The 57671-nt window shown below is 59.8% G+C and carries 44 protein-coding genes, 1 tRNA gene and 2 pseudogenes (1 of these 47 running past the window's edge); 21 read left to right on the top strand and 26 right to left on the bottom strand.

Annotated elements, in window-relative coordinates; all coding sequences use genetic code 11:
- The 5 genes from HMPREF2614_RS08800 to HMPREF2614_RS08780 form a co-directional block, all read right to left on the bottom strand.
- Positions 1-1641: the 5' portion of a fumarate reductase/succinate dehydrogenase flavoprotein subunit gene (locus HMPREF2614_RS08800; protein ID WP_038627513.1), read on the bottom strand. It extends 378 nt beyond the left edge of the window; only the first 1641 of its 2019 coding nucleotides appear in the window; its start codon is at positions 1639-1641; its stop codon lies off the left edge, out of view.
- Positions 1642-1660: 19 nt separating this feature from the next.
- Entirely contained in the window at positions 1661-2401 is a 741-nt protein-coding gene (locus tag HMPREF2614_RS08795) for a succinate dehydrogenase cytochrome b subunit (RefSeq protein WP_070560739.1), read from the bottom strand.
- A gap of 416 nt (positions 2402-2817) precedes the next feature.
- Positions 2818-5433: a glycoside hydrolase family 65 protein gene (locus HMPREF2614_RS08790; RefSeq protein ID WP_038627509.1), complete on the bottom strand. Its 2616-nt coding sequence runs from the start codon at positions 5431-5433 to the stop codon at positions 2818-2820.
- Between the two features lie 15 nt (positions 5434-5448).
- Positions 5449-6222 (bottom strand): HAD family hydrolase, encoded by a 774-nt coding sequence (locus tag HMPREF2614_RS08785; protein WP_187402734.1) that lies wholly within the window; start codon positions 6220-6222, stop codon positions 5449-5451.
- Between the two features lie 357 nt (positions 6223-6579).
- Positions 6580-8790 (bottom strand): malate synthase G, encoded by a 2211-nt coding sequence (locus tag HMPREF2614_RS08780; protein ID WP_070560738.1) that lies wholly within the window; start codon positions 8788-8790, stop codon positions 6580-6582.
- Between the two features lie 1017 nt (positions 8791-9807).
- Between HMPREF2614_RS08780 and aceA the strand changes: the two genes are divergently transcribed.
- Positions 9808-11100 carry an isocitrate lyase gene (gene aceA, locus HMPREF2614_RS08775; RefSeq protein WP_038627503.1) on the top strand — a complete coding sequence of 431 codons (1293 nt, stop codon included), beginning with the start codon at positions 9808-9810 and terminating at the stop codon, positions 11098-11100.
- Between the two features lie 215 nt (positions 11101-11315).
- On the top strand, positions 11316-12740 hold the full coding sequence (gene ramB, locus HMPREF2614_RS08770) for an acetate metabolism transcriptional regulator RamB (protein WP_038629316.1): 1425 nt from the start codon (positions 11316-11318) through the stop codon (positions 12738-12740).
- Positions 12741-12953: 213 nt separating this feature from the next.
- Here the strand turns inward: ramB and lpdA are convergent, their stop codons facing one another.
- A complete protein-coding gene (gene lpdA / locus HMPREF2614_RS08765) occupies positions 12954-14369 on the bottom strand; it encodes a dihydrolipoyl dehydrogenase (protein WP_038629314.1) in 1416 nt (471 codons plus the stop codon).
- Between the two features lie 82 nt (positions 14370-14451).
- On the opposite strand from lpdA, the gene HMPREF2614_RS08760 reads away from it, so the two are divergent.
- The 7 genes from HMPREF2614_RS08760 to HMPREF2614_RS08730 all read left to right on the top strand — a co-directional run bounded on the left by HMPREF2614_RS08760 (position 14452) and on the right by HMPREF2614_RS08730 (position 22547).
- Positions 14452-16626: a prolyl oligopeptidase family serine peptidase gene (locus HMPREF2614_RS08760; protein ID WP_083300224.1), complete on the top strand. Its 2175-nt coding sequence runs from the start codon at positions 14452-14454 to the stop codon at positions 16624-16626.
- 10 nt (positions 16627-16636) lie between these two features.
- The gene (locus HMPREF2614_RS08755) at positions 16637-18097 is read left to right on the top strand and encodes a M1 family metallopeptidase (RefSeq protein WP_070560736.1); all 1461 of its coding nucleotides are present in this window, start codon (positions 16637-16639) and stop codon (positions 18095-18097) included.
- Between the two features lie 18 nt (positions 18098-18115).
- Positions 18116-19465, top strand: a complete 1350-nt coding sequence (locus HMPREF2614_RS08750) for a lipopolysaccharide biosynthesis protein (RefSeq protein ID WP_070560734.1) — start codon at positions 18116-18118, stop codon at positions 19463-19465.
- Between the two features lie 80 nt (positions 19466-19545).
- A complete protein-coding gene (locus tag HMPREF2614_RS08745; protein ID WP_048732306.1) occupies positions 19546-20367 on the top strand; it encodes a glycosyltransferase in 822 nt (273 codons plus the stop codon).
- A gap of 23 nt (positions 20368-20390) precedes the next feature.
- The gene (locus HMPREF2614_RS08740; RefSeq protein ID WP_038629309.1) at positions 20391-21083 is read left to right on the top strand and encodes a glycosyltransferase family 2 protein; all 693 of its coding nucleotides are present in this window, start codon (positions 20391-20393) and stop codon (positions 21081-21083) included.
- Positions 21080-21502: a DUF2304 domain-containing protein gene (locus HMPREF2614_RS08735; protein WP_038627495.1), complete on the top strand. Its 423-nt coding sequence runs from the start codon at positions 21080-21082 to the stop codon at positions 21500-21502. The genes HMPREF2614_RS08740 and HMPREF2614_RS08735 overlap by 4 nt, the downstream gene beginning before the upstream one ends.
- Before the next feature lie 49 nt (positions 21503-21551).
- Entirely contained in the window at positions 21552-22547 is a 996-nt protein-coding gene (locus HMPREF2614_RS08730) for a DsbA family protein (RefSeq protein ID WP_070560731.1), read from the top strand.
- 61 nt (positions 22548-22608) lie between these two features.
- On the opposite strand, the gene HMPREF2614_RS08725 is transcribed toward HMPREF2614_RS08730, so the two are convergent.
- Positions 22609-23574 carry a GDP-mannose 4,6-dehydratase gene (locus HMPREF2614_RS08725; RefSeq protein ID WP_070560996.1) on the bottom strand — a complete coding sequence of 322 codons (966 nt, stop codon included), beginning with the start codon at positions 23572-23574 and terminating at the stop codon, positions 22609-22611.
- A gap of 129 nt (positions 23575-23703) precedes the next feature.
- Positions 23704-24993 (bottom strand): MFS transporter, encoded by a 1290-nt coding sequence (locus HMPREF2614_RS08720; protein WP_070560729.1) that lies wholly within the window; start codon positions 24991-24993, stop codon positions 23704-23706.
- Between the two features lie 752 nt (positions 24994-25745).
- Between HMPREF2614_RS08720 and HMPREF2614_RS08715 the strand changes: the two genes are divergently transcribed.
- The gene (locus HMPREF2614_RS08715) at positions 25746-27089 is read left to right on the top strand and encodes an MFS transporter (RefSeq protein ID WP_038627490.1); all 1344 of its coding nucleotides are present in this window, start codon (positions 25746-25748) and stop codon (positions 27087-27089) included.
- Positions 27090-27303: 214 nt separating this feature from the next.
- Positions 27304-29355, top strand: coding sequence for an acyl-CoA dehydrogenase family protein (locus HMPREF2614_RS08710; protein WP_070560727.1), 2052 nt, complete (start codon positions 27304-27306; stop codon positions 29353-29355).
- An 81-nt stretch (positions 29356-29436) separates the two neighbouring features.
- Here HMPREF2614_RS08710 and HMPREF2614_RS08705 read toward each other — a convergent pair whose 3' ends face one another.
- Both HMPREF2614_RS08705 and HMPREF2614_RS08700 read right to left on the bottom strand, forming a co-directional pair.
- A complete protein-coding gene (locus tag HMPREF2614_RS08705; RefSeq protein ID WP_083300222.1) occupies positions 29437-30408 on the bottom strand; it encodes an N-acetylmuramoyl-L-alanine amidase in 972 nt (323 codons plus the stop codon).
- Between the two features lie 161 nt (positions 30409-30569).
- Positions 30570-31169, bottom strand: a complete 600-nt coding sequence (locus HMPREF2614_RS08700) for a TetR family transcriptional regulator (protein ID WP_210384476.1) — start codon at positions 31167-31169, stop codon at positions 30570-30572.
- A 75-nt stretch (positions 31170-31244) separates the two neighbouring features.
- Between HMPREF2614_RS08700 and HMPREF2614_RS08695 the strand changes: the two genes are divergently transcribed.
- The gene (locus HMPREF2614_RS08695) at positions 31245-32213 is read left to right on the top strand and encodes a hypothetical protein (protein ID WP_049180733.1); all 969 of its coding nucleotides are present in this window, start codon (positions 31245-31247) and stop codon (positions 32211-32213) included.
- Positions 32214-32251: 38 nt separating this feature from the next.
- On the opposite strand, the gene HMPREF2614_RS08690 is transcribed toward HMPREF2614_RS08695, so the two are convergent.
- Both HMPREF2614_RS08690 and HMPREF2614_RS08685 read right to left on the bottom strand, forming a co-directional pair.
- A tRNA-Thr gene (locus tag HMPREF2614_RS08690) sits at positions 32252-32324 on the bottom strand.
- A 133-nt stretch (positions 32325-32457) separates the two neighbouring features.
- Positions 32458-33813: a DNA polymerase III subunit delta' gene (locus HMPREF2614_RS08685; protein ID WP_070560994.1), complete on the bottom strand. Its 1356-nt coding sequence runs from the start codon at positions 33811-33813 to the stop codon at positions 32458-32460.
- 82 nt (positions 33814-33895) lie between these two features.
- On the opposite strand from HMPREF2614_RS08685, the gene HMPREF2614_RS08680 reads away from it, so the two are divergent.
- A complete protein-coding gene (locus HMPREF2614_RS08680) occupies positions 33896-35422 on the top strand; it encodes an adenylate/guanylate cyclase domain-containing protein (RefSeq protein WP_210384475.1) in 1527 nt (508 codons plus the stop codon).
- Positions 35423-35509: 87 nt separating this feature from the next.
- On the opposite strand, the gene HMPREF2614_RS08675 is transcribed toward HMPREF2614_RS08680, so the two are convergent.
- Positions 35510-35713, bottom strand: a complete 204-nt coding sequence (locus HMPREF2614_RS08675; protein WP_005511351.1) for a helix-turn-helix domain-containing protein — start codon at positions 35711-35713, stop codon at positions 35510-35512.
- On the bottom strand, positions 35714-36304 hold the full coding sequence (locus tag HMPREF2614_RS08670; RefSeq protein ID WP_070432002.1) for a DUF2975 domain-containing protein: 591 nt from the start codon (positions 36302-36304) through the stop codon (positions 35714-35716).
- 215 nt (positions 36305-36519) lie between these two features.
- Here HMPREF2614_RS08670 and HMPREF2614_RS08665 point away from each other — a divergent pair, with 215 nt between their 5' ends.
- On the top strand, positions 36520-37842 hold the full coding sequence (locus tag HMPREF2614_RS08665) for a DUF418 domain-containing protein (protein ID WP_371325821.1): 1323 nt from the start codon (positions 36520-36522) through the stop codon (positions 37840-37842).
- A 46-nt stretch (positions 37843-37888) separates the two neighbouring features.
- Here HMPREF2614_RS08665 and topA read toward each other — a convergent pair whose 3' ends face one another.
- The 3 genes and pseudogenes from topA to HMPREF2614_RS08655 form a co-directional block, all read right to left on the bottom strand.
- Complete coding sequence (gene topA, locus HMPREF2614_RS08660; RefSeq protein ID WP_070560719.1) at positions 37889-40849, bottom strand: type I DNA topoisomerase; 2961 nt, start codon at positions 40847-40849, stop codon at positions 37889-37891.
- A 683-nt stretch (positions 40850-41532) separates the two neighbouring features.
- Entirely contained in the window at positions 41533-41763 is a 231-nt protein-coding gene (locus HMPREF2614_RS10950; RefSeq protein ID WP_371325820.1) for a transposase, read from the bottom strand.
- Between the two features lie 23 nt (positions 41764-41786).
- A pseudogene (locus HMPREF2614_RS08655) lies at positions 41787-42164 on the bottom strand (transposase); the annotation flags it as partial.
- Positions 42165-42219: 55 nt separating this feature from the next.
- Here HMPREF2614_RS08655 and HMPREF2614_RS08650 point away from each other — a divergent pair.
- Positions 42220-43566 (top strand): annotated as a pseudogene (locus HMPREF2614_RS08650) (IS256 family transposase).
- A gap of 576 nt (positions 43567-44142) precedes the next feature.
- Here HMPREF2614_RS08650 and HMPREF2614_RS08645 read toward each other — a convergent pair.
- A complete protein-coding gene (locus HMPREF2614_RS08645) occupies positions 44143-44346 on the bottom strand; it encodes a cold-shock protein (RefSeq protein WP_005511370.1) in 204 nt (67 codons plus the stop codon).
- 316 nt (positions 44347-44662) lie between these two features.
- On the opposite strand from HMPREF2614_RS08645, the gene HMPREF2614_RS08640 reads away from it, so the two are divergent.
- Positions 44663-46999, top strand: a complete 2337-nt coding sequence (locus HMPREF2614_RS08640; RefSeq protein WP_070560990.1) for a DEAD/DEAH box helicase — start codon at positions 44663-44665, stop codon at positions 46997-46999.
- Here the strand turns inward: HMPREF2614_RS08640 and HMPREF2614_RS08635 are convergent.
- The 7 genes from HMPREF2614_RS08635 to HMPREF2614_RS08605 form a co-directional block, all read right to left on the bottom strand.
- Positions 46983-47348: an Rv3654c family TadE-like protein gene (locus HMPREF2614_RS08635; RefSeq protein ID WP_052155571.1), complete on the bottom strand. Its 366-nt coding sequence runs from the start codon at positions 47346-47348 to the stop codon at positions 46983-46985. The two genes, HMPREF2614_RS08640 and HMPREF2614_RS08635, sit on opposite strands and share 17 nt — an antisense overlap.
- A complete protein-coding gene (locus HMPREF2614_RS08630) occupies positions 47345-47698 on the bottom strand; it encodes a TadE family type IV pilus minor pilin (RefSeq protein ID WP_038627462.1) in 354 nt (117 codons plus the stop codon). The genes HMPREF2614_RS08635 and HMPREF2614_RS08630 overlap by 4 nt, the downstream gene beginning before the upstream one ends.
- Positions 47691-47882 (bottom strand): DUF4244 domain-containing protein, encoded by a 192-nt coding sequence (locus tag HMPREF2614_RS08625; protein WP_275042050.1) that lies wholly within the window; start codon positions 47880-47882, stop codon positions 47691-47693. The genes HMPREF2614_RS08630 and HMPREF2614_RS08625 overlap by 8 nt, the downstream gene beginning before the upstream one ends.
- 290 nt (positions 47883-48172) lie before the next feature.
- Positions 48173-48823 carry a type II secretion system F family protein gene (locus HMPREF2614_RS08620; protein ID WP_070560717.1) on the bottom strand — a complete coding sequence of 217 codons (651 nt, stop codon included), beginning with the start codon at positions 48821-48823 and terminating at the stop codon, positions 48173-48175.
- Positions 48820-49692 carry a type II secretion system F family protein gene (locus HMPREF2614_RS08615; protein WP_246815696.1) on the bottom strand — a complete coding sequence of 291 codons (873 nt, stop codon included), beginning with the start codon at positions 49690-49692 and terminating at the stop codon, positions 48820-48822. The genes HMPREF2614_RS08620 and HMPREF2614_RS08615 overlap by 4 nt, the downstream gene beginning before the upstream one ends.
- A 72-nt stretch (positions 49693-49764) precedes the next feature.
- The gene (locus HMPREF2614_RS08610) at positions 49765-50922 is read right to left on the bottom strand and encodes a TadA family conjugal transfer-associated ATPase (protein ID WP_083300220.1); all 1158 of its coding nucleotides are present in this window, start codon (positions 50920-50922) and stop codon (positions 49765-49767) included.
- Positions 50915-52318: a CpaE-like family protein gene (locus HMPREF2614_RS08605; RefSeq protein WP_246815694.1), complete on the bottom strand. Its 1404-nt coding sequence runs from the start codon at positions 52316-52318 to the stop codon at positions 50915-50917. The genes HMPREF2614_RS08610 and HMPREF2614_RS08605 overlap by 8 nt, the downstream gene beginning before the upstream one ends.
- A gap of 523 nt (positions 52319-52841) precedes the next feature.
- Between HMPREF2614_RS08605 and HMPREF2614_RS08600 the strand changes: the two genes are divergently transcribed.
- Positions 52842-53723, top strand: a complete 882-nt coding sequence (locus HMPREF2614_RS08600; RefSeq protein ID WP_070560707.1) for an HAD family hydrolase — start codon at positions 52842-52844, stop codon at positions 53721-53723.
- Positions 53724-53747: 24 nt separating this feature from the next.
- Here HMPREF2614_RS08600 and HMPREF2614_RS08595 read toward each other — a convergent pair whose 3' ends face one another.
- Positions 53748-54755, bottom strand: a complete 1008-nt coding sequence (locus HMPREF2614_RS08595) for a Fic family protein (protein ID WP_083300219.1) — start codon at positions 54753-54755, stop codon at positions 53748-53750.
- 204 nt (positions 54756-54959) lie between these two features.
- Here HMPREF2614_RS08595 and HMPREF2614_RS08590 point away from each other — a divergent pair, with 204 nt between their 5' ends.
- The 4 genes from HMPREF2614_RS08590 (at position 54960) to HMPREF2614_RS11315 (ending at position 57473) form a co-directional block, all read left to right on the top strand.
- Positions 54960-55460 carry a phage holin family protein gene (locus HMPREF2614_RS08590; RefSeq protein WP_038627432.1) on the top strand — a complete coding sequence of 167 codons (501 nt, stop codon included), beginning with the start codon at positions 54960-54962 and terminating at the stop codon, positions 55458-55460.
- A 93-nt stretch (positions 55461-55553) separates the two neighbouring features.
- Complete coding sequence (locus HMPREF2614_RS08585) at positions 55554-56531, top strand: alpha/beta fold hydrolase (RefSeq protein ID WP_070560706.1); 978 nt, start codon at positions 55554-55556, stop codon at positions 56529-56531.
- A 327-nt stretch (positions 56532-56858) separates the two neighbouring features.
- Entirely contained in the window at positions 56859-57191 is a 333-nt protein-coding gene (locus HMPREF2614_RS11320; RefSeq protein ID WP_371325822.1) for an IS110 family transposase, read from the top strand.
- Between the two features lie 87 nt (positions 57192-57278).
- The gene (locus HMPREF2614_RS11315) at positions 57279-57473 is read left to right on the top strand and encodes a transposase (protein ID WP_371325819.1); all 195 of its coding nucleotides are present in this window, start codon (positions 57279-57281) and stop codon (positions 57471-57473) included.
- The last annotated feature ends 198 nt before the right edge of the window (positions 57474-57671 follow it).

The following is a 57671-nucleotide window of genomic DNA, read 5'->3' as shown; positions in this document are numbered from 1 at the left end:
CTTGTTACGGGCCACACCACAGTCGCGGTAGAGAATCTCACCGAGCTGGCGGTGGAAGTACTCAGCGCCGTGCTTACCCTGGATGCTCATCAGCTTGTCCAGGCGAGCCTGAGCGCGGTCCAGTGCTTCCTTGGCCTCCGGGGCATCCTCAGCCAGGCGGTCGGTACCGAGCAGCGGGCCAAGGTAGTTCGGAATGGTGAACGGCAGGGTGAACCAACCGTCGACCGAACCGGACAGCAGGGAGTTTGCACCCAGGCGGTTTGCACCGTGGTAGGTCCAGGATGCCTCGCCACCGGTGAACAGACCCGGGATGGAGGTCATCTGGTTGAAGTCAGACCACAGACCACCCATGGTGAAGTGGCAGGTCGGAGCAATGCGCATCGGAACCTTGTACGGGTCCTCACCGATTGCCTCTTCGTACATCTGAATCAGGTTCGAGTAGCGTTCCTTGATGACCGGCTGGCCCAGGCGCTCAATTGCGTCACGCAGATCCAGGTAGACGGAGTTCTTCAGCGGACCAACACCGTAGCCGGCGTTAATCTGCTGAGAGTTGGCACGGGAAGCGACGTCACGCGGGACGAGGTTACCGAATGCCGGGTAGCGACGCTCCAGGAAGTAGTCGCGCTCGTCCTCCGGGATGTCGTTGGCCGGGCGCTCGTCGCCCTTCTTCTTCGGGGTCCAAATACGTGCGTCGTTACGCAGGGACTCGGACATCAGAATGGTCTTCGACTGCCAGTGCGCGTTGACCGGAAGACCGGTCGGGTGGAACTGGATGAAGGACGGGGATGCGAAGTAAGCACCCTGGTCGTATGCACGCATGATGGCCGAAGCGTTGGAGTTCTTGGCCAGCGTGGACATGTGGTAGACGTTGCCGTAACCGCCGGTAGCCAGAATAACTGCGTGAGCAGTGTGAACGGTCAGCTCACCATTGATGAGGTTACGCATGATGGCACCCTGGCAACGGCCGTCGGCGACGATGATGTCAACCAGCTCGTTGTGGGTGAAGATCTCGACGTTGCCCAGACCAATCTGGCGCTGCAGAGCCGAGGTAGTCGACAGCTGCAGCTGCTGACCCGTCTGACCACGGGTGTAGTACGTACGGGAGACCTGCACACCACCGAAGGAACGGGTTGCCAGGGTACCGCCGTACTCGCGAGCGAACGGAGCACCAATTGCATTCAGGTGGTCGATGACGCGGACGGACTCGACAGCCAGACGCCAGCAGTCGTTCTCGCGGCAGCGGTAGTCGCCGCCCTTAACGGTGTCCTTGACGTGGCGGTAAGCGCCGTCGTTGTCGACCTTCTTACCGCGAGCGGAGTTGACACCACCCTGTGCAGCAATGGAGTGCGCACGGCGCGGAGCGTCGTGGTAGGTGAAAACCTGCACGTCGTAACCGAGCTCACCGAGGGCAGCAGCGGCAGCGCCACCAGCCAGGCCGGTACCGACGACCATGACGCGGAACTTACGACGGTTCAGCGGCGAAACCAGGTTGGCGTGATCCTTCTGGTACTGCCAGTGGTCCTTCATGGAGACCTTGTCACCCGGGGAGTTATCGGACAGAACCTTGCCGATCTTGACCCCGTCGACAACGCTTTCCGGCGCGCGGAAGTCCGCAGCGACGGTTGCTTCAGTGTTAGTCATAGTAAATTTCCTCCTCGACCTACGAGACCAGACCGGTCAGGACGGCGGCTGGGATGAAGATGTTGCCGACAACAACCAGCAGCGGCAGCAGGCCGGACAGGAACAGCAGAACCTTGCGCCAGCGCTTACCGGTGATACCGAGGTCGGAAGTAGCAGTCCACAGACCGTGGGACAGGTGCAGCAGCAGAGCGAGCTGCGCAATGATGTACCAAACAACAACACCCGGACGCGAGAAGGACGCAATCACGTTCTGGTACGCCTCACCGTGCTCGAAAGAAGACGGAGCAACGCCAGCACCGATGGTCAGGTCCAGCAGGTGGAAGATGATGAAGGCCAGCAGCACGATGCCGGTGATCACCATCGAACGTGCAGTAAAGGTGTTCCAGCTGGACACCATGCCCTGACGGCGGAACTTGCCGCGGGACTGCTTAGCACGTGCAGCCAGGGTGAGGCCACCGAAAATGTGCAGGACAATAGCTACCAGCAGGACAATGCGGAAAATCCACAGAATGCCCTCGTTCGGAACTGCCGGAGCACCGACAGTGCGCAGGAAGGTCGCGTATGCGTTGAAATCTTCCGCGCCAGCGAAAATTTTCAGGTTACCCAGCATGTGGACAATAACGAAGAGGCCAAATAGCACGCCAGTGACGGCCATGGTCAGCTTCAGAGCCCATGAGGGGTATTTAGGCTGCTCGCGCAGCGGTTCTACATTAATTTTGCCGTGCGCGATTGCGTCACGGTTTGAACTTTTAACAGTCATGGCACCTCCAGTGTCATATTCACTCTAAAGTCACACAGCGCCTGGTAAACATTTTTCCCCCTTTTGGGTGGGGATTTTCACAGGTTACCTAGGGCTTTTCTCCGCCTTTTCTCAGGTTATCGCATTTTAGCCACTTCTGATGTCGTCGCTGTATAAATCCCCTTCCCCACCATAAAAACGCCCCTACCCCGACTTTTGCCGATTTTTCACCCGCCCAAACCAGCTAATAACGCAACATAAATAGCACGAAAATAAAAAACCGCCCACTTTTCTCAGGTGGACGGTTTTAATACTCAATAATTATGTTGCGAAATTCTTTATTTTTACCCCTGCCGAATTCCCCAAAGAACCCAAACAGCCACCCCCCAACAGGCAATCCCCCCCCATTGGCACCGTGTACAGCCGAAGCCGTCCGACTAATCCTCGCTCTGATCCGAGTTCGCCATCACCACGGTCAACGGCTCCGGACCAATGATCACCTCATGGCTCGCGACCATAATCGGTCCAACCTGGTGGTCGCCCTCCTCCAGGGCGACTTCCACCGTGCGGCCACGCACCGTCACCCGGATACGACAACCATGAATAGTGACTCGGTACGTCAGACCACTCCAGTCTTCAGGCAGACGCGGATCGATACTGTAGCGGCCATCGTGGTCACGGAAACCACCGAAGCCATAGACCAGGGACTGCCATACTCCACCGGCAGATGCGACGTGGACGCCATCGGCAGCGTTGCCATGCAGGTTCGCCAGGTCCACATAGAGTCCGCGTAGGAAGAAGTCCATTGCCTGCTCCTGCAAGCCCAACTCGGCCGCAACAATGGACTGCACAACAGCGGACAGCGAGGAATCACCAGTGGTGAGCGGATCGTAATACATGTAGTCTGCGCGCTTTTGTTCCGTCGTAAAGCGATTTCCCATGAGGAAAAGCGCAAGGACGACGTCCGCCTGCTTAATGACTTGGTGACGGTAAATCGTCAGCGGGTGGTAATGCAGCAGCAGCGGGCGCAGCGGGCCAACCTCGGGGTCGTCGAGATTCCAGCGTTTGCGCAGCAAGAACTGGTCATCCTGAGGGTGAATGCCGAGCTTCTCATCGAACGGGATGTACATCGCCTCAGCGGCCTGCTCCCACTCTTCAACCTCTCGCTCGGTGAGATCGAAGCGGTTGGTCAGTTCGCGGTAGGCGGCGGGGCGATCGCGCTTCATCTGCTTGACGACGTCCGCCGCAACCCGCAGGTTATACTGCGCCATCACGTTGGTGTACAGGTTGTTGTTCACCACCGTGTTGTACTCATCTGGGCCGGTGACGCTGTGAATCTGGAATTCGCGATGCTCGGCATCGAAGAATCCCAGCGACATCCAAAATCTGGCTGTGCCGAGCAGCAAGTCCGTGCCCTCCTTGAGCAGGAACTCCTCATCGCCGGAGGCATAGACGTACTTCATCATTGCGTACACGATGTCCGCATCGATGTGGTACTGCGCCGTGCCGGCCTCAAAGTAGGCTGAGGACTCCTGACCATTGATAGTGCGCCACGGGAAGAGGGCACCGTCGTGCGCCAGTTCATCGGCACGCGCCCACGCGGCTTCGAGCATGTCCCAGCGGAAGCGCATGGCATTGCGTGAGAATTGCGGCGACGTATAAGTAAGGAATGGGGTCACGTAGATTTCCGTGTCCCAGAAGTAGTGGCCTCCGTAGCCGGTGCCGGTCATTCCCTTGGCCGGCACACCTTGGAATTCGGCGCGGGCGGCGGCCTGGATAATCTGCCAAATGTTCCAGCGCACTGCCTGCTGAATCTCCGGCTGATTGTAAATAACCACGTCAGAGCGCTCCCAGAAGCGTTCGAGCCACTCCTCCTGGTTCTCCATCAGCCTCAGCATGCCGATGCGTCCGACGCGGTTCAGGGTGCGCTCACAGCGGAATGCCAGCTCTTCGGCACGCACCTTGCGGGATGAGTGGTACGCGACCAGCTTCTCCAGGCGGATGACAGTGCCGACCGGCGCATCCAGGTTGAACAGGGAGCTGGCCACATCCGGCTCGGTCGACTGCGAAACCTCTACGAACGGCTCCGTGCCGTCGGGAGTGCGGACAGTAAAGGTGTGGTCCATGGAAGTGGCCACGGTCATACCGGAGTTTGCGCAGCGGTAGCCCAGCGTCGAGCGCTGCCCGTGCGCCGATTCCGACTGAAATGCTGGAATGAGCACGCGGTCTTCCAGCGCCTCGGCGCGACGGGGATCCAGTTCGGTGCCCTGCGCCTTGGCGGCATCGTGGTACTCGTCCTCGCCGTCCTGGCGGTTGAGGATCTGCGAGTTGATCATCACCGCAGCATCCGCATCCAGCAGCTCGACTTCCAGACTCATCGCGGCGACATGCTTTTCCTGGAAAGACACCATGCGCTCAGAGGTGACGCGAACGTGCTTGCCACCCGGGGTGCGCCAAATGAACCGACGACGCAGCACCCCCTCACGGAAATCCAGGCTACGTTCGTAGTCGCTGACCTCAGCATTGCCGAGACGCAGGGGCTCATCGTCAATGTAGAGACGCATTGCCTTGGCGTCCGGAGCGTTGACAATCGTCTGCCCCTGGCGGGCTAGACCGTAGGCGTCCTCGGCGTGCCTAATCGGCCATGTCTCATGCAGACCGTTGATATAAGTGCCGTGTTCACTGGAGTCACGACCCTCCGGCGGATTGCCACGCATGCCGATGTACCCGTTCGACAGCGCAAACAGCGTCTCGCCCAAACCGAGCGGGAGGCCGTTCGGCTTCGTCTCAATCAGACGCCACTCATCGACCGGAGTGATGTCTCGGTCCATGAGTCCCTCGGCATTCACCAGGTGGTGGTGCTTATCCGCACGACCCGCCGGGAAGTTGCGACGCTGCTTACGACGAACTGGGGACACCGTCTCCTCCTGTTTTTCAGCCTCGGCGGTCTCCGCGTCGTGCCCCTGCCCCTGCGGAATCACACGCTCGGTCTCGTCGACTGCTGCTGTGGTCGAATCGTTGGCCATGATGCCTTCCGGTTTTCTCTCAGCCATTTGTCACGAGCCAGCCTAGACGAGTTCCGCCAAGTCACTGACCACAATGTCGGCACCCGCTCGGCGCAGCGCTTCTGCGCCAGCACCGCGGTCAACACCAATGACCAGACCAAATGCGCCGGCTGCACCCGCTTGCACACCGCTGATGGCATCCTCAACCACCACAGCATCGCGCGGTGCCACCCCCAGATTCTCCGCCGCGTACACGAAAGTATCGGCGGCTGGCTTACCCGGCAGGTTGTTCTCGTGCGCCACCACGCCGTCAACAATCTCCACGAACCGCTCACGCAGCCCAGCGGCCGTCAGCACCGGCACCGCGTTCTTCGACGAGCTGACCACCGCCAACTGCGGTTTTTCGCTTGCCGACGAGTCCCCCGCGCCCTGTAACTCGTCGAGCAGCGCTACCGACCCCGGGTAGGCCTCGATTCCTTTCTCGACTCGCGCCAGGAAGTCATCGTTCTTGCGCTTCCCGAGCCCCACAATCGTCTCGTCTTTCGCTGTGTCCTCATCGCTACCGTGTGGCAGCGAGATGCCGCGAGATTCCAGGATTGCTGCGATGCCCTCATCGCGGCGGCGACCATCGAGGTAGGTGAAATAGTCCTCCTCTGTGTAGGCCGAGACGCCCTTGTGCTCAAAGTAGTCGCTAAACATGTCCGCCCACGCCTGCTCGTGCACATCGGCGGTAGGGGTAATCACTCCGTCGAGGTCAAAGAGGATTGCGCCCGCGCTATGGAGGAATTCTTTGGCCTTGGCAAGGTTGATAGCACTGTCGGTCGTGGAATTAGTCATGGGGGTCGCAGCTCCTTGGACGTTGCAGACTGCATATTCGCAATTAACTTCTCAATCAACGCTAGCAACGTTGCCCCTAGCCCGCTTGTGAACCCGGGTATCTCAAATTCTGAGCGCGCAGGTGCCACACACTGGCAACGGTTGGGGCTCTCAGTGCACACACCGCGGGTGCTTCCAACTCGGGTAGTTCCAACGCACGCCCTCTAAGCACGCGCAGCCACCACAGCAAAACAAACTGCCGGGTATATACGGAATTGGCTTTAGAAATCAGCCAACAACACATACACACCGGCAGTTTGGTGGTTATTTAGTTAGTTCGGCTCGGCAGTCGCCTGCTAACCCTAGCCTGACCCAGAATTAATCCTGGTCGATGCCCTCGCGCTTCTTGAACTCCAGGCGACGGCGGTGCAGGATCGGCTCGGTGTAACCGGACGGCTGGTTGACACCGTCGAGGATGAGCTCCTTGGCAGCCTGGAAACCAATGGACTTGTCGAAGTCCGGGGCCATCGGCAGGTACGCCTCATCGCCCTCGTTCTGGCGGTCAACAACCTCGGCCATACGCTGAAGCGAATCGATAATCTGCTCCTCGGTGACAACACCGTGCAGCAGCCAGTTAGCCAGAGTCTGGGAGGAAATACGCAGGGTAGCGCGGTCCTCCATCAGGTCAACATCGTTGATGTCCGGCACCTTGGAGCAGCCAACACCCTGCTCAACCCAGCGGATAACGTAGCCCAGGATGGACTGGCAGTTGTTGTCCAGCTCGTTAGCCTTGTCCTCATCGGACCAGTCAGCGCCCGGCTCGCCAGCCTTAGCTGCCGCGACCGGAATAGTCAGCAGATCACCAAAGGTGTCGCGGCGACCGTCGGTAAGCAGCTTGTCCTGAACGCCGAAGACATCAACCTCGTGGTAGTGGGTAGCGTGCAGCACACCACCGGTCGGGGACGGAACCCACGCGGTGGAAGCACCCTGCTTCGGCTGACCAATCTTCTGCTCCAGCAGCTCAGCCATCTGCTCGGTCATAGCCCACATACCCTTACCGATCTGAGCCTTGCCCTGCAGGCCGTGTGCCAGACCGGAGTCGACGTTGTTGTCCTCGTAAGCCAGCATCCACGGAGCGGTCTTCTGAACAGCCTTGCGGAACATCGGACCAGCCTGGATGGAGGTGTGGATCTCATCACCAGTGCGGTCCATGAAGCCGGTGTTAATGAAAACGACACGCTCGGAAACAGCCTTGATGGCGGCGTCCAGGTTGACGGAGGTACGACGCTCCTCGTCCATCAGGCCGACCTTCAGGGTGTTGTGCGGCAGACCCAGCAGCTTCTCCACATCAGCGAACAGCTCGTTGGTGAATGCAGCCTCATCCGGGCCGTGCTGCTTCGGCTTCACGATGTAGATAGAGCCGGTACGGGAGTTCTTACGTGCGTTGTCCTGGTCCAGGCCCGGGATTGCACAAGCAGCGGTGATGACGGCATCCATGATGCCCTCGAAGATCTCCTCACCGTCGCGGTCGAGGATGGCCGGGTTCTGCATCAGGTGACCGACGTTACGGATCAGGTTCAGGGAACGACCGTGCAGGGTGACCTCGGAACCGTCGAGCGCGGTGTAGGTGCGGTCGTCGTTGATGGTACGAGACAGCTTCTTGCCGCCACGGGTGAACTCGACTGCGAGGTCACCGACGTTCAGGCCCAGCCAGTTGGTGTAACCCAGGGTCTTGTCTGCAGCGTCAACTGCGGCGACAGAGTCCTCGAGGTCCATGATGTTGGTGACAGCGGCTTCCAGGATGATGTCCTTGACGCCGGCCTTGTCGGTCTTGCCGACCGGGGACTCCGGATCGATCAGCAGCTGGATGTGCAGACCGTTGTGCTTGAAGTAAATGGACTCCGGTGCGTCCTTGTCGCCGGTGTAGCCGACCAGGGTCTCCGGCTCGCGCAGACCGGAGGTAGCGTCCCCCTCCAGGGTTGCCTGCAGGTGACCGTCGACAATGTCATAAGAGGTGACATCCGCGTGGGAACCGTCAACCAGCGGCAGAGCCTTGTCCAGGAAGTCACGGCCCCATGCGATAACACGGTCACCACGGACCTTGTTGTAGCCCGGGGTGTCCTTCTCCGCACCGCCATCTTCAGCAATAGCGTTGGTACCGTACAGCGCGTCGTAAAGCGAGCCCCAGCGTGCGTTCGCAGCGTTGATGGCGAAACGGGCGTTGAGGACCGGCACAACCAGCTGCGGACCAGCGGTGGAAGTAATCTCGGTGTCGACGCCCTCGGTGGTGACCTGGAAGTCACCCGGGTTGTCAACGAGGTAGCCAATTTCCTTCAGGAATGCGACGTACTCATCCTGGTTCTGCTTGCCCGGGTGTTCCTTGTACCAAGCGTCGAGCTTTTCCTGCAGCTCATCGCGCTTGGCCAGCAACTCGCGGTTGCGCGGAGTGTACTTAGCGACAATGTCACCGAAGCCGTTCCAGAACGCGTCCTTGTCCTCAATGCCGGCGGCGGGGAGTGCGGTGTCATTAACAAAGTCGTAAAGAACCTTCGCGACCTGCATTCCACCTGCCGAAATACGCTGTGCCATTGCTCTCCTCAAAACTATTGATTGCAATTTGCCCATCCAGCCACAGCCACGTCAGCGGCTCACGCACTGGATGCGTTGTTCCCCTACTGTATGTGATTCGGCGCACTTATGGACCGTCTTTTTTCATAACCCCCAACCGCCAGCCCGGTATAGCGCCGCTCACATTTGCTATTTCATTCGCTTTACGACGAGCACCCCGCGAACAGGCCCTACCCCTCCCCGATGACCATTCGGGCATTCAATCCCGACTCCACAACCAGCTCTCCCCACCCGCCTTGACCGCAGCATCCCTCGCACTCTTTCCTCCAGCCACGAAACAACACACGCAATGGGAAAGTGTCGCGCCTCACAGGCATTTACTATTGCGACCTGCACATCAACGGCCACCAACCAATCGTGTCGCGGCAGCCTCCACCTTCAAACCAGACCATAAAAGCGAGATGGCAACCGAAGCTCTGGCCACCATCCACGAACGCTCCGGCGGGGTATTGACGGTGTAACGGCAGTGTATTTAGAAGCCCGTTTCTACCTTTACGGCCGCGATTTCGGGGGTAGCGAATCACCCCCTAAACCCCAAACACTGTTAACGACCAGCTTTGATAATTACCAAAATATAAATCACCCCAAAGTGGGGGGAACATTATTAACGGGGCCATCACAGGAAAATAACAGTACGAATGTACCGCCCGGTCACAGGCAAAAATAGCTAAAGCCAAGCTACACATTGCAATGTTTGCAAACTTCACAAGTGTTATCCGGGTTACATACTTGAATTCACATCCAGAGTTGCTTGACGAACTTAGCGCTATGCCCCAAAATGTGAGACATGGCACGCGGAAGCGGACATTGTTTTTGTTCGCGTGTTTGTGTGCAGGGGTACGGCATTTTGCTAGCACCCCCTGCATTCACGTGACACCGCGGTCACTATCGGGTCAGCATGTAGATCGGTTCTGTCGGAATTGTTCTTAAGTCAGCACCCGGAGTTCGAAAAGCAAGCAAAAGGAAGTGACTCCGTTTATGTCTAACGTTGGTAAGGCACGTACCGCCGCCGAAATCCAGAAGGATTGGGACGAGAACCCGCGCTGGGAAGGTATCACCCGCGACTACACCGCTGAGCAGGTTGCTGAGCTCCAGGGCACCGTCGTCGAGGAGAACACCCTCGCTCGCCGTGGCGCCGAGATCCTGTGGGAAGGCGTCAACGTTAAGGACGACTCCTACATCAACGCTCTGGGTGCACTGACCGGCAACATGGCCGTTCAGCAGGCTCGCGCTGGCCTGAAGGCTGTCTACCTCTCCGGTTGGCAGGTTGCTGGTGACGCTAACCTCTCCGGCCACACCTACCCGGACCAGTCCCTGTACCCGGCTAACTCCGTGCCGAACGTCGTTCGCCGCATCAACAACGCTCTGCTCCGTGCAGACGAGATTGCTCGCATCGAGGGCGACGACTCCGTCGACAACTGGCTGCTGCCGATCGTCGCTGACGGTGAGGCTGGCTTCGGTGGCGCTCTGAACGTCTACGAGCTGCAGAAGGCCATGATCAACGCTGGTGCCGCTGGTACCCACTGGGAGGACCAGCTCGCTTCCGAGAAGAAGTGTGGCCACCTGGGCGGCAAGGTCCTGATCCCGACCCAGCAGCACATCCGTACCCTGACCTCTGCTCGCCTGGCTGCTGACGTCTCCAACACCCCGACCGTCATCATCGCCCGCACCGACGCTGAGGCCGCCACCCTCATCACCTCCGATGTTGATGAGCGCGACCAGAAGTTCATCACCGGCGACCGCACCTCCGAGGGCTTCTACCACGTCCAGAACGGCCTGGAGCCGTGCATCGATCGTGCGAAGTCCTACGCTCCGTACGCTGACATGATTTGGATGGAGACCGGTACTCCGGACCTCGAGCTGGCTAAGAAGTTCGCTGAGGGCGTCAAGGCTGAGTACCCGGACCAGCTCCTGGCTTACAACTGCTCCCCGTCCTTCAACTGGTCCGCTCACCTCGAGAAGGACGAGATTGCCAAGTTCCAGAACGAGCTGGGCAAGATGGGCTTCAAGTTCCAGTTCATCACCCTGGCTGGCTTCCACGCCCTGAACTACGGCATGTTCGACCTGGCTTACGGCTACGCTCGCGAGCAGATGTCCGCATTCGTCGACCTGCAGAACCGCGAGTTCGAGGCTGCCGAGAAGCGCGGTTTCACCGCTGTCAAGCACCAGCGCGAGGTTGGCGCTGGCTACTTCGACCGCATCGCCACCACCGTCGACCCGAACTCCTCCACCACCGCCCTGAAGGGCTCCACCGAGGAGGGCCAGTTCTAAGTCACCCGGCTTAGGGCTTAGGTCTAAGACCTAGCTTCAACACCCAGCGAGGGCTGCACCTGCAGCTTTCGCTGGGTGTTTTTTGTGCGTTCATCGACGTGTCGACTCCGGGCCGTCGTGAAGCGTGCCAGAGAACCTGAGCGCCTACACACGCAAGCAAAGCTTGCAACGGTTTTCTACACAAATTCAGCAAAGCCCGCGATATGCTGGGCAGTATGTCGAAAACCTATGTCGGATCCCGCCTCCGCCAGCTCCGCCGCGAGCGCGACCTCAGCCAGGCCGCGCTCGCGCAGGCGTTGGGCCTCTCGGCTAGTTACGTCAACCAGATCGAGCACGACGTCCGCCCACTGACCGTTCCTGTTCTGCTTCGTATCACGGACACATTCGGCGTTGACGCGACTTTCTTCTCCCGCGATGACGACTCCCGCCTCCTCGCTGAGGTCCAAGATGTGGTGATGGACAAAGAGATCGCCAAGTCCCCCATGGACCTGCAGGAAATCTCGGAAATGGTCCGCGACCACCCCGACATCGCCCGCATCATGGTGGACATCCACCGCCGCTACCGCAACGTCACCGACAAACTCTCCCTGGCCACCGAAGAGCGCAACTTCGGCAACAGCACCGACACCGCCTCCGGCTCACAGGCGCTGACCATGCCACACGAGGAAGTCCGCGACTACTTCTATGCCCGCCAGAACTACATCGCTTCGGTCGACACCGCCGCCGAGGAGCTGGCTCGCGAGCTGCGCATCACCGACGAGACCACCGATGTGGTCTCTGTGCTGGCCGACAGGCTGTCCAACGACCATGGGATTCGGATTGCGCTGGAATCGTCGTTAGGCGATGTGCAGCACAGCCTTGATCGGCGGACGAAGACGCTCTACCTCGCGCGGCACCTCTCGCCGGGGCAGCGGGCCTTCCGCATGGCCACGGAGCTGGGGTTTTTGGAGCAGGGCGAGACCATTTCCGAGGCTGTCGCGTCCGGGCATTTCATGTCGGAGGAGTCGCGGAAGCTGGCGCAGCGCGGAGTCGCGACGTACTACGCGGCGGCGCTGATTCTGCCGTATGAGTCGTTCCATGCGATGGCTGAGTCGAAACGCTACGACATCGAGCTGTTGTCGCGCACTTACGGCGTGGGCTACGAGACCATCTGCCACCGACTGTCCACGATGCAACGTCCCAGCCTGCGCGGTATCCCGTGGACATTCGTGCGCGTCGACCGCGCGGGCAACATGTCCAAACGCCAATCCGCCACGGGCTTCCACTTCACGCATTCGGGCGGTACCTGCCCACTGTGGAACGTCTACGAGACCTTCTCCTATCCCGGCAAAGTCATGCGGCAGGTCGCGCTCATGCCGGATGGTCGGCCCTACATGTGGATCTCGCGGACCGTGGAACATCACGCGGCACGTTTCGGCAAGCCAGGTAAGGTTTTTGCCATCGGTTTGGGCTGCGAGGCCCGTCACGCTGAGCGCACCGTGTACGCCGATGGTCTCGATCTCGCGGACCTCGACGCCGCCACTCCGATCGGTGCCGGCTGCAGGGTCTGCTCCCGCGAGGCATGTCCGCAGCGCGCGTTCCCGCCGATTCATCGGGATATCGACATCAACATGCACCGCTCCACCGTCTCACCGTACTAATTCGCTTTACGACGGGCGCAGGGTCGGCCTGTTTGCGGGGGCTTGGTTTGCGCAGGATGCCTCAAAGAAGAAGACCCCAAAAAAGAAAGTGCTTAAGTTTATGACACTTTCGCACCGATTTTCACGGTCAAACTGTCATAAACTTAAGAACTAACTCGTATCTACCTGAGCCGGGACCAGCGAAAACTGGCCCTAGGCCAAAGCCACAACCTCTTACAGGTTAATCATCTTGCCCATAACGCCCTCGGCTGCTTCCTTCATGGCCTCGGACATGGTCGGGTGAATGTGAACGGCGCGGCCGATTTCCTCAGTGGTCAGCTCGTACTTCTCCGCCAGAACCAGCTGCGGCATAAGCTCGGAAACGTTGGCGCCCACCATGTGGCCACCCAGCAGCTCGCCGTATTCGGCATCTGCAATGAGCTTCACGAAACCAACCGGCTCCGCCAGACCCTGCGCCTTACCGTTGGCAGAGAACGGGAAGGTGGAGACCTTAATCTCGCGACCGTTCTCCTCTGCCCACTTCTTGGCCTGTGCCTCGGTCTTACCGAAGGAACCAACCTGTGGGTTACAGAAGGTTGCGCGCGGCATCATGTTGTAGTCCGGGATAGTCTCGGTCTCGTGACCCGCCATGTGCTCAGCTGCAATAACGCCCTGTGCCTCAGCGACATGTGCCAGCTGCAGCTTCATGGTGACGTCACCGATGGCGTAGATGTTATCGACGTTGGTGCGCATGTACTCGTCGATGACAATCTCGCCGCGCTCGCCCAACTCAACACCAGCCTTGTCCAGGCCGATACCCTCGGTGCGCGGTGCGAAGCCGATGGAGACCATAACGCGGTCGACGGTCAGAGTCTGCTCGTCGCCGCCATCCTTGGCCTCGACCTTGACCTCAACCGAGTCACCATTGTCCACGATGGAGGTGGTCTTGTGTCCAGTCATGAGCTTGACGCCCAGCTTCTTGTATTCCTTGGCAATAACCTTGGAGACGTCTGCGTCCTCGTTCGGTAGAACGTTGTCCATGAACTCGACGATGGTGACATCCACGCCGTAGTTGGCCAAGACGTATGCGAACTCCATACCGATGGCGCCAGCGCCGACGATAACCATGGAGTCCGGCAGCTCGTCGGAGAGAATCTGCTCTTCGTAGGAAACGATGTTGCCGCCGACCTCAACGCCCGGCAGGGAACGGACGACAGAGCCGGTCGCAATAATCGCCTTATCGAAAGTAATTTCCTTGCCTTCGTCATCGCCATCAGTGATGGCCATGGAGGTCGGGCCAGTGAATTCACCGAAACCGTTGATTTCGGTGATCTTGTTCTTCTTCATCAGGAAATGAACACCCTTGACAATGCCCGCGGACACCTTGCGCGAACGCGCGTGTGCGGCACCGAAGTCAAAGGAGACATCGCCGGAGATACCGAAGGTCTTAGCCTCATGGTTGAAAATGTGCGCCACCTCGGCGTTCTTCAACAGAGACTTGGATGGGATACAGCCAACGTTGAGGCAGACACCGCCCCAGTATTGCTTCTCCACCACAGCGGTCTTCAGACCCAGCTGGGATGCACGGATTGCTGCGACGTATCCGCCAGGACCGCCGCCGAGTACTACAAGATCAAAATGTTCAGCCACGTGCACAAGTCTACGCACGACTTGTCTTTACTTCACGCGCGAGTCCCGGTTTTACCTACTGCGGTCGGCTACGGTGGTGGGCATGGGCACCGACACGGACACCGACTTGGGCAACGATTTCTCCTTCCTCTCCACTGACCTTGTCCCCGATTGGCTGGACGATATCGACGGCTCCCAGGCGCTGACGTGGGCTCGCGCGCAGTCGGAGGCCACCGTCGCAGGCGTCGATTCGCTTGCCGACGACACCAGCGACCGCACCAACCTGGAACAACGCATCCTGACTGCGCTCAACACCGATGCCCGGATCGCGTATCCGGTGCGGCGCGGCGAGTACCTCTATAACTTCTGGCGGGATGCCGGGCATCCGCGGGGCCTGTGGCGGCGCACCTCGTTGCAGAGCTATCTGGCTGGCCAGGAAGATCCGCAGGCGACCGAGTGGGAAGTACTGATTGACCTCGATGCGCTGGCGAAAGCCGAGGGAGAAAACTGGGTCTGGAAAGGCACGGTGTGCCGTTATCCGGATTACGACCGCGCGTTAATTCTGCTCTCTCGCGGCGGCGCCGATGCCACCGTGGTGCGGGAGTTTGACCTCGTCAACTGCACTTTTGTCGAGGATGAGCCGTTCTACCTCCCGGAGGCGAAGTCCGATGTCTGTTGGTTGGGCCGTGACGAGATTCTCGCTGGCAGTGATTTTGGTCCGGGGTCACTGACGGATTCGGGCTACCCTCGGCAGGTACGTAGGTGGCGGCGCGGCATGCCGTCGTCAAGCGCGGATGTGATTTTCTCGGGCCACAGTGATGATGTGGCCGTGGGTGGCTGGTTCGACGCGACGGAGGGTTTCGAGCGGCTGTTTGTCGAGCGTGCGCATGATTTTTATAATTCGCAGCGGTTCGTGGCAGCGGAGCGTTCGGGCAAGTTGGCGGCGCAGCAGAATGGGGACTTTTCGCTGCAGATTCTGGAGGTGCCGCAGGACTGCCGGACGAGTGTCCATAGGCAGTGGCTGGTGCTGATGCCGCGCACGGAGTTCAACGGCATTCCGGCTGGTGGCGTGGCTGTTGTGGAGCTAGAAAAGTGGCTGGCGGGCTCGCGTGAGGTGGAGGTGATTTTCACCCCTGATGCGCACACGTCATTCCAGCAGCTCGCGTGGACGAAGAACTTCCTGGTGCTGACGCTGTTGGAGGATGTCGCGACGAAGTTGGTTGTCTTGCGGGAGGACTCGTGGGAGCCGGTGGAAACCTTCGTCGAGTTACCTGCACAGGCCACTGTGAGCGTGATTGATACGGCCTCTGAACGCGATGATGAGATCTGGTTGGTGTCGACCTCGGCAACGCAGCCGGCAACTCTCTGGTACGGGCAAGTCGGCAGCCCGCTCACGGAAGTGCGGCGTGCTCCGGCGCTCTTCGACAGTGAGGGGATGGAGACACGCCAGCACTGGGCGACCTCGGCCGATGGCACGCGCATTCCGTATCGCATCACCGGCCGCTTCAGCGCGGAGGCGGGCGCTGGTACAGGTGATGGCACAGGCGCGGAGACAACCACAGACACACCTGCGCCGAACCCAGCCCCTACCCTCGTGCATGCCTACGGCGGTTTCGAGGTCTCTCTGGTCCCACAGTACTCGGCGATTCGTGGGCTAACCTGGCTCGAGCGCGGCGGTTACTTCGTGGAGGCCAACCTGCGTGGTGGTGGCGAATTCGGACCGACCTGGCACTCCTCGGTGGTCAAGACTGAGCGGATGAGGGTGTATGAGGATCATCAGGCCGTGCTGCGCGACCTGGTTGAACGCGGCTACTGCACGCGCGAGCAGCTGGGCGTACGTGGCGGCTCCAACGGCGGGCTGCTGACCGCTGTCTGTCTCACTTCCTACCCGGAGTTGGTGGGCGCAGTGGTGTCCCAGGTGCCGCTGGCGGACATGATGCGCTATCACAGGCTGTCCGCGGGAGCCTCGTGGATGGCCGAGTATGGAAACCCGGACGACCCCACCGAGCGGGCTGCGATTGCGCAGTATTCGCCGGTCCAGCGCGTCGTCAAGCGAGAGCAGCGCGCCTACCCACCGGCGTTGATTACGACTTCCACCAGGGACGACCGTGTCCACCCGGCGCATGCGCGGAGCCTGGCGTGGCTGCTGGAAGAGGCGGGACAGCCGGTGGACTATCACGAAAACACAGAGGGCGGGCACGCGGGCGCAGCGGATAATTCGCAGGTCGCGTTCGTCGAGGCACTCATATCTACGTGGCTGTGGAACAAGCTCAAGTAAGGTAACAGCCGTGAGTAGCGCTGATTTCACTAATCCATATACCGGTATCGCGTTCAACCTGGGTTTCCGGGTGAACAAATACGAGCTGGACCTCGACTATCGGGTCGGGCCGAATCGTCTGAAGGCGACGGCGACTCTGCATATCGAGATCAACGCCTGGACCTCGCACATCACGCTCGACTTTGCGGATGCGCTGGGGGTCGATTCGGTGGATGCGATTTCCGATTCGCAGGCACACTCAATCGATGTGAAGCGCTGGCGCCATTCGGGTCGTAAGCTGCGCGCCACCTTTGACCGCGAGTTGGCTCCCGACGAGACGCTGCGGCTGATTGTCACTTACTCGGGCACGCCACGTCCGGTGCGCTCGAAGTGGGGCGAAATTGGCTGGGAGGAATTGGAAAACGGTGCGCTCGTGGCATCGCAGCCGGTGGGCGCGGCGTCGTGGTACCCCTGCGATGACGATCCCGAGGTCAAGGCATTCTACGAGTTCACGATGGTCACCGACGCTCCCTACGAGGTCGTCGCACCAGGGCTTGCCGACGCTCCGGTGAACGTGGGCGGATCGCGCCGCCGCTGGCGGTTTGTCACCGAGGAGCCCATGGCCTCCTACCTGGCCACCATCAATGTCGGCCAGTTTAAGAAGGTCGAGCTGCCGTGTGAAACCTCGACTGTGGTGGCCTGGGTGCCCTCTGAGCTGGTGGCCAATGCTCGCCATGACTTCCGCGATCAGGGGCGCATGCTCGATGAATTCGCCAAGCTCTTTGGCCCTTACCCCTTCCGCGCCTACCAGGTGGTCATTTGTGAGGATGACCTGGAGATCCCCATTGAAGCTCAGGGGCTTTCCATCTTCGGTGCCAACCACGCCGACGGCAAGGACACGTGGAATCGACTGATTGCTCACGAGTTGTCGCACCAGTGGTTCGGCAACAGCGTTGGCATTTCGCAGTGGCGTGATATCTGGCTCAACGAAGGGTTTGCCTGCTACTCCGAGTGGGTGTGGTCCGAGGTCAGCGGTGGTGCCAGCGCGGATGTGCACGCCCGCAAGCACTACCTGGATCTGCTTGAGGAAGAGCAGGACATCGTCATCGCCAACCCAGGGCCAAAGCTGATGTTCGACGACCGTCTGTACAAGCGCGGCGCGCTAACTGTGCACGCTCTGCGTCTGCTGCTGGGCGACGAAGTGTTCTTCGACCTGGTGCGCAAGTGGACCACCACTAACCGCCACAGTGTGGTCGATGCAGTGGACTTCCGCGCACTGGCCAACCGCGTGTGCCGTGAGCGTGGCATCACCACCTCGCACCTGGATGTCATCTTTGACTCCTGGCTGTCACGCAGCTCCTTGCCGGACTTCCCCACTGACCCAACGCGCTCCCCTGCTGACCAGGGCATCGGCGATAATGGTGCTCCAATCGTGGACGAGAAGCTGGCTGCTCAGTTTGCAAAGCTCGGCTACTCGAAGGCCAAGGATTAGAGAGCTAGAGGCCTGTCAATGTCCGGTTTCAAATGGTTGTCGCTGGCCACGATTGTCGCCGCGATAGGCAGCTTCGCGGTGCTGATTATCTCGGCCCGCGCACTTCCCAATGCAGTAAATCTGCAGTTCGTGGCGTTTTGGGGACTGTTCTTCGCGCTCACGGGTGTTCTCGGCGGGCTGATGCAGGAGACCACGCGTGCAATCGGCGCTGCGGAGTCGCGGGATCGGGAGCACGATCAGGGGCGGGAGCGGGAAGCCTCGGAAGCAGGTCAAACTCTCGGCGCTCGCCCCATCACAGTTTCCCTGGGCGTCGCCGCAGTTACTTTCATCACTATGGCAGTGACAGGTCCGCTGTGGGCCCCACTGGTCGTGCAGGATGACGCCGGCACTGCAATTCTGCTCATGGCCTGTGGCCTTGCTCTGTACTCCATGCAGGCCACCACCTCGGGTCTGCTCAGCGGCCGCCAACTGTGGGGCCCTTACGCTGCACTAATCATGATCGACATTCTCGTGCGCGTGGCGCTGGCACTCATCGCCTGGTACTTCGGCTGGGGCCTGCTGGCCTGGTTGATTATCACGGTGTTCGGCACTGTCAGTTGGCTTATTCTCGCGCTGTTTTCCTCGGCAACCCGCTCGGTCATGTTTGCGCGTGCCGACGTCCCGGTGCGCCGCTTCGTCACTCTCATGGTCACGGCCATGGGCGCATCTGGCGCATCTGCTGTGCTGGTCACAGGTTTTCCGACAATCGTGAAGATTGCCGGCGAAGCGGTCACCACTGGCGCCGGGATAGCCGAATCGCTTACCCCGCCGCATGCCAACAACTTCACCGCAGCGGTGACCATTGCGGGTATCGCCTACGCCGTAACGCTGACCCGCGCTCCGCTGCTCATGCCCTTGGAGAAGTTCCAAAACGCCATCATTGTGAGCTTTGTCCGGCATCGCTCCGAGGGCGTGCTGACAGCGCTGGCCAAGCCGTTGGGGGCGCTGGCTGCTTTCGGCACCTTCGGGGCGGGCCTGGCATGGCTCATCGGCCCGTGGATCATGACTCTCATCCTGGACGATAGCTATCATGTGTCCGGGCCGGTGCTCGCGGCGCTGACGCTCGGTGCGACGTTGACCGCCATGTTGATGATTACCGGCTCGGTCACCTTGGCAGTGGAGAAGCACCATATGTATCTGATCGGTTGGTTGGCTGCGACCACGATTGCCGTTGCCATTCTCTTCCTCCCTGGGCACCTGTCGGTACGCACGGTCGCAGCTATCGCCGTAGGCTCTGTAGTAGGTGTTGTCATTCACCTGCTTGCGCTACGCACACTTTCCCCACGTGCTGCCAGGTCAGCCGTATCGGAGGCTTTTGCGGTGGAATAACACCACCCGCATCCGATGCCCCCCCCCAAAAAAAAAGCACCGTCCATATCCCCCTGCAACTCCCAAGGTTCGAGACTCACATGTCCACCATCACTAACCTCACGGTTCTCATGACCGTCTACCACCGCGTCGTCCCCGACCAGCTCGATACTGCGCTGCAGTCGCTGTGGAACCAGACGCGTCCGGCCGCGCACGTCATTGTGGTCATCGATGGCCCGATTGGGCAGGAACTCGACCGGGTCGTCGTCAAGCATGAACAGGCGCATTCGGAGATGACAGTGCTGCGGTGTGCGGAAAATGGTGGCTCGGGAGTGGCTTCGCAGGCGGGTCTTCAGCTGGTGGAAACACCATGGGTGGCGCGGCTGGATGCGGACGATATTGCGCGTGCGGACCGATTTGAAAAGCAGTGGGACGCGCTGACCGCTGACCCGGAGTTGGATGTATTGGGCAGTGCAATGGCGGAGTTCGAGGGCACGCCGAACAATGTGGTGCGCGTGCGGACTCTGCCGCAGACGCACGCCGAAATTGCGCGTTATATCAAGATCAATTCGCCTGTAAATAACCCCTCCTCGATGCTACGCACGGCGAAGGTGCGTGAGGTCGGCGGGTATCGCGACATCCGTCTGATGGAAGACTATGACCTCTGGGTGCGCCTCATGGCCGCCGGCGCGAAGTTTGAGAATCTGCCCGAGCCGCTGGTGTACTTCCGCGCCGACGGCATGTTCGAGCGGCGGACCTCGCGCGGCATCATCCGCGGTGAACGCCAGCTCCAGCGCACGCTGGTAGCTGAGGGACTGATTTCCCGGCCGCGGGCGGTGTTTAACTTGGCGGTGCGGACACTTTTCCGACTTTTGCCAACTCAGCTCATGTCACGCGCATATCGACGATTGTTTGTGCGGTAGGCTTCGGAGCGATGACTGACAACATGGATTTCTCGGACACCTGGCTGATTGTGCCGTGCTACAACGAGGGCCAGGTTATTCGTGAGGTTCTCGAGCACGCTCGCGAGACCTTCCCCAACATTGTCGCGGTCAACGACGGCTCTTCGGATAACTCCAGCCTGGAGATCCACAGGGCCGGCGCTCACCTGGTCAACCACCCTGTCAATTTGGGTCAAGGTGCCGCTATCCAGACCGGCGTGGAATACGCTCGCGCGCAGGCTGGATCGAAGTACTTTGTCACCTTCGACGCCGATGGCCAGCACCAGGTCAAGGACGTCGTCGCTATGGTGCAGCGACTGCGCACCGAACCAATCGACATCATTGTGGGAACCCGTTTCGGCCGCCCTCGCGCCGAGGATGACCAGGTGCCGCTGATTAAGCGAATTGTCCTCAAGACGGTAGTCATGTTGTCACCACGCACGCGCCGACTCGGGCTTACCGACGCCCACAACGGCCTGCGCGCCTTCAACCGCACGGTGGCAGAGCAACTGAACCTGCGCATGAACGGCATGAGCCATGCCTCCGAATTTGTCGAGGTCATGGACAGCAGAGGCTGGCGTACCGCTGAGCAGCCGGTGGATATCCTCTACACGGAATACTCCATGTCCAAAGGGCAATCCTTGTTCAACGGTGTCAATATCCTTGCCGACTCCCTGATCTCGAAGAGGCTGCCATGACCGCATCCATCGTTCAAATTATTTTGCTGCTGGCGATGGTGGGCCTGGTGGCTTACTTCGTCGCTAACCGTCGTAAAGCGCGCGCCAAGGCGGGCGTGAAACTGGGATTCGTCGTTTTCGTCATCGCGTGCCTGTGGGCAATCGTGCGTCCCGACGATCTGACCGTGGTGGCCAACTGGATTGGTGTGAACCGAGGCACCGATTTGCTGCTCTACGTACTGGTGTTGGCGTTCGTGTTTACCACGGTGTCGTCCTACATCCGCTTCCGCGAACAGGAGCTGCGCTACGCACGACTGGCTCGTGCAGTGGCCTTGAAGACCGCTGTGCGTCCGGAAGAAGAAATTGTGATTTCGGGCAGCCAGAACAGCAGCCAAAAAGACAGCGCGACAAACGTCGAGAACAACGCTCCGTCCGACTAATCGGCACGCTAAGCGCATGTGAATCTGAGGCTGTGGTTCCATAGAAGCCATGAGCGAAGAAAATAAGGACAACATCGCCGCTGACAACAGCAACGATTCGCAGCAGCCCTCGGCAGACGCAGCGCCGCAGGGGACACAGCAGGAACCCCAGCAGGCTTCTCAGCCGGTACCCACTGAGCAGGACTTGGAGTCCTGGTCTGCCGACAGTGATGGAAAAACCAAGTCGTGGTACTCGATTCCGAACGCCGCATGGGCGCTAGCTGTCGTAGCATTGATCGTTGTCGGCGCAGCGGGCTTCTTCGCTGGCTCGCGTTCGGCTAGCTTCAACGGCGTGAGCACCGTCAACATGGCGGGCGTTGCACCAGGCAAGGGGGAAATTGCGCCTGTACCTGGCCCGAATGGCTCTTTCGACGCCAGCATCTACGGCCCAAAGGCGGGAGCGCAGCTAAAGTCCCCGGAGGATATGGACAATGTCCACCGCCGCAATGAAAATGATCCTTTTGCTCTCGGTGCAGTGGATGCGCCGGTCGTAATCTCGATCTACTCGGACTTCGAATGCCCGTTCTGCGCGAAGTTCACAAACGAAACCGAGCCTGCCCTCGTGGAAAAGTACGTCAATGAGGGACTGGTCCGCCTGGAGTGGAACGACATGGCCATCAATGGCGAGAAGGCCATCAAGGACGCTGAGGCCGGCCGTGCCGCGGCAGCTCAGGGCAAGTTCTGGGAATTCTCCCGTGCGCTGTTTAAGAAGGCCGGCGAGAAGGGCCAGGGCCACCCGGAGTTCACTGAAAAGGAACTGATTGCCGTCGCTCGTGAGGCCGGTGTGCCGGACATGAAGCGCTTTGAAAAGGAGCTTAAGGACGGCAAGTGGACCGAGGCGGTCGAGAATGCCACCCAGTTCGGTTCCATGCTGGGCATTTCCGGTACTCCAGGCTTCCTCGTTGGTACTCAGTTCGTCTCGGGCGCACAGCCTGTCGATGTGTTCGAGGACAATATCGAGCTGGCTCTCATCCACGCCAAGCGCACGGAGGAAGCTGGCAAGTAACCTGGCTGACTCGCTGCTAACTTACGCGGGCGAGTGCACGAAGCCACCCGCGCAAGTTGCGCTAGCCCTGATTCCGGAAGTACTCCACAGTACGGGCAACGCCCTCCTGAATACTCATAGCTGGCTCCCAGCCGAGTACCTCACGCGCCCGCGTGGGATCCAACGCCGACCGCGCCACATCACCAGTGCGCGGCGGTGCAAACTCTGGATTATCCTCGGCATCCGCAGCCTGCGCCACCAACGAGTGCAGCTGCCGATCCGAGGTTTCTACGCCGGTGCCAATATTAAAGCGCATTCCACCACCGACCTCGCCGGATGCGCGGTAGAAAGCATCCACCACATCGTCGACATAGACATAGTCGCGGGTATTTCCTCCGTCACCGAATACCTTGGTTGGCTCTCCCGCCAGCAGTCGCTGAGCGAAAATAGCCACCACACCGGCCTCGCCGTGCGGATCCTGCCGCGGGCCGTACACATTCGCCGGCGCGATGTGCGAGCATTCGAGCCCGTAAAGATTGCGGAACATATTCAAGTACAGTTCGCCCGTTGCCTTTGAGACGGCATAGGGGCTCATCGGATTGACCGGCACATTTTCCGTCACCGGAAGCTCCTCCGGCGTGCCGTAGATGGAACCGCCCGACGATGTAAACACAACCTTGCGGACACCGTGCTTTCGGGCCGCATCGGCAAGTTTGATTGTGCCAATGATGTTCAGCGTCGCATCTCGCACCGGGTCGGCCACGGAAATCCGCACATCAATCTGCGCTGCGAGGTGGAAAATAACCTCCGGGCCGCTTTGCTCGAGCAGCTCGTCCCAGTCCACCTCCAGCACATCGGCGGTTATGAACTCAAAATCGTCGTTAAGCGATGCCTGCTGGAGGTTTTCCAGCTTTCCGTGGGAGAGATCGTCCAGCGCCGTGACCGCGTACCCTTCAGCCAGTAGCCGGTCAACCAGCGTCGAACCGATAAATCCCGCACCACCCGTCACCAGCGCGCGCGGTTTCGCGCTTGCCGACGATTCTGTCATCGCGGTGGCCGGTGATTCGTTCTTGTGCTTCTCCATAGGAAGAACTATAGGCGCTTAGTAAGGAAAACCGCTTATACGTGTGCCAACCTCACATTGACGGGGTTGATTAGTCTCCCGAGGAATGCGAGATTACTCAGCGCGCTGTGGCAGGTTGACAGTGGAATTGAAGAAAATAACCAAGCCCATCAGGATGGCGATGACCATACCGCCACCGAGCATGACCGGGTAGGTCATCCAGGAGATGGACTCGGAGAGCTTGGTCAGAATTGCCGGGAATGCGAAGCCAATGTAGGTCAGGCAGTAGAAGATACCGGTCAGACCAGCCATATCGCGTGGGCCAGCGATGCGCTGTACCTCGTTGAGGCCGGTAAACATGGACAGACCGTAGCCGGCGCCCAACACCAGCGCTGCAATGAACGCCGTCACTGCGGTGGGGTTGGTGGACATCCATGCGGCCATTCCCATGCCGATAACCACGATGCCAATTGCGATTAGCGAACCGCGGGCGTTGTGCTCGGTCACAAAGCGTGGACCAATCTGCTGAATACCAAAACCGCAGAGTAGCGCGAACAGTGTGACCATCGCGGAGTAGAACACTGGCTGGGAGACGTGGTCCTGCAGCAACGACGGAATGATTGCGTAGGCAACACCGGCTGCACCGAAGACCCACGGAGCTCCCATCGCGGCGACGAGCAGGAAGCGACGGTTAGTTACCGAAGGGGTACGCAGGGACTCCAAGAGCGTCTCGCGTGGAGCGTTGCTGCCGCCCAGGTGCGGCGACTGGCGGGTCTCCGGCACAGCCAATAGACCGAAGATTGTCGGGATAGAAATCAGGATGTGGATGATATAAGCCAGCTGCCCCGGCAGCGGTGCGAACTGCGCTAGCGTGCCGGCAATTCCCGCACCCAGACCAAAGTCCAAGGTCAGAGCCATGGACTGACGCTTCGCGCCCGAGGTTGACTTGGCCTTGGGGTCAAAGCGCGGATCGGAGAGCTCCTTTACCCACGAGCCGCCCACGGCCATGACAATGCCGACTGCCAAGCCAGAGATAAAGCGACCAGTGAGGATAAGCGGGGCGGTAGTCTCGCCCAACGCAATAAGAGTCGACCCCAGAATCGAGAGAACCGGCGCGGCGAGCATCACCGGCTTACGGCCGATACGGTCCGAGATTGGGCCAGAAATCAGCAGTGCCGGCGCGATGCCGAGGGCGTAGACCAGCAATAGAAGGTCAATGAACACCGGCGCCAGGTCGGCATTTTCGCGGTACATCACCATCAGCGGCGTGAATTCGTTGCCACCCCACGCGACGGCGAAAACTGCAATTGCGGCGAGCAACCACAACGGCGTGCCCTTATTGGATTTGGCCCTGCCGTGAGGTACCTCATTTTCATTGCCGTTAGTTCCTGCGTGAGAAGACATGTCGTTTACTTTACGACGGTCCCCAGCGCCTTACGCACAATGGTGGAAATTTAAGCCACCGGAACTAACCACAAGAGGTGTGCCGAGGGAGCTTCAGCGCTTGGCACTACCACCGCCCCAAAATGCCCCTGAAACCTGGGGCTCACACCCCCGTCTCGGGGTGGCATGTTGCCGACCTTGCTTCCCTGCCCCATCCGGGGGCAGTGCCCTTTTCGACACTACATCGTTATTGTTCTGTTACTTTTTCCGTACCTTGAGCCACTTTTGCCACATCATTCACACAACTTCTGAATATATAATTACAAATTAGTTCAATGTGGGGGTAGTCGAACAGCTATAAAACGCAGATTTCCCCTATTTAAGACAATCTCACGCCTAGACGCCCACTAGGTCGCGCAAATTGAGCCAGAAACAGCCCGTCGTTAAGTAGTGCCCAACACACCCCCTTTTGCACACCCCCGAATCCGCCTATTTCAGGCATGCGTATAAATAAATCGGTCACAAACAAAGGAAATCTACCGCCATTCACCGACCCCCATTACCCCCGTTGTTCACTTTTTGTCACCGCTCGCTGAAGTTCAAACGCTGGTCGCTACCGGTCTGGCTGTGTAAGAATTCGACACCGTCAAACATTCTGTCCTTTCCCCAAGCGCTGGCTGAGAAAAACCTGGGGCGATTTCTGCGCGACCGCTGAGATCACCAAGGTCCTCGATGGCCGTGCGGACGGGTATGTAAAGAAAGTCTTGTTTTTTATGACTACTTCGATCATCGCGAATGATCCCAAGCAGCGCCGTCAGGTGCTCACGGGAACTCTCGTGGGTACGACCATCGAGTTTTATGACTTCCTGATTTACGCTCAGGCCGCAGCTATCGTGCTTGCTCCGCACTTCATCGAGCCTGCTGCACAGTCGAATCCACAGGTGGCCCAGGTCCTCGCTTGGGCAACCCTGGGTATTTCCTTCCTCTTCCGCCCGCTTGGCGCTATCGTCGCCGGCCATATCGGTGACCGTTACGGCCGCAAGATGATTCTGGTCTTCACCCTCATCGGTATGGGTGCAGCTACTTTCTGCATCGGCCTGCTGCCGACCTATGAGTCAATCGGCATCGCAGCACCTATCCTGCTGGTTCTGCTCCGAGTCTTCCAGGGTATTTCCGCCGGCGGTGAATGGGGCGGCGCAGCCCTGATGTCCGTGGAGTACGCTCCGAAGGAAAAGCGCGGTCTCTACGGCGCATTCCCGCAGGCCGGTGTTCCGCTGGGTCTGACCCTGGCTACCGGCACCATGCTGATTGTTATGGCAATCGTCGGCGAGGAAGCCTACATGGAGTGGGGCTGGCGTGTGCCGTTCCTGCTGTCCTTCATCCTGGTTCTGATTGGTTACATGATTCGCCGCAGCGTCGACGAGTCCCCGGTCTTCCAGGCTATGCAGGCTGAGTCCGCCGAGCGCTCCGCTCCGCTGCCAGAGCTCTTCCGCAACCACTGGGGCAAGGTCATCCAGGGTGCCCTGATCTTCGCTGCCCAGCAGGCTACCGGTTACCTCGTGATTGCATTCTTCGGCGCTTACGCACAGAAGACACTGGGCTACCCGGCAACCGTTGCATGGACCGGTACTCTCGTCGCCGGTATCTGCTGGACCATCTTCATGTTCATTGCTGGCGCTTGGTCCGACCGCATCGGCCGCGCTAAGACCTTCATCATCGGCTACGTCGTGATTATGATTTGGGAGGCCGTCATGTGGAACCTCCTGGATAAGGGTCCGTTCCTGTACATCATGACCGTCGCAGTTCTCACCCTGCCGCTGGCCCTGACCTTCGGTCCGCAGCCGGCCATGTACTCCGAGATGTTCCCGGCTGAGGTCCGCTACTCCGGCGCTTCCATCGCTTACGCCATCGGCGCGGTCCTGGGTGGCGCATTCGCTCCGATGATTGCCCAGATGATTATGGACGCCACCGGCAACCCGTTCTACATCTCCGTCTACCTGATGGCCATGGCTATCCCGGCACTGATTGCCCTGTTCCTGCTTCCGAAGGGTCTCGAAGACCGAGACCTGATCGAGCACCCGGAAACTAACCTCGACGAAGTTAAGTCGCGCGTCTAGTTCCCACAGCTAAGGGATCTGCCCCACCGAGGGTTGATTACGTAAGCCGTCGTCAAGCATTGCACAACACAGCATTTGCTTGACGACGGCTCTTGCGTTTCCACCTTCTTTTTCTCCCGGTAACCTGTTTTCTCTTTTCTCGGTCCGGATTTCCTCATGAGTTTCTCAGTCGAAAGCGACTGATAAGCCCCAGATATCCCATTAACGTTGGGTTATGGCACAGACTTCTTCCAGCTCCACGCGAATCCCCCGCCGGCGCTCGACCGACGCTCCGAAGACACTCCCCTCCCAACCTGAACCAGAAGTGGCAGGCGCACTGCAAAAGGTTCTGGACGGCTATTTCCCCGAGGCGCGCGCTGATGTCCGCGCCCTTTTAGAAGACCCCTCCCTGCGGCCCACCTCTGGGCTGACCGTGGATGAGGCCAGGCAGCACACCACCGAGGCGTTGTCCAAGGTGCTTAAGACCGGCATGCCCTATGGCGCTTTCCGCACTGACCAGGGCGGCACAGGAGATACCGGTGGGACCCTCTCCGGGATTGAAATGCTCGGCCACACCGACTTGTCGTTGATGGTGAAGTCCGGAGTGCAGTGGGGCCTTTTCGGCGGCGCTGTCAGCAACCTGGGGACTGAGCGCCATGGCGAGTTGGTGCGTGACCTCATTGAGCTGCGGGCTCTCGGCTGCTTTGCGATGACCGAGCGCGGCCACGGCTCGGACGTGCAATCACTCGAAACCACGGCGCACTACGACCCTGAGACGGAAGAATTCATCCTCAATTCGCCGACAGCTTCCTCTGAGAAATGGTTTTTGGGCAACGCCGCGCGCGATGGGCGCTGGGCTGCGGTCTTTTGCCAGCTCTACACACCAGGGCAGGAAGAATCCCATGGCGTGCACTGCATTGTTGCCCGGATCCGCAATGATGACGGTTCGCCTGTCGACGGGGTTGCGATTGGCGACCACGGCACCAAGGGTGGCCTCTTGGGCGTGGACAACGGCACTCTCATGTTCGACCATTACCGCGTGCCGCGGGAGAACCTACTCAACCGTTTTGCAGATGTGTCAGCTGCTGGCGAGTACACCAGCGATATTGACAGCCCCAATGCACGGTTTTTCACGATGCTCGGTGCCCTCGTGCGCGGCCGCGTGACAGTCGGTGCGGCCGCTGGTGCGGCAACCCGCACCGCACTGACCATCGGCACCAAGTATGCCCACTTGCGGCGCCAATTTGCTCCCGACGATTCACTGCCGGAAAAGAAACTCATTGAGCACCGCCAGCACCGAATCCGACTGCTCCCCCGCATTGCGCGTTCGTACGGTCTGCAATTTGCCACCAACCTGCTAATCAAGCGGATTCACGACCTCGAGGCGGAAGGGCTGGATCGGGCGAATCTAACCCCGGAGCAGGCTCGCGATCTGCGTGAAGCGGAAGCGCATGCCGCCGCATTGAAGGTCGCGAACACCGCGCATGCCACCGATGCCATCCAGGAGATGCGTGAGGCCACCGGTGGAGCTGGCTACATGGCAGAGAACCTATTGACCATTCTCAAAGAGGACTCCGACGTATTCACTACCTTTGAGGGCGACAACGTGGTGATGTTGCAGCTGGTCACCAAGGAACTCTTAGGTGGTTTTGCCCGGGAGGTACAGAGTTTTTCCAACCTGGAAATGGTGCGCTTCGGCCTCGACAATTTCAGTGGTATTTTGCGCCGTCGCACTGGTGCGGACGCCGTCGTTCAGAACCTCTTGGATGCGCTGACTGACGCTGATGAGTCCTCGCTCTTTGACCCCGCCAGCCAGATGCAACTGCTCATCGAGCGCGAGAATCGACTTCTCAAGTCCCTTGCTCGCAGGCTGCGCCCGGCGCGGAAACTGCCTGTGGAAGAGGCCGCGAAGCTGGTGGACAAGGTCCAGGACCACATGGTTTCCTGCGCGTGGGCACATATAGATCGCATGATTTTGGAAGCATTCTTCGAAGCCGAATCCACACTCACAGATGAGCGCTCTCAAGAAGTGCTCGAGCAGGTTCGTGATGTGTTCTTCCTGTCGGTCGTCTGCGATAACGCCGGCTGGTTCTTGGAGCAGTCACTGCTCACCGGTACTCGCACCAAGGGCGCGCGGGCGGGCTTGGCCGATCTTGTTGATTCCCTTGGCCCCTGGTCTGAGGTGCTTGTCGACGCCTTCGGTGTCCCCAGCACCATGCTGGATATCCCCATGATGGAGCCTTACGGCGCGATGACGCCGAAGGCTAAGGCCAACCCAGCTAGTTAGCGGGTTGGCCGGTTGGCCGCTGTGGTGGCTGCTGTGGCGGTGACTGGTGTGAGGTAGCTACGGCCTGGATGAGCAGGTTGGCTACTGCGCCAAGAAACCTTCCAGCCCAGCCACAGTGGCCTCTGCCAAGCGCTGACGGCCTTCGTTGGAGGTCAAGAGGGCAATGTCGCTGCTATCACGCATGTTGCCGTATTCGACCAGTGCCTTTGGCTTCGTCGATAGGTTGAGTCCGGTGAGGTCTGCGCGTGGATTCAGTCCTTCGCTGCCGAGATAGTTGGATGGAGCAAAACCGGCTGCGACGAAAGCATCGCGCAGGGCGGTTGCCAGCGCGGTAGATCCCTGCTCGTCATTATTGGCGAGCGGCTGCGAAATCGCAGACACATGGAATCCACGGTTGCCCTCTCCAGCGCCGTCAGCGTGAAGACTCACCACGGCATCGGCGTTGGAGGCATTTTCCTTCTCTGCACGGGCATCGATGCAATCTGCACGACCGGTGTCATCCTCGCGGCTGAGCAGCACCTGAGCACCGCGCTGTTCGAGCAGCTGCTTGATTTCCTGCGCCATCAGCCAATTGAACTCGTGCTCCGGGAAGCCGTCGTTGGAAGCGGTACCGGAGGTATTACATGGCTTCTGGCCACCGCGGCCGTCAGTGACCATCAAGTCGGCAGGTGGTGGGGTGCCGGCGTGTCCCGGATCGAGGTAGATGACCTTGCCAGCTACAGCGCTGGAACCGTCGGCACGCGAAGTAGCGCGATTAGCTTGCTGTTGTGGTGCATCGCCCGGAGCGACCGCGTCGGGGTTAGCAGAATCAGACATTGCAGACTCCTCATTCGGCGGAGTGGGATTCGGCATCTGCATGGCCTCTTCTTCAGCTGCCAACGACGTTTGCGTTTCCGTAGACGCAGCCTGCTGAGCGCTTCCTGCGTTGGAAGCCTCCGTGTCGATGGTGCAAGCTACAAGACCGGCTGGCAAGATTGCCGCAGCCACCAAAGCCACAGCTAGTCGTCTTGCTGATCGCTGCACTGCTAGTCCCTGGTGTCCGGGCTGCCGCATAGTGCGTTCTCCTAGTTTCCGCATACCTGCCATGTGTTGAATAACAGTAGCAAACACTCGATTGAGAGTCGCCGGCTCCGAGATTTCCTCCCCCTTCGTTTCGGGGAATCACCGCACGTCGGGACGTGTGCAAGATTATTCAGCACTTATCACCGAGGGGTTTAGTGATTCCCCTTCGCCTGTGCTGCCAAACCCGTAAGCATTAAGTCCACAAGCTTTTCTTGCACACCGGGAAAGTACTGCTCGACCGCTGCAGAGTTAGGAAGGGGACGCGACACCACAGCGAGCCCAAGGTGGAAATCAAGCGGTGCAACGCCCTCCGGGCATAGCCCAGCTGCTTTTGCCTTATCCAGCAGTCGCGTATAGCTCTGACGCAACTCCGTCATTCGCTTTTCGATAATGCCATCAATCTTTTTCGCCTCGCTCCCCAAACTGGTACTGAAATCGCTGAATAATGCCTGGGCAAGTGCCGCAACACTTAATTCCGCGATCGCGTGGACTGCTTCGTGCCAAGCGCCGTCCGGATCGTCGTCAAACTGAGCTACGGCTGCCTCAGTAATCCTGTCGATATCAGCTGCAACACGAGCACCGACTGCGCCGAGAAACTCAATCCTGCTGGGAAAGTGCCTGCTTGCCGTAGCTACACCGACACCGGCCTCCCTGGCAATCGCACGCATGGATACACCGGCTCCTTGCTCTATCAAGAGTTTTCGCGCTGCTTCCACGATGGCATCACTGTTCATCACTGCATCTTGTCTCACACTTGCATCCTAACAAACGGAACACTATGCCCCACTTTGTAAGTGAAACACTCTGCTCTAGTTAGGAGATAGGCCATGTCAACAGCTACGACTGAGACGAAAAAAGCCTCACCCGCCCCCAAAGCAGTAGCCGTGATCTTCGGTATTCCGCTCGTCATCGGGCTCATGCTCTTCGCGTTCCTGGCACCGACATTTGCCTCCGGCCCGAAGGATGTCCCCATTGCGCTGACTGCCCCCGCCCCAATGTCCGAACAAATCACCCAAGCCATCGAGCACAAAGCTGGCGACAATGCTCCTGACATCCAGGTGATGGACACTCCTGATGCCGTACGCGAGTCAATCCTCAATCGCGAAACTGTTGGCGGCATCGTCATTTCCCCGACGGGCGCTACCGCCTACACCGCTTCAGGCAACGGCGCACCTTACTCGCAGCTTATCGACGGCATTGCGACGACCCTCGAGTCTCAAAACATCCCTGTAGAGCGGGAGGATTTGGCTCCAACCACCCAGGATGACCCACAAGCTTCCGGTGTCGCGCTCCTCGGCTTGCCGCTGGCTTTCGGCGGTATCATTTCAGCAGTTATAGCCACCTTCCTTTTCCGCGGTAAGAAGTGGACGAAACTGAGCGTCCTCACTGGCATCGCAGTCTTCGGGGCTCTCGTGGCAACGTGGATGCTCCACTCTGTCTACGGCACGCTTTCGGGCAGCTTCGGCATGGAATGGCTGGCAATTTCTCTGGGAATCCTGGCTACCTCAATGCTTACCGCCGGGCTCGCGGCCATTATTGGCACTCCCGGTGTGGGCATCGGCGCCATTTTGACGATTTTCTTGGCGAACCCGCTCTCTGGACTGTCCACCGGCCCCTGGCTGCTTCCGGCCGGTTGGTCCACCCTTGGCCAGTGGATGCCCATTGGGGCGACTGGCTACCTAGTCAGGTCACTGTCATTTTTCGATGGCAACGGTGCTGGGGCAGCGTGGTGGGTTCTCATCGTCTGGGTTGCCGCTGGATTTGCTCTACTCATGTTTGATCGTTCCAAAAAATAAAAAACGGGACCCCTTTAAAAGGATCCCGTTTCACACCGAGCCGCCTGCGAGAATCGAACTCGCGACCTTCTCATTACGAGTGAGACGCTCTACCGACTGAGCTAAGGCGGCACGCACATTGCGCCGAGCTTTCAAGCAAGCAGAAATAACCCTGCACAAAATGTACAAGCGGTAATACTACTGCACGCCCCCATCGCTACCAAAATGGGGCCTACAGTCCGCTAAATTGGGAGCTTCTCCCGGATTACCTGCGGCCAACCTGCCCCGCGATCTGCAATTTAGCCATCAATTCATCCATCAAGACCGTCAACTTCACTGCAGTCACGAGCATGCCGCGCACCTCGGTGACAGCATCAATGGAGGCCAATATCGCCTCCGGCGAAAGGCGTCGGGCTAGCTCCGTGGCTGTCCGACGACGGTCTGGATTTATGAGGTAGACGGAGCCATCCCCAAACTCGGAATCAGCGCCAGAAGCCGGCCCAGAACGTTCCGCCCCAAACGCCAGCACCAGGGCGTCACGGTAAAGCCCCATAATGTCGGTCAACGACAGGTCGATCAGATCTGACTCCGCGCGCCTGCGCCGCCGCTTCTGATTTTCCTCCAGCTCCTTGATAACCCCCTTAGAGCCGCGCAGTGCCGCCTGCGCACCCTTGCCGGACGCACCTACGCCCAGTGAGCGCTCGAGGTTCTCCAGCTCCTCAGCCTCTAGTGGCTCCATCCGCCGCTTGACCTCGCCTGCTACTTCGTTGGCCAGCTCACGCGCCGCCACGTACGACTTCGCCGGATCGAACACAGCCTCCACGAAATCCAGGGCCTTACCCCGCCAAGCACGCGAGCCCTCATCGGAGACAAAGCCACGCGCACGCCCAATGTGACCGTTGGACACCGTCGCGGCCCAGACCGCTTGCTCGTCGGTAAGCTCTGGCCGCTCGGCGCGCAGGAGGTTTGTGACATCGTCGATATGCGGCGTCGGCACATAGACATGGCGGCAGCGCGAACGGAGCGTAACGGAGAAATCCTCCGCGTTCGTCGTTGGTGCGCACATGATGATGACGGTGCGCAGAGGCGGCTCTTCCACCACCTTGAGCAGCGCATTTGAGGCGGATTCGTTGAGCCGGTCGGCGTCTTCGATGATCAGCACGCGGCAATCCGCCGTCGTGGGCATCTTGTAAGCCCAGGGCCGCAGCTCGTCCCTCACCGTCGCCACCGAGATAATGGTGCCCTCCGGGCGCACGATTTTGATGTCGCCATGCGTTCCCGCCAGCGCCGTCCGGCAGCCCTCACATTCGCCACATCCGGGGTTGTCATGTCGCGTGCACAGCAGCGCCGCCGCAAACGCCGTCGCCGTCACCGACCGCCCCGACCCCGCAGGGCCAGTGAACAGCCAGGCGTGCGTCATGTCCGAGTCGCGTGGCACATCGCTTAACGACGACCCCGCGTCCCCACCTTCCGGCGAAACCTCCGCCCCATCGCCTGCCAGCGGTTGACCATTGGCAAAGCGATAATGCGCAGCGCGCACAGCAGCCTGCAGCCGCTGGCGAACCCCGCCGGTTTCGGGCATACGAGAAAACACGCTGCGCTCTGTCATGGGCTCTGTCATGGCCACAACTCTAGCGCGCCCCACAAGACTCTTGTGAGGTAACTACTCCCTGCAATCCGGGGTTGCCACTAAGGTAGTAGTCATGCAACGGCTCTGGCGAAATCTGAAATGGCTAAGCGGGACAATGTGGCCTGCTTATGCCTCATTTATCTTCGTCTGCAACCTTGTCGGAGCCATGATTGTCGGCTTGTTCCTCGGCATGCTGTTGCCACTGAACCAAGAAACTCACTTGCCACGGTTGGCTAATAGTGTCATTTATGCCCTGGCTGGGTACCTGGTTCTGGCAATTATCGCAGGTATCGGCACTACCTGGATCCTGTTCAAACCGCTGGTGAAATGGCAGCGTCATCCGGATATGCACGATCCGCGGCGGGTACGATATCTGGTCATGCGCGTGCCCGTCTACCAGGCACTTTTGGGTACCGTCATCTGGTCTTTGGGCGTGATTGTCTTCAGCGCGGTCGCGTTCACCTATGACAGCAAGATTGGCATGATGGTGCTGCTCACCTCGGTACTCGGTGGCGCCATGGTGGCGCTGTTGACCTATCTGATTGCGGAGCGCATGGTGCGTCCGGTCGCTGTGGAGGCGCTGGCGCGTCGGGCTCCGGATTCCTCGCTGGAGCCACCGATTGGTCACCGCCTGCGCCAGACATGGGTGTTGACCAGCGGTGTTCCCGTGGTAGCGATTTTACTTGTGCTGCTCGGTCAGCGCCGTGGCATGTTTACAGATGATGCGGCGGACCTCCTGCCTACGATTACCGCGTTGGCAGTTTTGGCTCTGATCACCGGCTATTTCGGCACGATGCTGGCCAGCATGTCCATCGTTGACCCGATTCGGGATCTCACGGGTGCAATTAACAAGGTCCGCCAGGGCCAGGTGGATACGCGCGTGCCTATTTACGACGGCTCCGAGATGGGTGTCCTCCAAGCGGGCTTCAATGAAATGATGCGTGGCTTGCAGGAGCGCCAGCGGGTGCGTGACCTCTTTGGCCGTTACGTCGGATCTGAGGTCGCCCGCAAGGCTCTGGAAGAAAAGCCAACTTTGGGCGGCGAGAATCGCCTGGTCGCGGTGCTGTTTGTGGATGTAATTGGCTCGACCAACTTCGCGGAGAAGAACTCGCCAGAGGTCGTTGTCCGCGAACTCAATGCCTTCTTCGACCACGTTGTTGACTGTGTGCACCGCAATAAGGGCATTATCAACAAGTTCCAGGGTGACGCGGCTCTTGCTGTCTTCGGCGCTCCCCTACCCCTCGACGACACGGCCGGTCACGCCCTCACCGCAGCCCGTGAACTACGCGAGGAACTGCTCGACCTCCAACTCACTGCCGGAATCGGCGTCTCCGCCGGCCACGTCGTCGCCGGCCACATCGGTGCCCGCGACCGTTTTGAATACACGGTTATTGGTGACGCGGTTAACCAGGCTGCCCGTTTGACTGAGTTGGCTAAGGATACCCCAGGCCGCGTGCTCGCCACGGCTTCCACTATCCGCCTGGCCAACGAGGACGAGCAGGCTCGCTGGACCACCCTGAAGTCCGTGGAGTTGCGCGGCCGCACGCACATGACGCAGCTTGCGCGCCCGGTGCGCCCGACGCTTGCCGACGAGGCCTAGGGAGCAGCGGACTCGTTGGTCTCGCTGTGCTCATGCTGTGCTCGTTGGACGCCTAGCATCCCTAGACTTCTCAGACGGCGAGCGCACTTACTCCACCGAGAATAAATCCCCTGGCTGGCAGTCCAGGGCTTCACACAACATAGTGAGCGTCGTGAAGCGCACGGCTTTCGCCCTGTTGTTTTTGAGCACTGAGAGGTTGACCGGTGTGACCCCGACCTGTTCGGAAAGGGCTGCGAGCGTCATACCGCGGCTTTCCAGTAGCTCATCCAAGTGGCACACAACCTTCGCCATTTAAATGAGCCCTTCCTGGTCTTCCTGCATTCGCGCGGCTCGGAACAACATAACTCCGAGAGTGGAGATGACCATCACGAGAACGAACCAAATTCCCACGTGCTGGTTGAAACCGGAGTGATCACGCAGGAACCAATCAGTCAAATATAGATCACTTGCCACCCAGTTTTCGCCCATGAGCTGCAGAAACTCTGACACCGGGTAGACCACCGCCAACCAGCCGATGGCCGTCACACGTCGCGCTGTGCGGAGCGTGAAAAAGTCGCCTTTCAAGTACGACCGCGAAAACATCACGATCAGCACGGCGATTGCTGCGACGATGCCACAACGCACGGCAGTTGCCGCAATAAAGAAGGCGAGCGCACCACCGCTCATCACCTCTGCGGGAACGCCCCTGCTGCTTTCCACAACATCGGGCAGGAGCAAGGTCAGGTCACTGGGAAATTGCTGGTGAAGGACTGGATTGCGCAGCTGGATGAGGATAAACACCAGCGCAATCACGCCGACGAACGCACCAGCAATGACATCTCGACGCTCTTTAGCTGGGTCGAGATATGGGTCGTTGAGCTTCTTGGGATTCGGCGTTGTCATGAGGTTTGACTCCCTTACTGCACCTCAGCGAGGCGCGATTGCCATGGTCGCTGTGAATATATCGTAATTCGATGTATCGATTTTCGATACTATATCGCTAATCGATATGCTGCAACGGTTTCGCGAAACCGCCAGCAACGCGCACGCCCCAAGAAAACTCGCACATATCCATCCACCGGCTGCGAGCCACCCCACGTTGCCTTTACGTTGGAGGAATGACTGACAACCGCCCCAGTTCTAGCACCAACCCCAGACCTCGCATGCTCGTTCCCGACGCTGCGCGTGGGTTCGCGCTCCTCGGCATCGCTATCGCGAACATTGCCACCGCCTGGCTGGTGGCAGATCCCGAACTGCCCGCAGCATTCTTCGGAGGCGTCATAAACGACAGCATCGCCGACAAGGCCACCGTGCTGTTTACCGCTGTGACCGCACATAGCCGCGGGCTGCCGATGTTCGCAACGCTGCTCGGCTTCGGTGTCGGACTCATTGTCCGCAGTTTGGCCAGGAGGAACTTTCCACGGTCGCGGACGCGGGTGGTCGTCGTAAAGCGATATGCGTTCCTGGGGCTGTTCGGCATCGCGCACATGCTGCTTCTGTTCTTTGGCGACATCATGTTTCTCTACGGCATCTGCGGCATCATCCTGGGGCTGCTTATGGGGCTTAGCAACAAGGTGCTGACGATTCTCGCGTGGATTGCGCTGACGATCAACGCTGCACTGAGCCTGCTGTTTTTGGGATTCGTAATTGCGATGCCCGACGCCGAGTTCGTCGGCTCCGACATGAGCGAGTTCGTCAACGGCGGTGCAATTGAAACGAGTTACCTGGATATGCTCGCCGCGAACCTCCAGGTCCTGACAATGAGCATCACTACCCTGCCGCTGCAGCTGTTCCTCTACCTGCCGGTGATGATGATCGGCTTCGTATGGGCTCGCAAGGGCGTGCTTGACGACGTTGACGCGCACCGCCCCCTGCTTATTCGGTGGCTCGTGGTGGCCGTGATTGTCGCCTTCGGTGTCGGAATCCCTATGGGGTTGGCAGCGATTGGAGTTCTTCCAGCCGGACAGCACATGGCCTTCTTGGTAATTAATAACTTTGCCGGAGTGTTCGCCGGTCCTGGCATCCTAGCCGGGCTGGCGTTGGCGCTGCAGCCGCTCCAGCGACGCTTGAACGAGGGCGCCGCTGTGCCTGGTTGGCTGGTACCGATTGTGGCGCTCGGCAAGCGTTCGATGACGGGCTACCTGATGCAGTCGGTGATCTTCTTTGTGCTGGTTTACCCGTTTACTCTGAACATCCCGCGCAACATGGGCGCGTTCGTGCAAACCCTCATCGCTGTAGGCGTCTGGTTGGTGACCCTGTTGGCCGCGTGGGCGATGGAGCGTCGCGGCATGCAGGGGCCGTTTGAGAAGGTGCATCGCCGGCTGTCGTACGGGCCGACGATGCGGGCGGAGCTGACCGGGGTCGGTGGCCCCAAACCAACTCCGCAGGAGGCGCCGGGTGCGGCGGGCACGCCAGGTGTGGCGGGCGCGGCGGCAGCTTAAGTGCTCTGCACCCATTTAGCCCCTGCCGCAGCTAACGGTCAATGCGCTACTTGCCCCGGCGGGTCGCCTTCACCACTCGCTTGGTGGTGCGCTTGACCGCCTTCCTAGTGGTCTTCTTGGCAGCCTTCTTCGTGCTCTTGCGAGTCGACTTTTTCGCGGCCTTCTTGGTACCACCATCGGCAGCTTCCTTCGCACGACGCTCAGACAGCAGCTCGCAGGCACGGGCATCGGTCAGCGTCTCAGGCGTATCACCCTTGCGCAACGAAGCATTGGTGACACCATCGGTGACGTACGGACCGAAGCGGCCATCCTTCACCGACATCGGGCGGCCGGAGACATCGTTGTCGCCCAGCTGCTTCAGTGGCGGCTTCGCAGCAGCACGACCGCGGCGCTTCGGCTCAGCGTAGATACGACGAGCCTCGTCCAATGTCACGGTGAAAATCTGCTCTTCGTTAGCCAGTGAACGCGAGTCCGTGCCCTTCTTCAGGTACGGACCGTAACGGCCATTCTGAGCAGTAATAACCTCGTTATCGACCGGGTCGACACCGACCTCGCGCGGCAGGCTCATCAGCTTCAGAGCCTCTTCCAACGTGACAGTCGACGGCTCCATGGAGGAAAACAGCGAGGCCGTCTTCGGCTTCAGAGTTTCCTCGATGATTTCCGCGGTGCGCTTTTCCTTCTGCTTGGCAGCGGTCTTGGTTTCCCAGTTCTTCTTTCGCTTGCCCTCGGCAGCGCGCTGAGCGTCCTCTTCGGCGCGCTCAGCTGCGATGATCTCCTCAGCCTTGGCTACGACACCTTCGCGCTCTTCATCGGTGACCAGCTCGGTGACGTAGGGGCCGTAGCGGCCATCGCGAGCAACAATCATGCGACCATTGGCCGGGTTAATGCCCAGCTCACGACCACCCTGCGGCATGGCCAGCAGCTTCTCGGCGGCGGCCAGATCCAGCTCGTCCGGAGTCATGGCCTCCGGGATGTTGGCGCGCTGCACCTCGTCGGCACCGTTGTCACCGGCACCCGGGCGAGTGCGCTCCAGGTACGGTCCATAGCGGCCAACGCGAACGATGATCGGGTTGCCCTCGGCATCGTCGAAGAGGTGGAGCGAATTGACCTTCCGAGCATCAATCGATTCCAAGTTCACGTCGATGATGTTCTTCAGACCACCGTGGGTCGCAATGGCGTCGGCTCCCTTGTGGCGGTGATCCTTGTCATCACCGAAGTAGAAACCGGTCAGCCAGGTCGTGCGATCCTTGTTGCCCGCGGCAATGCCGTCGAGCTCATCCTCCAGCTCGGAGGTGAAGTCGTAGTTGACCAGATCGGAGAATGCTTCCTCCATCAGCCCCACCACGGCAAAGGCCACCCACGAGGGCACCAGAGCGTTGCCGCGGGAGTAGACGTAGCCGCGATCCTGAATGGTCTTGATAATCGACGCGTATGTCGACGGACGACCAATTCCCAGGTCCTCCATCTTCTTCACCAAGCTGGCCTCGGTGAAGCGCGCAGGCGGGTTGGTGGAGTGGCTGTCGGCACTGAAGTCCGTGGCCGTCAGGCCCTGGCCTTCCGTCAACTGTGGCAGACGCTTCTCAGCGTTGTCGGCGACCTTGCGGCCGTCGGAAAGCGCGGAGACCTCGACGTATGCCTTGAGGAAGCCCGGGAAGCGAATCGTGCGTCCAGTGGAGGCGAACTCGACGGCGTGCGTGTCGGTGGCGCCGGCGATGGTGACCTTCATGGACGTGCCGCGTGCGTCGGCCATCTGCGAGGCGACGGTACGCTGCCAAATCAGTTCGTAGAGCTTGAACTCCTCGGCATCCAGCGATCCCGCCAGCTGCCCCGGCGTTGCGAATGTCTCGCCAGCCGGACGAATTGCCTCGTGCGCTTCCTGCGAGTTCTTCACCTTGCGCGAGTACTGGCGCGGCGCATCGGCGACGTACTCCGAGCCGTAGAGCTCCAGCGCCTGCTTACGCGCGGCGTCGATACCGGCCTTGGACAGCGTCGTGGAGTCGGTACGCATGTAGGTAATGTGACCGTTTTCGTACAGACGCTGCGCCACACGCATCGTGCGCTCAGAGGTGTAATGCAGCTTGCGGCCCGCCTCCTGCTGCAGCGTAGAAGTCATGAACGGCGGGTACGGGCGGCGCGTGTACGGCTTCTCCTCCACCGACGCGACCTTGAGCTCAGAGCCCACGAGGTCCGCCGCCAGGGTTTCGGCGAGCTGCTTATCGACGACCCGGATGCCATCGGACTTCTTCAGCTGGCCACGGTCATCGAAGTCTCGGCCCTGCGCTACGCGCTGACCATCAACGCTGGTCAGGGTTGCGACGAATTCTTTCGGCTGGTTGGCGTCAGCAGAAGCCGAACCGGTGTCCAAAGTTGCGGCGACATCCCAGTACTCAGCGGAGATAAACGCCATGCGTTCTCGCTCACGCTCGACGATGACGCGCGTTGCCACCGACTGCACACGGCCTGCCGACAGGCGCGGCATGACCTTCTTCCACAGCACCGGGGAGACCTCGTAGCCGTAGAGACGGTCGAGGATACGGCGACCCTCTTGGGCGTCGACCAGGTTCTGGTCCAGCTCACGGGTGTTGGCGGCGGCCTCTAAGATGGCCTGCTTGGTGATCTCATGGAACACCATGCGACGCACCGGCACCTTGGGCTTCAGAACCTCCAGCAAGTGCCAGGCAATGGCCTCGCCCTCACGGTCGGGGTCAGTTGCGAGATAGAGCTCGTCGACTTCCTTGAGCTTGGCCTTCAGGTCGGCGACTTTCTTCTTCTTATCAGCGCTGACGACATACAATGGGGCGAATCCGTTGTCGACATTCACACCCAGACGAGCCCAGGGCTCCTTTTTGTAACGAGCCGGAACGTCGGCTGCGCCACGGGGCAAGTCGCGAATGTGGCCCACCGACGCCTCCACGATGTAATCATCGCCGAGATACGGCTGAATCTTGCGAGCTTTCGTCGCCGACTCGACAATTACAAGGCGCTTGAGGCCGTCTGAATTCGCCATAGAAGTTTTTCTATCCTGCAACGTTGAATGTTTTTGACTGTTTAGGTTCTTGTTTTCGTTTAAATCTTGGGGGTTCTTGGCCGGACTCTGGCCGGGCTTCAGCTGTGAGAAGCCCGCGATCGGTTCCAACCGGTTCCAATCGGTTCCGATCAGTTCAAATCAGTTCCCGGCCGCGTTCTCCCGGAAGATTATCTGGAAAGAATATAAAGAATATAAGGAATACCGTACACACAATCTAGTTTGTCGCGTGGAATCCTCAAGTATCGGGCGGATTTTGGGTGTGACTGAAGGGGCTGCTGTGGGGGCTGTTGAGGGAGATACCCGGTGGCCGGCCCGACGACTGCTCTGCGGCTAGCCATGACCACCCCAGTGACTGTCAGCGGCTGGCCACAACGGGCGCGTGCTGCGGGCTGCAAATGTGAAACTGTGCGAGTTTATGACACTTTCAGGCCATTTTTCGGGCCATTTTTGACATAAACGCAGTCAGTAACTTGGATCGACCCGCCGTCGCTGACGTAAGCGCAGTCAGCAACTCGCATTGAGGTAAGTATCGAAGGCGCCCACCCGCTGTCGCGCCGGTCAACACGCCGGTCGACACGCTGATCGGACACACTTTTGCCTATTACCCCACGATTGTCGCGCACTCCGGGGGCGGATTCTAGGGGTCGTTGCAACGATGATGGTTAGTTTGGTTTGATGCTACCGGTTTGTGTGAGGGCGTTGGTCATGACTTCGGCTGGGGTGCGCCAGTTGAGTGCTTTGCGTGGTTTGTGGTTGTGAATGTTGGCGATCATCTCTAAGTCCTCGGCGCTGTAGATGGACAGGTCGCTGTTTTTGGGAAGGTTTCTTTTAAGCCTGCCGTTGGTGTTTTCGTTGCTGCCGCGTTCCCATGGCGATCGAGAGGAGCGTGTCAAGTTGTTTGTGTGTGGGGTTAGGTTTATAGGTATTTGTCGAAGCGGTCGGGGTAGGCCACGGCCATTTGGTTGATGGCTTGTTTCCAGCCGGAAACTCGGGCTCCTTCCATGAGTCTGCCGGCTGTCGCTGAGACTCGTTTGCCCTGCTTCGCTCTCTTTGCAGCTCGTTTGTCTTCGATATTGCAGATCATCAGCCACAGCGTCTTGAGCGCTGATTCATCGTTGGTGAACTGTACCCTGTTGCGGGTAGCTTTACGCAGTTCATTGTTGAATGATTCAATCGAGTTCGTCGTATAGATTACTTTTCTGGCCGCTGGTGGGAACTGCAGAAACGGTACGAAACGCGCCCAAGCATCTCGCCAGACCTTGACTGAGCGTGGATACTTTTCTCCCAATTCAGAAGGGTGTCAGGAAGTTTGTGTGTGAGGCTCTGATCTAGAAGGAGTTTCACCGATAATGACTACGGTGTCACCGAAGAAAACCATGACCCGGCGAGGGTCAACGAGATCAGCGAGAAGCTGATGGAAAATTCTGAAATCGCCAGCTTGATTAGCGAGCTGTCGAGCTCCGCTGATGATGCAAGCGAGCTGGTCAAAGGCCTGCTGCAAGCATCAATCAACGCTGGCCTTAAGGCGGAGATGGATGCGCACTTGGGCTACGGCCATTCCGACCGCAAAGCGAAATCCCAGGTCGAAACCGCACAGGAGAATAATCACCGTAACGGGTCGTACACCAAGACCGTCAATTCTGGCTACGGCGCAGTTGAGGTGACCGTGCCCAGGGATCGTGCCGGCACGTTTACTCCCCGGATGGTGCCCAAGGGTGCACGTCGGCTCACAGAACTCGACGACATGATTATCTCGCTCTACGCCGGTGGGATGACCGTGCGCGATATCCAGCATCACCTCGCGACCACCCTTGGGGTGGATATGAGCCCGGATACGATCAGCACCATTACCGATGCGGTGTTAGACGAGGTCATGATCTGGCAAAACCGCCAGCTCGACGAGTTTTACCCGGTGATCTTCCTCGACGCGCTACGCGTGAAAATCCGTGACGGCCACCGCGTGGTCAACAAGGCTTGCTACATGGCGGTTGGTGTCGACATGGACGGCATCAAGCACCTCCTGGGACTGTGGATCGCCGACAATGAAGGAGCCGCATTCTGGGCATCGGTGTGTGCGGATCTGGCTAACCGCGGTGTCCAAGACGTGTTCATTGTGTGCTGCGACGGGCTCAAAGGCTTGCCGGAAGCCGTGGAGGCAACCTGGCCGAATTCCATGGTACAGACCTGTATTGTGCACCTGATTCGGGCTGCGAACCGGTGGGTGTCCTACCAGGACCGCAAAGCAGTCTCCCGCGCGCTGCGTGAGGTCTACACAGCCGCTAACGAGGACACCGCACGTGCCAGCCTGGATGCTTTCGAGGCCAGTGAACTTGGCCGGAAATACCCCCAGTCGGTCAAAGTCTGGCGCGACGCCTGGGAGCGGTTCGTGCCGTTTCTGCAGTTTCCGCCGGCGGCACGCCGGGTGCTCTACACCACCAATTCAATCGAGTCGCTGAATGCTGAACTGCGTAAAGCTACCCGCAACAGGGGCCAATTCCCGAACGATACCGCGGCGCAGAAAACGCTGTGGCTGATGATCTGCAACATCGAACAAGCGTGCCGCCCAGCGAGCGAAGAAAGCAAAGCGCAACATTGAGTGCAACGGCTATATTGAAGGAGCGAAAGCCACCGGGTGGAAACAAGCCATCAACCAACTAGCCGTGGCTTACCCCGACCGATTCGCGGACTACTTGTAAACCACCCCCCGCACACAAACAATCGGACACCCTCACTTAACCGGATATGGCACCCAGCTTCCGTAGCTACGGCATAAGCCGCGGTAAGATGCATCCCACATCTTTTGGCGGCTTGGTGTACTGACAGTCCGCTTCGGACTAGCTCCACAAGCTGGAAAGCCTGGCTGCCGCGGCGATCAACTCGTTTGGCTTTAAACACGACTGGCAATCCAAAGGCATGGCAAAAATTCAAAGCATGCCCGTAATGACAACCAAGCTCACCAGCCGCCGAACGGACACTACGCCCACTGCCAACCAAGGCAACTAAGCCACGACGATCCGACTCAGACAACGAATGAAACGGGCCGACAACCCCAGACACAACAACACCCTCCTAAGGGAAAGTGTTGCAACGACCCTCTGAACTCAAGGGGGCCCCAGAAACACAAAAATCCCACGCAGAAATTACTTTCCACGTGGGAGAATCAAGGCTCACCCCATAAACACAACATGAACCTTGAAAAAGCCAAAAATTCCGCGAGCAAAATTGAACAAAAGCCCAGTTCAGAACCGAACTCAGCCCCGAACTACTAAGCTTTACAGAGGCTTCACGTCCAGAGCCTGCGGGCCCTTCTGGCCTTCACCAATCTCGAACTCGACTGCCTGGTTCTCTTCCAGCGTCTTGAAACCAGTGCCCTGGATCTCGGAGTAGTGAACAAACACGTCGTTGCCACCGTCAGCTGGGGCGATAAACCCGAAGCCCTTCTCCGAGTTGAACCACTTCACAGTACCCTGTGCCATTACAAAACTTCCCAACTTCAGGATTCGATAAAACAAGTATTCGCCACACACATTTGGCCACTCACAATGGGGCGACCACGACCCGAACACCCTTTCCACCTCATGCGGGCTTTTGCTGGGTGCCCTTTGGCGGGCGATACACTCAAAAAGTCTGCCACGTTTGGGGCGCAAGCGCCGATTAGGAACAGCTCCTTGCCACCCCCGTAAACCCGCGTTCGGGGCCCGGAGAAACTGGGTTGTCGAAAGGCGAAAATGTGGCTGGCAGGAAGCGTCGTCAAGCATATGAAGTGCGCGTTTATAGGAAAGGGCGGTGTCGGTGGAGTCATTTGGACGGGAGCTGCTGGGGCCGGTTATTCGTGCGCATCCGCGGGCGACGGTGACGCACATTGCGGATCTTCCTGCACGCGCTGGTGTGACCGCACCTTGGCCTGAATGGGTGCCGGAATGGCTGAAAGAAGTGCTGGTAGATCGCGGAATTGAGAACCTGTGGACTCATCAGGCGACAACCGCGAACCTCGCCCGCGAGGGCGTGCACTGCGTCGTCGCGACAGGCACAGCGTCGGGTAAATCGCTCGGTTATCTGCTGCCCGTGCTCACAGAACTGTCCGCCACCCCCGCGGCCACCGCGCTGTACCTCTCCCCGACCAAGGCACTGGGCGCCGATCAGCTGGACACGGCACGCGCGATGGCACCGGCGTCGCTGAGCTCGCTGATTTCGCTTTACGACGGCGACACCCCGCAAGACGCCCGGCGCGCGATTCGCGACCATGCCCGTTGGGTGTTTACCAACCCCGATATGCTGCATGTTTCGGTCCTCGGCAATCATGTTCGGTGGACGCGGATGCTGCGCAACCTGCGCTATATCGTCGTCGACGAATGCCATGCCTATCGAGGCGTATTCGGCGCCAACGTCTCCCAAATTCTGCGTCGCCTTCTGCGGCTGTCCCGGGAGTATGGCGCCTCGCCGACCGTGATTTTTGCCTCTGCGACGACCAACGACCCTGCTGACCAGGCTCGTCGCCTCATCGGCGAGCCTGTCGAGGCCGTCACCGAAGACGGCGCCCCGGTCGGTGAGCGGACTATCGCCCTGTGGGAACCCGGCCTGCTCCCCGACCTCCAAGGCGAGAACGGTGCCCCCGTGCGCCGCCCCGCCCCGACCGAGGCCGCAGATATCATGGCCGACCTGCTCGTCGAGGGCGCCCGCACCCTGACCTTCACCCGTTCGCGAAGCAGTGCCGAGAAGGTAGCGCTCGGCGTGCGCGAGCGCCTGGAGAAGCGCCGCCGCAGCGATATCGCCGAGCGCATCGAGTCTTACCGCGCCGGCTACCTGGCCGAAGAACGCCGCGACATCGAGCGCATGCTCGATGACGGCACCCTGCTTGGTGTGGCCACCACCAATGCACTGGAGCTGGGCATTGACGTCGGTGGCCTTGACGCGGTGGTGCAGGCCGGTTTCCCGGGCACGGTCGCTTCGTTCTGGCAGCAGGCCGGCCGCGCGGGCCGTCGTGGTCAGGGCGCGCTGGTGGTGTTGGTGGCTCGCGATGATCCCATGGACACTTACTTGGTCCACAACCCTTCGGCACTGTTGGGCCGGCCGGTGGAGAAGACCGTCTTCGATCCCCGTAACCCGCATGTGGTGTGGTCACACCTCTACTGCGCGGCTGTGGAGAAACCGATCACCACCAGCCAGCTTCAGGCATGGGGAACCCTGCCCGTAGCCGAAGACATGGTGGTTGCGGGCTGGTTGCGCAAACGCACCTGGGAAGGACAAGAACCCGTCTACTACCCGACCGACCGCGATGAGGGACCGCGCATTGCCACTGCTCACGATGCCGTGAACGTCCGTGGCGGCGATGGCCAGGAAGTGGCCATCGTCGACCAGACCGATGGTCGCCTGCTTGGCACCATCGATCTTGGCCGTGCGATGCAGCAGGTCCACGACGGTGCCGTTTACTTGCACCGCGGCGAGTCCTACCTTGTCGACCAGCTGGACTTCGACAGCCTCGTCGCCCTGGTCCACCCCGAGCAGCCACGCTATTCCACCAGCTCACGCATGGACACCACCATTCGCATCCTCGATGTTGACGACATGCGCCACTACCAGGGCTTACAGGTCGCTTCCTGCCAGGTCGAGGTTTTTCATCAGGTCACCTCCTATCTTCGTCGCTTGGATACCGGCGAGATTCTCGACAGTGTTGAGCTTGACTACCCTCCGCAGCGTTTGGTCACGCGCGCCGTGGCCTACACAATGCCCGAGTCCACACTGCGCTCGTGGGGCGTGGGCTCCGACATCGCGCCGGGGGCTCTCCACGCAGCCGAGCACGCGGCTATCGGCATGCTGCCGCTGATTGCCACCTGCGACCGCTGGGACATCGGCGGCGTTTCCACGATCATGCACGCCGATACCCAGCAGCCCACCGTTTTTGTTTACGACGGGCACCCTGGTGGTGCAGGATTCGCCGACCGTGGCTACGAGGCCTTCGCGCAGTGGATTCGCGCGACCCGCGATGCTGTCGCCGCCTGCGAGTGCGAATCCGGTTGCCCATCGTGCATCCAGTCGCCCAAGTGCGGCAATGGCAACGATCCGCTGGACAAGGCCGGCGCAATCAAAGTGCTCAGTGGAGTGTCGCGCGCGCTTAACGACGGCCAGTAGCAGCATCCTCCACCGCGACCGGCCCTGCTCTGGACGTGGCTTTTCTCGCCTTTCGTTGGACGCTGACCTGCACGTCCTCTCCATCGATCTCGCAGGCCACAAGACGTGCGTGGTTAGCTTTTGCGATTGACCCAGCGGCTTTGCAGGCATCGTCGCTCTCTTGCGCAGCCACGGCACCGGCCACCGCGGCCAGATCCGCTGCTACCGCTGCCTGCCGAGCCTGCACCACCCTCACCCCGGCTGTAACTCCAACCAAAGTCAGAATGACGAAAGCAGCGATGAACAGTGCGGCTGCGACTGTGGTGGAACCATCTTCTTCGCGTAAGAGGCGGGCTGTCATGTTTCTCATGACGATGCCGCTCTTTCCTGCAGGGCAACCGCGCGTGCTTCCAGCGTAAAAGGCCCCGCTGAGCGCCGAATGGTCACGCGCACGGTACCGGAGGTTTCCGATATCGCGACCTGTCCATCCGCGTCGGCGCGGAGCTCGGCTACTGTCTCCGCATCGCCCCGCGCCTCAGCCCGTGCGATGGCTCCGGCTGCGTCGGTAAGCCCTAGGTACATTGCGATGGTGACCAGCCCTGACAAAGCCGTGACCATGACCGTGACCAGTGCCGCGAGACCGAAAGCGGTTTCTACCGTGGTTTGGCCTTCGTCGCCGACGCACAGGCGATGAAGCGTAGAGCGGATGCGGCTAGACATCGGTGTTGAGCGCCCTTTCGATGATGTCGGTGAGCGCCTGGGTGATATCGCCGCCGGTCACGACGGTGTAGAGCAGGGCTCCGAAAGCGGCGGCAGCGATTGTTCCCAAAGCATATTCCACAGTTGACATGCCATTTTCCTCAGTTGCCAGAGCACGCAGGCGTTTGTGCAAATACGAGCGCAGCTGGGACTGTGCAGTGGTCAATGGATTGGTTGGAAGGCTAGTTGGACGGTTGGCCGGACGGCTGGAGTTTTGAGTGGTCATGAGTGTCTCCCCCTATGTGGAAGTCGAGTGATAGGTCAGTTGTGAGATGTGATGTGCATTGACGCGCGTTGACCCGCGCTGACGCATGGTGGATTGCGGAGTGGCCGGCGGCCCACGCGCACAAACGAGATCGCAATCGAAAGCGCAACCAACTCTGCGTCTGGCGCGTGCCAGCGCGCGAGGCTGGGCGCAGAGGTGTCCAAGCATCATCACGGCATCAGTCCTGCAAACATTTCGTCGGCAAGCCCGGCGATTGTGGGCACCAATCCCAGCACCACAAACGCGGGTAGAAAGCACAACGCCAGCGGCCCGGCAATGAGGACACCGGCCTTCTCGGCGACGGCTTGCGCCGCATCGTGCGCTTGACTGCGGTACGTGGCAGCGGTGTCCTCCAATGCCTGCGCCAGAACGGTGCCGGATTCGCTTGCGCGGCGCCCAGCTGTCGCCAGAGGCACGAGCGCGGGCGTGGCAGCAAGGCTGTCCCAAGCAGAGTGCGCGCCCACAGCTAACCTGGCGGAACACTGTCGAAGTGGCTCGGCCAGCTCAGGGTTTGCGCCATCGGCGGCTGCTTCCATTGCCTGGGACAATGGCATACCGGAGCTCAAACAAGCGCCAATGATGTCGAGGGCCGCCGCGGCATCGAGCAGCACAGCCGGGCTGATGCGCTCACCGCCAATGACAGTTCGCACACGTTCCCTCACCTGTGCGGCAATCTGCGCCACCCGACTGGTCACCTGCCGGCGCACGCTTCCTCGCGTACGAGCATCCGACTCGGCTACCAATTCGGGCAGTCGGCTGCGGACGGGATTGAATGTCGGCAAGCAGAGGTAGGCGGCGATGAGAAGTGCGGCGGCAATCATTGTCCGGCCTCCGCACGATCGATGATGGCGACGGCCCATTCGATGCCCGCGCACACCAGCCCGACACCGATGACCAGCACAATTCCTCCGATACCGCGACTGAGGAACTCGAAGGGGGACGCTCCGAAAGCTTGCCCCATAATCAGCCCGAAGACTGGGAGCGAAGCCAAAATGGCAATCGTCATGCGTGGTCCCGCCAGCGCGGCCGACGTCTGTGAGCGATGTGCCTGACGAGCCTGCAGATCACCCCGCGCGCAGTCCAGTAACCCGGCCAAACTTAGACCATGTTGCTGCGCCACCGTCCACATACGCCCAATCCGACGCAGTTGCTCCGAAGATTCTTCGGTCTCCCACGGGTCGGCGAAGTTCGCGCGGTGCGCCGCGTGCGCAAGATGATCGGCCAACACAGTCATGTCCTCTGCCCTGCGCAATTCCGCTGCTGCCGCGTTGAGCGCTCTTGAGGCCGCCGCACCTGCGCGCAACTGCGCGGTCAAGGTTTCCAGCGCTACCGCAGCGCTGTCCGCTTCCCGACGTTCACAGCGCCTCTCCCCCACAGCGCGCACTACGGCTCCTGCGGTGCGGCCCAGCAATAGCCCGGCGATGACACCTGGAATCCCGGCGAGCCACAGCAACACGAGTGCCGGGCCTGCAACGATGAGGATTGATAGCCCTGCAGCTCTATTCGCACTGCCAGTGCTTGCGGCGCTCGACCCCGTGGAACCAGCCCCAAGTCCAATCATGCGCTGCAACCACTTCAGTCCACAGGACACCTCACGGGCACGGCCTGCCAGCGCTCGCGAGCGCACCGCCGCCGAGCTGTCCGGCCAGATAGCGACTGCCACAGCCGCGCCCCCAATGAGTACGGTCACGCTAAATCCCTCCCCCATAGCTGTTAATCTCCCCGTCTAATCCCCTGACTTTCCCCCGGGTTATTCCACCGGTTATTCCACCGACTGTTCCCTGCCGACCAGCAACTTCTGCAACGTTTCCCACTCCGGCCCCGGCCCGTCCCGAGCAGTCCAAACCTCCACCACCTCCGGTGGGTTACCGCGCAGCAGCCCGATCTGTGCCAGCCGGCGAACATCAGCGCGTTCGACCACCAACACCACCTGCACCGCAGAGACCAACTGCGCATGCAGCCCGGCGCGACCAAGGCCACCGATCAGCCCCAAAGCCTCAAAGCGCGCGACGACATCCCCAATCCGGTTGGCGTGAATTGTCCCCGCCCCACCGCGATGCCCCGTGTTCAACGCAGCCAGCAGATCCACCACCTCGGCGCCACGAATCTCACCGACGACAATGCGGTCGGGACGCATGCGCAACGCCTGCTTCAGCAACTCCTGCTGCCCAATCGCACCGGCCCCCTCCAAGTTGGCGGCTCTGGTCACCAGCTTCACCACATGCGGATGCTGCGGTTGCAACTCCGGAGTGTCTTCGATGCACACAATGCGCTGATCAAGATTAACTTCTGAGAGCATCGCCGCCAATAGCGTCGTCTTTCCCGCACCCGTACCTCCGGCGACAATAAACGACAGCTGTCCCGCCACGATTCCCCGCAACACCGGCAGAATCTCCGGTGGAAACAGCCCGACATCGCACAACTCCGCAAGCCCGCGACGAGCCGGACGCAGCACCCGCAGGCTAATCTGAGTGCCGGTCGCTGACGGTGGTGAAAGCACCGCATGAACTCGCACACCACAGCCGCCGACACCACCAGGAATATGGCCGTCGGCCCAAGGTTGCGCGTCGTCAAGCCTTCGTCCGCACCGCGACGCGAGCCGCACCGCATACGCGCGCACCTCGCCCTCGTCCGCGAAGGAAATCTCGGCCCGCTCCAGTCCGTTGCCGGCATCGACCCAGACCTCGCCGGGCGCGGTGACCAGCACATCGCTGACACCCGGGCGGCGCAACAGCGCATCCAACACGCCCGCGCCCACTGTTTCCTCACGAATCGTGCGCAGAATCTCCAGCACCTTCACATCGGAGACAACCCCCGCGGTCTCCGCGCGAATGATGTCGGCGACCTCGCTATGCGATGCCACCCCAGGCCGCTCCGCAAGCGCCGTCCGCACCGCCGCCAACAGCCTGACATCATCCATCGCCACCACCGCCGACAAGGGCAAACATCGCTTCCAATCCCCGCGTCAGCTTGCCGACGGCCCCAGCGAGCCCACCCACATCTATCTCGTGAGCTAGTTTCTTGCAGTACTCAATCTCACCAGCAATGGGCAGATCGAGCGCGTATTCAACCTCTTCGACACTGATATCGCGGTGCTGCTGGTGCCGAACCGCAAGACTTGGCGTGAATCCTGCCTGTGCACAGACGCTGGCCAGGTGTCCACCGGCTGCGATAGCTCGGACAGAGGTGGGCAGGATGATGACGGTGTCATCGGCAAGCGCGCCGAGAGTGGTGACGTACTCCACTTGCTTCGGGCAGTCCACGATGACCGTAATTCCGGCATGAATAAGGCAACTAATGGTGCTGGCAATGTGTCGAACATCGTCGGGTCTGTCGGTTCTGCCGGGTCTGTCGGCACTGTCAAATTTGGTGGCCGCCGAGGCGTGGTTGTAAGCCGTCTCGGGCGTGCGACTGCGGGTCCACGTCAACACTTTCAGCGCGGGTGATCGCGGGCAGGATGGCAGTGCTTCGTAGAGTGCCGCCCCGTCGAGACGGCCATCAGCAGCTGAGAAGTCTTGCCACCTCAGTCCCGGTTCCGTTTCCATCCCGAGCACCAGATCAATACCTCCCGCCAGCGCATCTGCGTCCACCAAGCAGATGGGCCTTTCGCGGGAAAGAACTAATGCACTCGCTGCCGCCGTAATGGAAGCACCGGCACCGCCGACCGCAGGAACCAACATCAGGCACGTTGCCGTGGAATCGGTTGTAGTTGCTGGCACGTTCAGTGCGGGTTCTGTACCTGGTGCTGTAATCACGTCTGCGCTCGCAGGTGACGCTGGGGTGTGTTGGTGGTTCAGGAGGCTCGAGCTGTGTTGGAGATCGGAGAGCCTCGGACCATCCGGGCGTACCTCGGCTCGGCCGAGCAGTTCGACAATATCGACGTTATCCGCAGGCAAGCTGGCGCTGTAAACAGGTGCTAAACCTTTCGCCACCTGCGTATCTTCCGCCTCAGTATCACTGCGGACCAGAAAGATTGCTCCCTCACAATGAGGCCGCCCGGCTAATCTTCGGGCTGCCGACGCATCAACGAACACCGCTGGTGCCCGACGCCACAGGGCCGATGAAACTCCCGCTCCGGTCGACGCGGACACTGACGCTGTGGCTGATGCTGGTGGGGATGCTGGCGACGATGTCAATGCTTGTGCGGCCACTGGCGCTGCAGCCACAGGTGGCACGGTCTCTTGCACACAGTCACGACCGGTAGCAGCGACTATGAGCGCAACCTCTTCACGCAGCGCTTCATCATCGACAGCGTTGACTACTGGATTTGCTGGAGCCTCGGTTCGCTGAGCCATGGACAGTTTCTTGATTGCCATGGCCATAGCGTGCACTAAAAGGCGGATTCAAAGATGCTCGCAAGAGGCCAAAAACTCGCTGTCTGTGGATAGTTTTCAGACTGTGGATAACTGCCGAACGCTACGTTGCCCTGGTCTTATGACTGCTGCGCGGCCTGGCCAATGCAAGTTAGTGACTGCGTTTATGTCAAAAATGGCACGAAAAAAGGCCTGAAAGTGTCATAAACTCGCACAGTTTCACATTTGCAGCCCGAATTTTTACTACATAACCCCTCAACATTGGGCCAAAAAGGGGGCGACGCCCCGCGCCGGGGGGGGGGATTGGCGCGAGGCGTCTTTAACCGGCTCGGGGGGGGATTGAGCCGGGGCGGCCTCGCAGTCTGTTTCTAAAAAGAACTAGAAGGGGCCAGCCACGTCCAAGTATTACATATCCCGAGGAATCTGCAAATACCTTTTAAAGGATTTAATGCCCAATATGTTCGATGTCACGATATTCGATGTCACGTCTCCCCGAGCCCGACATCCATGGGTAAGCTCAGAGTCTATGAACACCGGCGAGAACAAGGCTTCAACAACGCCGCAGCCGCACGTTTCTACGGACACACGCGTCACGGAAGATGCCCCCGCCACCGCTGACGCTCGCGTCGCTGCGTTCTTTGACCTGGATAAAACCATTATTGCCAAGAGCTCGGCATATGCGTTCAACAAGCAATTCCTCGAGCGCGGCATCATTTCGCCGACGGACATGCTGCAAATGGCGCTCAGCCACGCCCTGTACATGTCACAGGGACACGATGAGGTACAAATGGAGGCCACGCGCGAGCAGTTTTCCGCCCTTATCGCTGGTCACAGCGCCAGGGAACTGCGCCAGGTCGCCATCGAAACCCTAGAGCAGAACATCACGCCGTACATCTACGCCGAGGCATTGGAGCTCATTCGTGAACACCGCGCACGGGGGCATCAGGTGTTCATTATCTCGGCATCGGCTCGGCAGATTGTTGAGCCGATTGCGCAGGCACTCGGTGTCTACAATGTGGTGGCCACCGAGCTGGAGGTCCGCGATGGGCTCTTCACGGGCGAAACGGAGTTCTTCTGCCGAGGCGAAAACAAGGCTGTGCAGATGCGTCGGATAGCGGAAAAGCGCCAGTTCAACCTGGCCGAATGCTTTGCGTACTCGGATTCCATCACTGATGAGCCCATGCTGGCTGCAGTCGGCCATCCCGTTGTGGTCAATCCCGATCGCGCTCTGCGCAAGATTGCGGCGGAGCGTGAGTGGCCTGTGCGCCAATTCCGGAATCCCGTCCCGCTGTTTCGCGCGCCGTCGAAACGCAATGCTGCAATTCTTGCCGGCGTCACACTGGCGCTTGGCGCGGGTGCGACACTGTTGGCACTGCGCAAAAATGATGACGCCCCAACGGCCGACTAACCCACCATCCAGCAGCCGGCCCGCCTACACCGCTTCGGCGATACCGCGCGCTTCCACGGCACCGGCCTTCAGTCCCTCCAGATGCAGGAGAATCCACGCACGCAGGCCATCGGCGCTTCCCGACGCGAACCCCTCTGCGGCCTCGAAATACTCCTGGCGGTGGCGAGTCCAGTAGACCTCGGGCACGGCCAAGCCACGCGGATCCAGGCCGGTTGCGACAGTCGTCAGCCGCGAGGCGGCGCGGGCGATGATGCCGTTGTGGTACTCGAAGGGGCGCAGAGTCAGCAGCTCACCGTGCACAATCGCCGAAAGCACGCCAGCGTGGATTTGGCTGCGGCCAGTGATGAAGTCACCGAGCACGTGCAGACGCTGCTCCTTCATCGCAGACGAGAGGTTGTCGTCACCAACCGGACGCCCGGCTTTCATCCGCGCCTCGGAACCGTCTTCAGTCTCACCTGCGGGCGATGCGTTCAACGCAAACTTGGCCAGCACCTGCTGCGGAGCGCGCTGCCACACGCGGGTGGTCTCACCAATTGACTCCGGGGAAATGGTGTCGGCAACCCGAAGGGCTGCTGCGAGTACGGGATCGGTGATGTTGCCGTCGTCGGGAAGCGATGGCTCGCCGCCTTCTAGCCACGCCGATGCCCGAGCGCCACGCAGGACCGACTCGGAGCCGGTGACGTTGTGCTTGCGCAGGTTGGCCTTGTGTCTGTGGACGGCCTGGATGGCCTTGGCCGCGACATCAGCCGCATGTGCAACGCCGTCGAGCTGCCACAGGGGCGCGAGGGGGTCCCTGGGGTCAAGCTGCGGGACAGCAGCGGCGGAAGCGCTGTCAGCACCGCCGGCATCCGGTTCAGATGCCTTCGCCTGCGCTGCCTCACGCTCTGCGCGCTTCTTCGCCGACACGGAGGACACCCCCAGGCTCATGCCAGCTAGGCCACCTTTTCCGGTGCCGGCGCCATTGCCCATACCATTGCCGGCACCAGCGCCAATTCCATCGGCTCCACGCACGTTCTCAGGCTGATTGTTCATATCCCACACCCTAATTCTTCACCGTTAAGTAAGTGACAAACTTATATAGAAATGGTCAAAGATGAGAAAAACTTCAACGAGTTCTTGGCTTTTTCGCCCTTGTGGCGCGCTCTCCCCACAATGAGAGGTAGTATGGCAGTTTGTAACTGCAGTTTTAAAGTTTCAAACCATCTTTTCCAACCATCTGCGTAGGAGGAAGTACACGTGAGCAACGACGATACGAAGGGTCTCTTTACCGACGGCACCGAACCGCGTGTTACCGCTATCCCGCTGAGTGATGTGGATAGCAACGCTTCGGGCGATGCCAGCATCGGCCAGCTCGTGTCTAATGCTTCTACGCAGATTTCCGCTCTGGTTCGCTCTGAGATTGAGCTGGCCAAGGCTGAAATTGCTGGCGAGGCTAAGAAGGGCGCAGTTGGCGGTGGCTTCTTCGCGGTTGCCGGCGTCGTCGCGCTGTACTCCTCGTTCTTCTTTTTCTTCTTCCTCGGCTGGCTGCTGGATCTTTGGCTGCCAACCTGGGCTGCATTCCTCATCGTTTTCGTCCTGATGCTGGTCATCGCCGGTGTCGCGGCGCTGCTGGGTCTGAAGAAGGTCAAGTCGATCCGCAAGCCGGAGAAGACCATCGAGTCGATGCAGGAACTGAAGGGGGTCGTGCCGTCGGGGTCGGCGAAGAAGTCTTCGCAGTCGAACGGTATGTACACCTAAAGGCTTAAAAAGAAATTGGGCGGGACTTGTTGGTCTCGCCCTTTTGTCTTATTCAGTCCCGGTTTAAGCCCTTCGGATAAGGTATTTCCTCTCATGACCTCCCTTAGCGATTCTCTCACTGGCCCCTGGCGTCATCGTCTCATTCACGTCCGCGGCCAGCGCCTACACATCGCCGAGTGCGGCCGCCCCTCCGATCCGCTCGTGTTGTTTATTCACGGCTCGACTGGCGGTTGGTTTGAATGGCGCGAGGTTTTGCCACTGCTTAACGACGACTCGGGCGACCCCCTCCCCGTGCACGCTGTGGCTATTTCTATGCGTGGCTACGGTCAGTCCGACCGAACACCGCATGGCTACAATCCGTTTGAGGCGGCCCAGGACATCGCCTCGTCGATTCGCTCATTGGGGCACTCGACCGCGCTGCTGGTCTGTCAGGGGTTCGGCACGTGGGTGGCATGGACGCTGGCCTCGCGGCAGCCGAATCTTGTTGCCGAAGTTATTGGTTGTGGTGCTGCGCATCCGAAGGTGTGGCTCAACCAGTTGAAGAGCCCGTGGTCGGAGGACTTCCGCAATAGCCTTGCCCCACTGTTGCGCCGTTCGTGGTGGGACTCACGGCCACGGGTACCGCGGTTGCGCCGCAATAAGTTCAGCACACAGGCAGCTGAGGCTCGCCAGCAGCGGCTCATTGACCGCATCGTGCGCGAGTCCATGTCCACCGCCGGGGAGGGGTTCGCCGAGACCCCTGAGGGGAAACAGACCGCGGAACTCATGGCTGACAGCCTGGCCAGTGGCGCACTCCGCCCTGCACTGGCTCATATGAACTGGTGGACGCGACCGGCTCCGGTCGCTTTCCGCAAGTGGTTGGGTGCGATGGAGGGCTCGTCGAAAAGCGATGAGCACACGGTGCTGCTCGTCGGCGAGCAGGACACTCGTACCCCACCTGCGCTGGTGGAGCTCAGCTCCACCCATGTGCGCGTCATCCCGGATTGCGGGCACTTCCTGCCGGTAGAGAAACCGCAGGCTGTGGTGCAGGCAATCAGGGATCACCTGCACTGGCTGCCGGAGGGGTCTTAAGGATCGGGCCTTTTAGCCCTCTACCTGCCCCGTTACCTTGAAGTCATCCCCGATAATGGGGATAGTCGCTGGGCTGGGCATGACTTAATCGCCCTGTAGTTTCAATAATCCGGGAGTGGTGCCACCCGGCACCAGGACATTCGATGACAGCTAATAGGGACGCAGCCGGAATCTCCAGGTCTCAATGTAGACGTGGGTGTGCGCCACGAATGCCATGACACCAGCGGCTGGCAAATCCACCACGTTTTCCCCCCTAGAAACCATCCATGTCGCAGGATACTCCCATCGACATTTTCCTTGGCCTAGATGTAGGCAAATCCCAACACCATCGGAGCGCTACCCATTGCGGTTGCCCGTCGACGCGGTTGCCAGGTCGGCTACTTACCAGGCTTGGCCATGCGAAAAGCCACGGATCCCTACCCTGTACAGGCGAAAACCGACAATCGCGACGCCTTCATCATCGCCGACACTGCACGAACAATGCCGCACACCCTGCGGTCGGTTGGTCGAAACAGCGAAGTACTCTCAGCCCTCAAGATGCTATCCGGCTTTGACGATGACATACCTCGTGACTGCACCAGAACCGTCAACCGGCTACGCAGCGTGCTCACCCAAATCTACCCCAGCCTGGAGCGTGTTTTCGCTGACAGCCAACATTAAAGCACTAAAAGCCCAACGCGAAACTATCACCAGCCAGGTCGAGGACATGCTGGAGGATTTCCCTGCCTCCGAGGTCTTGGATCCAGCATGCCGGGAATCGGCATCAAGACCGCAGCGCAGATGCCGCTTTCCATCGGTGATGGATCCCACTTCGCATTCTCTGGTCATCTGACCGCCTATGCAGGAATTGCGCCTGTGACACGAAGATCAGGCTCATCAATGCGAGGTGAGTTCCCATCCAATACAGGAAACAAGCGACTGAAAAATGCTCTGTTCTACTGAAGCGTTTGCTGCCATGCGAAGCCACGAAACGTCCCGAACCTACTACGGGCGCAAAAGAGCAAAAAGGCAAACGCCACAATGCGCCCCACTCATGTGCCTATCCAGACGTAGATGTAACGTCATCTACGCCATGCTCAAAACAAGGAATTCTACCGAAACGCACCTACCAAACAATCAGTAGCAGTTTAAGCCGAGCAG

The sequence above is a fragment of the Corynebacterium sp. HMSC074C11 genome (assembly GCF_001809455.1).
Lineage (GTDB): Bacteria > Actinomycetota > Actinomycetes > Mycobacteriales > Mycobacteriaceae > Corynebacterium > Corynebacterium amycolatum.
The sequence above is the reverse complement of the archived record's forward strand: the minus strand, read 5'-3'. Positions and strand labels throughout refer to the sequence as shown.

What these genes read in the sequence shown, in the direction of transcription:
- HMPREF2614_RS08620 (WP_070560717.1), bottom strand. Translation starts at nt 48,823, where the DNA reads ATGATTGCCGCCGCACTTCTCATCGCCGCCTACCTCTGCTTGCCGACA.
- HMPREF2614_RS08670 (WP_070432002.1), bottom strand. Translation starts at nt 36,304, where the DNA reads ATGACAACGCCGAATCCCAAGAAGCTCAACGACCCATATCTCGACCCA.
- HMPREF2614_RS11315 (WP_371325819.1), top strand. Translation starts at nt 57,279, where the DNA reads ATGCCGGGAATCGGCATCAAGACCGCAGCGCAGATGCCGCTTTCCATC.
- HMPREF2614_RS08725 (WP_070560996.1), bottom strand. Translation starts at nt 23,574, where the DNA reads ATGACAGAATCGTCGGCAAGCGCGAAACCGCGCGCGCTGGTGACGGGT.
- HMPREF2614_RS08795 (WP_070560739.1), bottom strand. Translation starts at nt 2,401, where the DNA reads ATGACTGTTAAAAGTTCAAACCGTGACGCAATCGCGCACGGCAAAATT.
- HMPREF2614_RS08600 (WP_070560707.1), top strand. Translation starts at nt 52,842, where the DNA reads ATGAACACCGGCGAGAACAAGGCTTCAACAACGCCGCAGCCGCACGTT.
- HMPREF2614_RS08695 (WP_049180733.1), top strand. Translation starts at nt 31,245, where the DNA reads ATGTCAACAGCTACGACTGAGACGAAAAAAGCCTCACCCGCCCCCAAA.
- HMPREF2614_RS08605 (WP_246815694.1), bottom strand. Translation starts at nt 52,318, where the DNA reads ATGGCAATCAAGAAACTGTCCATGGCTCAGCGAACCGAGGCTCCAGCA.
- HMPREF2614_RS08680 (WP_210384475.1), top strand. Translation starts at nt 33,896, where the DNA reads ATGCAACGGCTCTGGCGAAATCTGAAATGGCTAAGCGGGACAATGTGG.
- HMPREF2614_RS08790 (WP_038627509.1), bottom strand. Translation starts at nt 5,433, where the DNA reads ATGGCTGAGAGAAAACCGGAAGGCATCATGGCCAACGATTCGACCACA.
- HMPREF2614_RS08750 (WP_070560734.1), top strand. Translation starts at nt 18,116, where the DNA reads ATGTCCGGTTTCAAATGGTTGTCGCTGGCCACGATTGTCGCCGCGATA.
- HMPREF2614_RS08635 (WP_052155571.1), bottom strand. Translation starts at nt 47,348, where the DNA reads ATGAGAAACATGACAGCCCGCCTCTTACGCGAAGAAGATGGTTCCACC.
- HMPREF2614_RS08595 (WP_083300219.1), bottom strand. Translation starts at nt 54,755, where the DNA reads ATGAACAATCAGCCTGAGAACGTGCGTGGAGCCGATGGAATTGGCGCT.
- HMPREF2614_RS08730 (WP_070560731.1), top strand. Translation starts at nt 21,552, where the DNA reads ATGAGCGAAGAAAATAAGGACAACATCGCCGCTGACAACAGCAACGAT.
- HMPREF2614_RS08715 (WP_038627490.1), top strand. Translation starts at nt 25,746, where the DNA reads ATGACTACTTCGATCATCGCGAATGATCCCAAGCAGCGCCGTCAGGTG.
- aceA (WP_038627503.1), top strand. Translation starts at nt 9,808, where the DNA reads ATGTCTAACGTTGGTAAGGCACGTACCGCCGCCGAAATCCAGAAGGAT.
- HMPREF2614_RS08630 (WP_038627462.1), bottom strand. Translation starts at nt 47,698, where the DNA reads ATGTCTAGCCGCATCCGCTCTACGCTTCATCGCCTGTGCGTCGGCGAC.
- HMPREF2614_RS08665 (WP_371325821.1), top strand. Translation starts at nt 36,520, where the DNA reads ATGACTGACAACCGCCCCAGTTCTAGCACCAACCCCAGACCTCGCATG.
- ramB (WP_038629316.1), top strand. Translation starts at nt 11,316, where the DNA reads ATGTCGAAAACCTATGTCGGATCCCGCCTCCGCCAGCTCCGCCGCGAG.
- HMPREF2614_RS08675 (WP_005511351.1), bottom strand. Translation starts at nt 35,713, where the DNA reads ATGGCGAAGGTTGTGTGCCACTTGGATGAGCTACTGGAAAGCCGCGGT.
- HMPREF2614_RS08785 (WP_187402734.1), bottom strand. Translation starts at nt 6,222, where the DNA reads ATGACTAATTCCACGACCGACAGTGCTATCAACCTTGCCAAGGCCAAA.
- HMPREF2614_RS08610 (WP_083300220.1), bottom strand. Translation starts at nt 50,922, where the DNA reads ATGGATGATGTCAGGCTGTTGGCGGCGGTGCGGACGGCGCTTGCGGAG.
- HMPREF2614_RS08735 (WP_038627495.1), top strand. Translation starts at nt 21,080, where the DNA reads ATGACCGCATCCATCGTTCAAATTATTTTGCTGCTGGCGATGGTGGGC.
- HMPREF2614_RS08645 (WP_005511370.1), bottom strand. Translation starts at nt 44,346, where the DNA reads ATGGCACAGGGTACTGTGAAGTGGTTCAACTCGGAGAAGGGCTTCGGG.
- HMPREF2614_RS08720 (WP_070560729.1), bottom strand. Translation starts at nt 24,993, where the DNA reads ATGTCTTCTCACGCAGGAACTAACGGCAATGAAAATGAGGTACCTCAC.
- HMPREF2614_RS08710 (WP_070560727.1), top strand. Translation starts at nt 27,304, where the DNA reads ATGGCACAGACTTCTTCCAGCTCCACGCGAATCCCCCGCCGGCGCTCG.
- HMPREF2614_RS08760 (WP_083300224.1), top strand. Translation starts at nt 14,452, where the DNA reads ATGGGCACCGACACGGACACCGACTTGGGCAACGATTTCTCCTTCCTC.
- HMPREF2614_RS08585 (WP_070560706.1), top strand. Translation starts at nt 55,554, where the DNA reads ATGACCTCCCTTAGCGATTCTCTCACTGGCCCCTGGCGTCATCGTCTC.
- HMPREF2614_RS08685 (WP_070560994.1), bottom strand. Translation starts at nt 33,813, where the DNA reads ATGACAGAGCCCATGACAGAGCGCAGCGTGTTTTCTCGTATGCCCGAA.
- topA (WP_070560719.1), bottom strand. Translation starts at nt 40,849, where the DNA reads ATGGCGAATTCAGACGGCCTCAAGCGCCTTGTAATTGTCGAGTCGGCG.
- HMPREF2614_RS08780 (WP_070560738.1), bottom strand. Translation starts at nt 8,790, where the DNA reads ATGGCACAGCGTATTTCGGCAGGTGGAATGCAGGTCGCGAAGGTTCTT.
- HMPREF2614_RS08745 (WP_048732306.1), top strand. Translation starts at nt 19,546, where the DNA reads ATGTCCACCATCACTAACCTCACGGTTCTCATGACCGTCTACCACCGC.
- HMPREF2614_RS08740 (WP_038629309.1), top strand. Translation starts at nt 20,391, where the DNA reads ATGGATTTCTCGGACACCTGGCTGATTGTGCCGTGCTACAACGAGGGC.
- HMPREF2614_RS08705 (WP_083300222.1), bottom strand. Translation starts at nt 30,408, where the DNA reads ATGCGGCAGCCCGGACACCAGGGACTAGCAGTGCAGCGATCAGCAAGA.